The sequence below is a fragment of the Actinomadura rifamycini DSM 43936 genome (genome assembly GCF_000425065.1).
GTDB classification, from domain to species: domain Bacteria; phylum Actinomycetota; class Actinomycetes; order Streptosporangiales; family Streptosporangiaceae; genus Spirillospora; species Spirillospora rifamycini.
On the sequence record NZ_AULB01000022.1, the window covers coordinates 57672 to 115111 of the forward strand.

Below are 57440 nucleotides of genomic sequence, written 5' to 3' on the forward strand. Positions count from 1 at the left end.
GATCAGCTCCGGCACCTTGTCGAGCGGGATCTGCTCCTTGCCCTGCCCCTCCGCCGTCGGCAGCCGCCGCACGACGGTGGCGACGCCGGCCTCCAGGTCGCGCTTGCCCAGCTCGATCCGGACCGGGACGCCGCGCATCTCCCACTCGTTGAACTTGAAGCCCGGCGAGAGCTGCGGCCGGTTGTCGTCGACGTGCACGCGGATGCCCATCGACCGGACCGCCGCGCCCAGCCGCCGCGCCTCGGCGGCCGTCTGCTCGCCCTGCTCCTTGCGCCCGATCGGCACGATCACGACCTGGTAGGGGGCGAGGCGCGGCGGCAGCACGAGCCCCTTGTCGTCCCCGTGCGTCATGATCACGCCGCCGATCATGCGGGTGCTCATGCCCCAGGACGTCGTGTGCGCGAGCGTCAGCTTGCCCGCCTCGTCCTGGTACTGGATCTCGAACGCCTTCGCGAAGTTCGTCCCGAGGTAGTGGGACGTGCCGGCCTGCAGGGCGCGGCCGTCCCGCATCATGCCCTCGATCGTGTACGTGCGCACCGCGCCGGCGAACCGCTCGCCGGGCGTCTTCTCGCCCGCCACGACCGGCATCGCGGCCAGCTCGCGCGCGACCGCCGCGTAGGCGTCCAGCGCCCACATCGTCTCCCGCATCGCGTCGCCCTCGTCGGCGTGCGCGGTGTGGCCCTCCTGCCAGAGGAACTCGGTCGTGCGCAGGAACATCCGGGGCCGCATCTCCCAGCGGACCACGTTCGCCCACTGGTTCAGCAGCAGCGGCAGGTCGCGGTGCGAGTCGATCCACTTCGCCATGTACTCGCCGATGACGGTCTCGGACGTGGGCCGCACGACCAGCGGCTCCTCCAGGTCCTTGCCGCCCGCGTGCGTCACGACCGCCAGCTCCGGCGAGAAGCCCTCGACGTGCTCGGCCTCGCGCTTGAGGTAGGACTCCGGGATGAGCATCGGGAAGCACGCGTTGTCGTGCCCCGCGTCCTTGATCCGCCGGTCCAGGTCGGCCTGGAGCAGCTCCCACACCCGGTACCCGTACGGTCGGATCACCATCGTGCCGCGGACCGGGCCCCGGTCCACGAGCTGCGCCTGCACGACCAGCTCGTTGTACCAGGCGGAGAAATCCTCGCTCTGCGGCGTCACACCTTCTCGACTCACGCAGGACAGGGTACTGACCTGCGCCGCCCTGCACCCCCACCGTGCCCTTACGGTGACCTCCGCGCCCCCACGCCCCGCGTGTCGGCCGCCCCCGCCCCACGCGCGGGCGGCTTGACGACCCGGGTGCGGGACGGAGCGAATTCCGCGGGCGGAGGCCGTGCCGAGCGGCCGGCACGGCCGTGGCTGCGGTGCGGGCGCCGGCGTGTTGGGTAACCTCGCGTGATGCGCTGGTCCCAGATGTTCGTGCCCACCCTCCGCGAGGACCCCGCCGACGCGGACGCGCCGAGCCACCGGCTGCTCCTGCGCGCGGGGTACGTCCGCCTGCTCGCGTCCGGCCACTACTCGCTGCTGCCGCTGGCGGTGCGCGTCCGCGCGAAGGTGATCGAGGTCGTGCGGCAGGAGATGAACGCCATCGGCGGGCAGGAGATGCTGCTGCCGGCCCTGCATCCGGCGGAGCCGTGGCGCCGGTCGGGCCGGTGGGAGCTGATGGGCGAGGAGATGTTCCGGCTCCGCGACCGGCGCGGCGCCGAGCTGGCGCTCGGCATGACCCACGAGGAGATCTTCGCGACGATCGCGCAGGAGCTGCACTCCTACAAGCGGCTCCCGCAGCAGTGGTACCAGTTCCAGACGAAGTTCCGGGACGAGCCGCGCCCCAAGGGCGGCCTCATGCGGACGCGCGAGTTCACCATGAAGGACGCCTACAGCTTCGACATCGACCGGGCGGGCCTGGACGCGTCGTTCGACGCCTACCACGGCGCCTACACGCGGATCTTCGAGCGGCTCGGGCTGCCCGCGCTGGCGTGCGAGGCGTCCAGCGGGACGATGGGCGGCGCGGGCTCCACCGAGTTCATGTGCCCCGCCGACGTCGGCGAGGACCTCGTCGCCCACTCCCCCGGTTGCGGGTACGCGGCGAACATCGAGCGGGCGACGTCCCGCCTGGACGCGGTGGAGGACGAGCCGGGCCCGGCGGCGCCCGAGCGGTTCGACACGCCCGGCGTCCGCACCATCGAGGACCTCCTCGCCTACGACGCGCCGGGCGACCGGCAGATCAAGACGCTGGTGTACCTGCTCGACGGCGTGCCGACGCTCGTCCTGCTGCGCGGCGACCACCCGCTCAACGAGCAGAAGCTCGTGGACGTCACGGGCGCGGCGTCGATCCGGGCGGCGGAACCGGAGGAGATCCGGGAGGCGCTCGGAGCGCTGCCCGGCAGCCTCGGCGCGGTCGGCGCCGGCCTGCCGGTGATCGCGGACGAGGCGCTGCGCGGCCGCCGGAACATGTTCACCGGCGCGAACACCGACGACGTCCACCTGCGCGGTGTGGACGTCGGGCGCGACATCGCCGTCGGCACGTGGGCGGACCTGCGGGAGGTCGCCGCCGGGGAGCCGTGCCCGCGGTGCGGGGAGCCGCTGCGGGTGGTCCGGGCCATCGAGATCGGGCACATCTTCAAGCTCGGCGACCGGTACTCCCGGGCGCTCGGCGCCGAGGTGCTGGACCCGGACGGCAAGCAGGTCCCGATCGTCATGGGCAGCTACGGGATCGGCGTCGAGCGGGCGATGGCCGCGATCGTCGAGACCCACCACGACGAGCGCGGCATCGTGTGGCCGCTCGCCGTCGCGCCGTTCCACGTGGCGGTCGTCCCCGCGCAGACCACCGAGGACGTGCTCGCGGCGGCCGAGGACGTCTACGCGGGCCTCGCGGCGGCGGGCGTCGAGGTCGTGATCGACGACCGGCCGGAGCGGGCGGGCGTCAAGTTCCGCGACGTCGAGCTGACCGGCATCCCGTACCGGGTGACGATCGGGCGCCGCGCCCTCGCCGAGGGCATGGCCGAGGTGACGGCGCGCTCGACCGGGGAGACCGAGAAGGTCGCGCTGGACGCGGTCGTGGCGCACGTGCGCTCCCTTGTTGCTGCCTGACGTTTTACCCTGGGTCCACCGGATGGGCGATGTCGGGAAACGGGGTCATGGCAGAAGTCACCGGAAATGAAGGCCGCTGGACGTTCGACGGCGCTCTCGTGCGGATCGTCCCCGGGAACGGGCGCGGCGTGCACCGGCTGCGGCGCATCCTCGGTGAGCTCGAGGTCCCGCTGGAGGCGGTCGCCGGGATCGCCTACGAGCCGGGCAAGAAGGGCGGCGTGCTGCGGGTCCGGCTGCGGCAGGGCGCGGACCCGCTCGTCCAGGCCGCGGGCAACGCGCTCGACGAGTCCTCCGACCCGTACCGGCTGAGCCTCGACAGGGACGCCGCGGCCCTCGCCGAGTACTTCGTCGACGAGGTGCGCAACACGCTGCAGATCGAGCAGATCGGCACCGGGCCGGTGGACCGGTACCTGCTGCCTGGGCCGAGCGTCCCGCTGCGGGCGTCCGGCGGGGAGGGGTCGGTGACGTTCGACGGGGAGACCGTCCGGCTGGACTGGAGCTGGATGGCCGAGGGCTCGAAGCAGAAGGCGGGCCCGAAGCAGTTCACTCTGGCGGACGTCCTGAAGGTCGAACTGCACCCGTCCGTCGGGCTGGACGAGGGGCACCTGCGGTTCCACATGAAGGACCAGGGCGCTCCTCCGAAGCCGAAGCACGACCCGTACTGCCTGACGCTGTGGGGCACCAAGAAGGAGGGCGCCTCCGCGATCGCCGTGGCCGCCGCGGTCGTGGCGCGGCTCCCGCACCCGAGCGCCCCGCCGTCCGACGACGTCCCGGCGCTGCCGGAGGCGGCCGCCCCCGAACCGGCGGCGGCCGACGACCACGACGTCCTCCTGCGGCGGCTGCGCGAACTCGGCGACCTGCACAAGGAGGGCATCCTCACCGACGAGGAGTTCGCCACCGCCAAGCAGGCCCTCCTCCGCCGCTTCTGACGCCGGGCCGCGCGGGCGTGGCGCGCGGGCGGGGCTCCCTGTAGAACAGGGGCATGGCCGATCGCCGTCCGACGCTCGAAGACGTCGCCGCCCGGGCCGGAGTGGGGCGCGGCACCGCGTCCCGGGCGATCAACGGTTCCGCGCGCGTGAGCGAGCGGGCGCGGACGGCGGTGCTGCGGGCGGCGCGGGACCTCGGGTACACGCCCGACGCGGCGGCCCGCGCGCTGGCGTCCGGACGTCCGGGCGCCCTCGCGGTGGTGCTGGCGGAGGAGCCGGGCCGCGGGTTCGAGCAGCCGTACCTCGGCCAGCTCCTGGACGGGATCACCGCGGCCGCCGACACGGCCGGGACGGCGGTGGCGCTGCACTGCGCGCGGACGCGCGGTGAGCGCGCGGCGGTGGCGCGGCGGCTCCGCGAGCACCGGACGGAGGGCGTCCTGCTGCTGTCCACGCTCCCTCGGGAACCGCTCGCCGGCCTGCTGCGGCGCGACGGGGTGCCCACCGTGTCGGCGGGGCGCCCCGGCGGCTCCGCAGGCCGCGCGGCGGACGGCGCGGGCTACGTCGACGCGGACAACCGCGGCGGGAGCCGGCGCGCCGTCGAGTACCTGGTCGGCTGCGGGCGGCGCCGGATCGCCGCGATCGCGGGGCCGCCGGAGCGGTCCGTCGGCGCCGACCGCCTCGCCGGCTACCGGCGGGCGCTGGACGGCCGTCCGGGGACGGTGGCGTTCGGCGACTTCACCGAGGCCGGCGGGCTGCTCGCGATGCGGCGCCTCCTGGCGCGGCGGCCGGACCTCGACGCGGTGTTCGCCGCGTCCGACGTGATGGCCGCCGGGGCGCTGCGCGAGCTGGAGCGGCAGGGGCGCCGCGTGCCCGACGACGTCGCGCTCGTCGGGTTCGAGGACACCGCGGCCCGCCGGCCGACGCTGCCGATGCTCACCACCGTCCACCAGCCCACCGAGTGCATGGGACGGGCGATGGTGCGGATGCTGCTCGGCTCCGCCGGGTCGGACGTCCGCGAACCGGTCGTCTGCGACACCGGCCTCGTCCTCCGCCGGACGGCCTGACCGCCGCGCGCTCCGAACCGCCCCGCGCACCCGAAAACCGTTTGACGTCGGCGGGAGCGGTACCGAGACTCGGCTCCGGACCGCGATCACGAGGGGGAGAACAGTGGGACACGTCGAAGTCGGGCATGTGCGGCATACCTTGCCCGACGGCCGGGTCCTGCTGGACGACGCGTCGTTCCGGGTCGGCGAAGGGGTGACGGCCGCGCTCGTCGGGCCGAACGGCGCCGGGAAGACGACCATGCTGCGGCTGATCGCGGGCGACCTGGCGCCGCAGGAGGGCACCGTCGCGCACAGCGGCGGGCTCGGCGTGATGCGGCAGTTCGTCGGCAACGTCCGGGACGACTCCTCGGTGCACGATCTGCTCCTGTCGGTCGCGCCGCCGCGCGTCCGGGAGGCCGCGGCGGCCGTGGAGGCCGCCGAGCTCGCGATGATGGAACGCGACGACGAGCCCACGCAGCTCCGCTACGCGAACGCGCTCGCGGGCTGGGGCGACGCGGGCGGCTACGAGATCGAGGTGCTCTGGGACGCCTGCTGCGTCGCGGCCCTCGGCGTCCCGTACGACTCGTGCCGGTGGCGCGAGGTCCGCACGCTCTCGGGCGGCGAGCAGAAACGGCTCGTCCTGGAGGCCCTGCTGCGCGGCCCCGACGAGGTGCTCCTCCTCGACGAGCCCGACAACTACCTCGACGTCCCCGGCAAGCAGTGGCTCGAGGAGCGGCTCCGCGAGACGCCGAAGACCGTCCTGATCGTCTCGCACGACCGGGAGCTCCTCGACGCCGCCGCCGACCGGATCGTCACCGTCGAGGCGGGGCGTGTGTGGGTGCACGGCGGCCGGTTCGCGACGTACGCCGAGGCGCGCCGCGACCGCAACGAGCGCCTGGAGGAGCTGCGGCGCCGGTGGGACGAGGAGCACGCGAAGCTCAAGCAGCTCGTCATGATGCTCAAGAACAAGGCGACGTTCAACGACTCGATGGCGTCCCGCTACCAGGCGGCGCAGACGCGGCTGCGGCGGTTCGAGGAGGCGGGCCCGCCCGAGGTCCCGCCCCGCGACCAGTCGATCAAGATGCGGCTGCGCGGCGGGCGCACCGGCAAGCGCGCGGTGATCTGCGAGGGCCTGGAGCTCACCGGGCTGATGAAGCCGTTCGACGCGGAGATCTGGTACGGCGAGCGGGTCGCGGTGCTCGGGTCGAACGGGTCCGGGAAGTCGCACTTCCTGCGGCTGCTCGCGTCCGTCGCCGAGACGGTCCCGCGCGGCACCGCGCCCGTCGCGCCGGTCGCGCACACCGGCGTCGGGCGGCTCGGCGCCCGCGTCGTCCCCGGCCTGTTCGCGCAAACCCACGCCCGCCCCGACCTGGACGGGCGGACGCCGTGCGAGATCGTCATGACCGAGCACGCCCGGCTGCGCAACGACGCGATGTCGGCGCTCGCCCGGTACGAGCTGACGGTCTGCGCCGAGCAGCCGTTCGAGACGCTCTCGGGCGGCCAGCAGGCCCGGCTGCAGATCCTCCTGCTCGAACTCGGCGGCGCGACGCTCCTGCTCCTGGACGAGCCCACCGACAACCTCGACCTCGCGAGCGCCGAGGCGCTCCAGGAGGGCCTGGAGTCGTTCGAGGGGACGGTCCTCGCGGTCACGCACGACCGCTGGTTCGCCCGCTCCTTCGACCGCTTCCTCGTCTTCGGCGCCGACGGCTCGGTGTACGAGTCGTCCGAACCGGTGTGGGACGAGTCGCGCGTCGCCCGTCCGCGCTGAAGCCCGCCCGCACCGGAACGCCGGTGGCGCCCGCCCCAGCCCAGGAGGCGCCACCGGCGGGTCTCGCCCCGGTTACTTGCAGATGGCCGTCTCGACGAGGTCCATGACCTTGTCGTGCTTCTCCATGTACTCCTTGGTCATGGCCTCCATGGAGTCCTGCTTCTTGACGATCGCGCCCGGCAGGGCGTTCACGACCACGGTGACCTCGCGGCCGTCGGTGGTCACGCCGCCGCGGGACTCGTAGCCGTGGATGTCGCCGCCGTGGCCCCAGATCTCGGCGCACGACAGCGTGGTCTTGTCGAGGCCGAGCCCGAACTCGGTGTCGGGCATGTCGTCCGGCCCGCCCTTGACGGTCTTCCGCATCTCCTTCAGCTGGGCTTCGGGCAGCAGCCTGCCGCTGATCAGGGCGGTCTGGAACGCGTTGAGGTCGCGCGGGGTGGAGATCACCATGCCGGCGGCGCCCGAGATCGAGGGGTCCATCTCGGTGGCCTTCTTCAGCTCGCCTCCGGGCGGCGCGATGTAGCCCTCCATGCGCGGCTCCGGAACGCTCTTGTCCCCGGGCTTCGGCCACGTGGTGTCCTTCAGGCCGGCCCGCCGGATGACCCGCTCGGTGACCGCCTCGCCCACGGGCCTGCCGTCGAGCTTCTCGACCAGCATCCCCGCGATGATGTAGTTGGTGTTGCTGTACGACCGCATCTTCCCGACGGGGAAGTCGGCCTTGTGCTCCAGTGCGGGCTTGAGCAGCTCCTCGGCCGTGTAGGTCTTCGTCGGCGCCTTGCCGGTGTCGGCGTCCGCCCACTGGGTGTAGTCCGGGATGCCGCTGGTGTGCCCCAGCAGGTGCCGGACGGTGATCTTCTTGCCGCTGTAGTCCGGTCCCTCGACGACGCCGGGCAGGTAGGCGTCGACCGGTTCGTCGAGCTTCACCTTGCCCTCGCCGACCAGCTGGAGGACGGCCACGGCCGTGAACGTCTTGGTGTTGCTGCCGATGCGCACGTGCGCGTTCTTCGGCGGCTCCTCGCCCTTCTCGCGGTCGCCGACACCGGCCGAGTAGTCGCGGGTCTTGCCGTCCTCGCCCTTGACCGAGACGACCACGCCGGGGAACCCGGCCTTCACCACTTCCTGCATCGCCTTCCGGACGGCCATCTCGTTCTTGGCCGCGCCGATCTCGGCCTGCGCGTCGGCCTCGGTGCCGGTGGCGCAGCCCGTCAGGCCGCCCGCGAAGAGGGCGCCGGCCGCCGTCGCCGCGGCGAGCCGCCGGCGGCGCTTGGACGGGGCGGTCGGAAGGGCGGCGGGCTGGGGGTGCTGGGGCATGGGCTACTCCTCGAAAACCACCGGGCCGGTGGGAGCGGGGACGTCTCAGGAACACCTCCACGATCTCGGGCCGCGGCGTCCGAATCGATAACGCACACGGGAAGAAACGCGGTGTAGCCAGCACTACCGGCCATGGTGCAGCCACCACGGCGAACGCACCCTGACCTGCATGAACGCGAAGGAAAGGGCCGAGTAACGGACGGACGCGGCAGGACGTCCGGGCGACTCGCCCGCCACCGACTCCCCAAAACGTTTTTGCCCGCTTTTTCAGAACCCGTTCCGCCAGGACGAACGTTTGCCGATCTGTTGAACGCACTAGACGTCGCTCTCGCCGGAAAATCATACGCTCGATCCGAAATCACGCCTTTTTCGGCGTCGAGTCCGCATTGTTCCCGGCCGGGCGGGGCGTCGCCGCGCCCGCCGCCGGCGGCAGGCAGAAAGGTTCCCGTACATGACGACGCAGATCCCCGTGGAGCTGGAGTCCGCCATCATGCGGCAGGTCAGCGACGGCGCGATACTGACCGACCTGCGCGCACCGGCCCCGGAGACACGGGACGAATCGCGCCCGCTCCGCTGGTCCGAGAACATCCAGGGCAACGTGCTCGCGGCGTTCAACAAGGACCAGCAGACGTTCCTGCTGCTGCGCTTCACCGACGCCGCCAAGGCGCGGCAATGGCTCGGCCGGATGGAACCGATGATCTCCGACACGCGGGAGGTCGAGGATTTCAACGAGCGGTTCAGCGAGCGCCGCCGCCTCCTCGGCCACGACCCGGCCGACATGGCCGCGACCTGGGTCGGCATGGCGCTGACCGTCGAGGCCCTCCGCATGGTCGGCGACGAGACGATCAAGAAGGACCTGCGGGACCCGGGGAACCTCCCCCGCGAGTCCACCATGGCGGCGTTCCTCCAGGGCGCCGCGAAGCGGGCCGACATCCTCGGCGACACGGGCGCCGACGATCCGCGCCACTGGTACTTCGGCCACGAGGTCCCCGGGCAGGACGACTGGAACGTCCACGCGATCGTCACCGTCGCCGCCGACCGTCCCGAGGACCTGCGCAACCGGCTGTCGCGCATCCGCGACCTGTGCGCCCGGCACCAGGTCGCCGAGGTCTACGAGCAGGCCGCCACGACACTGCCCGGCAAGGCCGCCGGGCACGAGCACTTCGGGTTCAAGGACGGCGTCTCCCAGCCGGGCGTCAAGCAGTTCCACCGGCCCGAGCCGTCCAGCGCGGGCGAGCGGATGAACCGTCCCGGCACCGTCCTCGTCGACCCGGGCGAGTTCGTCCTCGGCGCCGCGCCCCACACGATCGAGAACGGCCTCATCAAGCGGCCCGCCGGGGACGGCCGCGCCCAACTCGACTGCCCCGAGTGGATGAAGGACGGCTCGTTCATGGTGCTGCGCAGGCTGCGGCAGGACGTCGCGGGCTGGTGGGCGCAGATCGAGCGGCTCGGCGGCGACCGGTCCGCCGAGCAGAAGGACCGGCTCGCGGCCCGCATGGTCGGCCGGTGGCGCAGCGGCGCCCCGCTCGCCCACCACCCCGACGTCGACCCGCACACGTCCGGCGTCCGCATGGACAACGACTTCGACTACCGCGACGACCCGGCGGGCTACGACACCCCGCGCTGCGCCCACATCCGGAAGATGCACCCGCGCAACGGCCTCGCCGAGCAGCCGCCCGACGAGGGGAAGGCCGCGGCGAAGCGGCGGCTCATCCGGCGCGGCATCCCCTTCGGCCCGAAGTTCGACCCGGCGACGGGCGAGGGCAACGGCGCCGACACCGAACGCGGGCTCGTGTTCGTCGCGTTCTGCTCCGACCTCGCCGAGCAGTTCGAGTTCCTCCAGCAGAGCTGGGCGAACAACGACGACTTCCCCAACAAGGTCGTCCCCGGCCTGCCGAACTCCGAGAAGCCGGACGGCGTCGACCCGGTCATCGGCTCGTCCCCGTCGATGACGTGCCGGTTCTACGAGCGTCCCGCGAAGGAGGACGGCGCGGACGTCCCGCAGGAGCTCAAGATCGAACGGTTCGTCCGGACCCAGGGCACGGAGTACGCCCTCACCCCGAGCAAGAAGCTGATCCGGCGCCTCGCGGCAGGCGCGTGACGCCCACCGCCGTGCGCGGCACCTCGCCCGTTCCGGGAGGTGCCGCGCACTTCCGCCGTCAGCCGCCCGCCCCGACCGCGTACGCCTCCGCGCGGTGGACGTCCAGGCCCGCCCGCCCCGGCGCCAGGTGCGGGCGCAGGACGAGGTCGCCGTCGTAGTCGCCGCCGCGCTCCGGCCGGTACGGGAGGGGCTCCTCGGTCCCGAGCCCGCGGAGCCGCTCGTCCAGCCGCGCCGCCGCGCCGCCGGCCGTCCGCACGCGGTCGGCCCCGCCGATGACCAGCGGCGGCAGGACGGCCATGCCGCTGTAGAACAGCGTGCCGTGCAGCAGCGGGAACAGCAGCTCCTCCGCGTCGCCGTGGATGCCGCGCGGCCCGAACCCGGTGGAGCGGGCGCCGGCGGTGGTCACCACGAGGGCCCGCCGTCCGGCCAGGCCGCCGTCGCCGTAGCGGCGGGCGCCGGGCAGGCCGAACGCGAACCCCTGCACGAACACCCGGTCGAACCAGCCCTTGAGGATGGCGGGCATCCCGTGCCACCAGAGCGGGAACTGCAGGACGAGCGCGTCCGCCCACCGGAGCTTGTCCTGTTCGGCACGGATGTCGGGACTGAGCGTCCCCGCGGCGTGGGCGCGTTCGGACGCGTCGCCGACCAGCAGGCGGTCGCGGGGGTCGTGGCCGAAGTCGGCGGGGCCGACCACGGGGTTCCAGCCCATCGCGTACAGGTCCGACTCGCGCACCTGATGCCCGAGGCCGCGCAGGGTCTCCAGGCCGTGCTCGCGCAGGACGCCGTTGAGGGACCGCGGCTCGGGATGCGCGGACGTCCACAGAATGTTCACGAAGCCTCCATCGGATCGGTTCCGGACACCCCCGATACTCCCCGCCGACCCTCCCCGCCCGTCAGTGGCCCGTAGGCCATCATCCGAAAGGATCCGGCCACCCGCCCGCGCGCGGGTCCGAACCCGCAGCGGGTGAGGTAGTCCCGCTCAGGCAGCGCACTTCGCCCGCGTCCTCCAGCAGACGGGCGCGGACCGCGAACCACCGATGGCGGCCGCCCATCTCCCCGGCCAGCCCCTCGCAGGCGGCCAGGCCGGAGCCCCCGACCATGGCAAGGGCGACCACCCAGCCGAGCCCCGCCGTCAGGCTCAGCTCCACCCACTCGAGGCACCGGCGCAGCGCCGGGCCAACGCCGGAGCAACACGGGGTGACACCGGGGCACTGGCAGGGCGGCGGAGCGGCCCTGAAGCGGCATCGCAGGTGCCGGAAAAGCATCAGAGCGCTGGCCGAGCGGCGGCGGGCCAACGCCGGAGCAGCACGGAGTGGCACCAGGGCGCTGACCGCGCAACGGCGGAGCGATGCCGAAACGACGGCCGAGCGGCGCCCGGCCAACGCCGGAACAGCGCGGGGCGGCACCAGGGCGCTGGCAGGGCGGCGGAGCGATGCCGCAACGACAGCGGAGCAGCGCCCGGCCAACGCCGGAACAGCGCGGGGCGTCGACGGGGCGCTGGCCGCGCAGCGGAGCATCGATGCCGGAACGGCGCCGGAGCAGCGCGGGGCGCGTCAACGGGGCGCTCGCGGCGCGGCGGCGGAGCGGGGCTGAAGCGGCGTTGCGGCGGTGCCGGGAAGGCCTCGGGGCGGGGCCACGCCGCGGCGGGGCGATGCCGGAAGGACGGCCGAGCGGCGACCGGCCAGCGCCGGAACGGCGCGGGGTGGCACGGGGGCGCTGGCAGGGCGGGGCGGGTGGCGCCAAGGTCTCGCGGGGCGGGGCCACGCCGCGGCGGGGCGATGCCGGGAGGACGGCCGAGCGGCGACCGGCCAGCGCCGGAGCAGCGCGGGGTGGGACGGGGGCGCTGGCGGCGCGGGGGCGGGTGGCGCCAAGGGCTGGCGGGGCGATACGGAACGGCGGGCGAGCGGTGGTGGGGTGGCGCATTGGTGTTGGCGGGCGAGGGTGGGGTGGCCGGGGGCGTGTCAGAATCCGGGGATGGTGTTCGGGGGCGGTGGGGGGCACCGGCTGGCGGTGCTGGTGCGCGAGGGTGTCCTGCCGATGGAGCTGGGGCTCGTGCACCAGCTCTTCGGGGCCGCTCGGTCGGCGGACGGCGCGGCGCTGTACGAGGTGGCCTCCTGCGGTGTCGAGGCGGGGGCGGTCCGGACGGACGCCGACTTCACGGTGACCGCACCGCACGGGCTCGAGGCGCTCGGGGAGGCCGACACGGTGCTCGTCCCCGCGTCCCACGCGCTGGACGAGACCCGTCCCGGGGACGGGGCCGTCCCGGCGGCGCTGCGGGACGCGCACGCGCGGGGCGCCCGGGTCGCGTCGGTTTGCACGGGGGCGTTCGTTTTGGCGGCGGCGGGTTTGCTGGACGGGCTCCGGGCGACGACGCACTGGCTGTCGTGCGATCGGCTGGCGGAGCGGTTCCCCGCCGTGCGCGTCGACCCGGCCGTCCTGTACGTCGACGAGGGCTCCGTCCTGACCTCGGCGGGCGAGGCGGCGGGCATCGACCTGGCGCTGCACATGATCCGGCGCGACCACGGGGCGGCGGTGGCGGCCGATGTGGCGCGCCGCACCGTGGTGCCGCCGCACCGGGAGGGCGGGCAGGCGCAGTTCATCGCACGTCCGGTGCCGTCCTCGCCGGGGCCTTCGACGGACGCCGCGCGCACGTGGGCGCTGGAGCGCCTCGACCGGCCGATCACGCTCGCGGAGATGGCGGCGCGGGCGTCGATGAGCGTCCGGACGTTCACCCGGCGCTTCCGGGACGAGACGGGCGTGTCGGCGGCGACGTGGTTGACGCTGCAGCGGGTCGAGCGGGCGCGCCAGCTGCTGGAGCGGACGGACCTGCCGGTGGACCGAGTCGCCGAACGGGCGGGCTTCGGAACGGGCGCCTCCCTCCGCGCGCACATGCGGGCCCGGCTGGGCGTCTCCCCGAGCGCCTATCGCGCCACCTTCCGCGGCCCGTCCGGCCCCTGATCCCCGCCCGCCGAGCGCGGTGAGCGCCGAGTTGGTGCCGGGTAGCAGGAGGTGCGACGGTGCCGGGATGAGCACTCGCACTGCCGATGAACTGGTGCCCGCGCGGCGGCCGCTGCTGGGGCGGACGGCCGTGGTGACGGGGGTGAGCCGCCGCCGGGGGATCGGGTACGCCATCGCCTGCCGGCTGGCCGCCTACGGGGCGAACGTCTTCCTGCACCACTTCGCCCCGCATGACCGGGAGCAGGAGTGGGGCGCCGATGATCTCGGGGCGGTGGTGGACGGTGTCCGGGCGCATCTGGGCGCGGACGGGACGCGCGTCGCCGACATGCACGCCGACCTGGCGGAGCCGGGGGCGCCGGAACGGGTCATCGACGCCGCGGCGGCCGAGTTCGGGCACGTCGACGTCCTGGTGTGCAACCACGCGCTGAGCGGGCGGGACGGTGCCCTCGGCGAGGTGTCGGCGGCGGACCTGGACCGGCACTGGGCGGTCGACGCACGGTCCTGCATCCTGCTCGCGCAGGCGTTCGCCGGACGGCACGACGGGCGGCCCGGCGGCTCGATCGTCTTCATGACGTCCGGACAGGGCCTCGGACCGATGCCCGGGGAGGTCGCCTACGCGGCGGCGAAGGCCGCGCTCGCGGGCGTCACCGTCACGCTCGCCGATCAGCTCGCGGACGAGGGGATCCGGCTCAACACCGTCAATCCCGGTCCCGTGGACACCGGATACATGACCGAGGACATGCGGCGCGCGGTCGCGCCGATGTTCCCGTTCGGCCGGTACGGGGAGCCCGACGACCCGGCACGGCTGATCGGCTGGCTGGTGACGGACGAGGCGCGCTGGATCACCGGGCAGGTCATCAGCACGGAGGGCGGCTTCGGGCGGTGGCGCCCGCACGGTGCGTGACCGTCCACGCGAACGTCATGGGTGGATTTCTCATGTGATCCCGTTGATTTCGTCAAGGAGTAGCAATCACGGCGAAAGTACGACGAACCCACATACAGTGGCTTGAGTGACCGACCCCGTAGGAGCCCTCACGAATCTCGCGCACGAGGTACCGAGCACCTCGCTCTTCGACGACGAATCGCTCATGCACATGGACCTCGACGCGGCGCTGGACGCCTTGCTGGAACGGGTCCGCGAGGTTCTGCGCGTCGATACCGCGGTCGTGCTCCTCCTGGACCGCCAGAACCGCTTCCTGGTGGCGACGGCCGCGCGGGGCATCGAGGAGGAGGTCAGCCAGGCGGCGCACGTCCCGCTGGGCGAAGGGTTCGCCGGACGCGTCGCCGCGGAGCGGCGCCCGGTCTACATCGCGGACGTCCCGAGCGCGAACGTCTTCAACCCGCTGCTGGTGCAGCGGGGTCTGCGCTCCCTGCTCGGCGTCCCGCTCGTCGTGGAGGGCTCGCTGCTGGGGGTGCTGCACGTCGGGACGCTCGCGCCGCGCCGGTTCACCGCCGAGGAGACCGAGTTCGTGCAGCTCGCGGCGGGGCGCGCGGCGATGGCGGTGCGCTACCAGGTGAGCCGGGCGGAACGCGAGGCCGCCCTGGAACTGCAGCGCGGCCTGGCGCCGACCGCGCTTCCGGCCCTGCCCGGTCTGGGACTGGCCGCGCGGTACCGGCCCGGCCGGGCCAGCGTCGGCGGCGACTGGTACGACGTGTTCGTCCTCCCGTCGGGTGAAATCGGCGTCGTGATGGGGGACGTGGCGGGGCACGGCCTCGGGGCCGCCGTCGTGATGGGGCGGCTGCGGAGCGCTCTGCGGGCCTACGCGCTGGAGACGAGCGACCCCGCCGAGGTGCTGCACAAGCTGAACCAGAAGGTCGTCCACTTCGAGCCCGACGCGACCGCGACCGTGCTGTACGGCGTCTGCGACGCCGGGCTGACCCGGATGCGGCTCGCCTCGGCCGGGCACTGGCCGCCGGTGATCGCGCTGCCGGGCCGTACGGCGCGTCCGGTCGAGATGAAGTCGGGCGTGCTGATCGGGCTCGGCGCCGACGTGCCCCGCACGGCGACGACCGTCGACCTGACGCCGGGCGCCGTGCTGTGCTTCTACACCGACGGGCTGGTCGAGCGGCGGGGCGAGTCGGTGACGGACGGGATCGCCGCGCTGTGCGGCGCCGCGTATGCGGGTCCGCCCGAGGCGGTCGGCGCCGCGGTGATGGCGGCGATGATCGGCCGGCAGTTGCCGGAGGACGACGTCGCCCTGCTGGTGCTGCGCCGCTCCTCCGGCTGACCTCCGCCGGTCACGGCTCAGAGTTCGAGCCGTTCGACGGACTGCTGGTTCCGGAAGACGTTGAGTGGGTCCCAGCGGGCTTTGGCCTTTTGCAACCGCAGGTACTCCTCCTTGTAGTAGAGCTTTGACCAGGGTTGGCCCGAGGTGTTCCAGTTCTTGTCGCTCAGATCGACGTCGGGGTAGTTGATGTAGCAGCCGTCGGTGTTGTTTCCCACGATCGGGACGCCGCCGGTGTCGGCGAACGTGGCCCGGTAGGTCTCGCGGATCCACCTGAGGTTGTCGTCCTCGTCGCCGGTGTCGTGGTCGTTGGGACGCCGCCAGTACACCTGGTACTGCATCTTCATGATCGAGTCGCGCTGCGGTGCGGCCGTGTCGTACGGCGGGTGGTTGACCGCGGAGCCGTACGAGTCGATCTGGATGAGCGCCTCCTTGTTCTTGAACTCCTGGAAGTGCTCGTTGCCGAGATAGCCCCACATCGCCTCGATCTGCGAGCGGGTGAAGGGTCTGCGGACGTAGGCGGACTTGTACTTGCCGCACCGGTTCTGGCCGGAGCCGTTGAGGGCCTGCGTGGCGGTCAGCCAGGGCATCAGCCGCGGCGACCAGGCGTCGGGGACGGCCGCGTGCTCGGCCGCCGACCACACCATCGGCTTCGACTTGGGGACGGCCTCGGAGTCGACCGCCCGCAGGAAGCTGATCATGGCCTGGGTGCCCTCGTCGTCCTTGTCCTCGCTCTCGGCGTCGACCTGCACGGTGAGGTTGATCGTCCCGGCGGCGCGGTGGTTGAGGGCCAGCAGGGCGAACAGGCGGCCGGAGGCGGTGTTCGGGTCCTGGTGGTCGGCGAACCACTGGCCGTAGGCGTCCAGGAGGCTGATGAAGGACTCCTTGCTGAAGTGGTTCCAGTCCCAGGAGCGCGCGGTCAGCAGCACGGTGCGGGGCGGGACGGGCGGGTCGCGGAACCAGAACCGGGTGACGACGCCGAAGTTGCCGCCGCCCCCGCCGGTGTGGGCCCACCACAGGTCGCGGCGGTCGGGGTCGGGGTCGTCGCGGGTGGCCAGCACGAGTTCGACGGTGCGGCGCTCGGTGACGACGGCGACCTCGACGGCGTACAGGTAGTCGACGGTCAGGCCCGCCTGTCTGGACAGCAGCCCGTAGCCGCCTCCGGTGATGTGCCCGCCGAGCCCCACCGAGTAGCAGGAGCCGCCGGGCAGCGCCCGTCCGGACATGGGGTACAGGTGGCTGTAGACGTGCCAGTTGGTGGCCCCGGCCTCCACGCACCACGCCTCCAGGGCCGGGTCGTAGTACATGTCGCACATCGGGCTGACGTCCAGGATGACCCGGACGTCGTCGCCGCAGACGAAGTCTTCGTAGCAGTGGCCGCCGGAGCGGACGGTGATGCGGTCGCGGTAGCGCTCGCGGTCGCGGTCGTCGTCGTCGGCGGGTATCTGGTTGACCGCTTCCGACAGCGCGGTGACCACGCCCTGCGGGGACGTCACCATCCGCACGTACTCGGGGTCGGCGATCCACCGCTGGTTGAAGCCGCGGCTGAGGGCGGGATAGCGGACGTCGCCCGGGCGGACGGTGACGGTGGGCGGCACTGGAGGGTGACTCATGCGCGCTGCTCTCCCTGGGAAGCGGACCCGTTACTCAGAGTCCATTCTGTTCACCCAGAGTCAGCAATTGAATGCGCAGAGTAGTAAAGCGTTGGTAGATCATTAAGCCAGGTTCGGCGGCGACTCCAGGTCGGCCAGCTCGATCCCCGGCGCGTCCAGGACGACGTCGCCCGCCAGGTGCACCCGGGTGATCTCGCCCGTGGACAGGTCGGTGACGTCGTAGCCGGTGACGGGCAGCGGCTCCGTCCCGGTCTCGTGGACGGACGTGCCCGTGCGGCGCCAGCGCCACGGCGCGGTCAGCGGCGCCAGGGACGGGCTCGTGAAGGCGACCAGGCGGACGTCCCGCTCCGCGCCGTCGGCCAGGTCGAGAGCGCGCGCCACGGCGACGAGGAAACCGGGCGAGTCGGACAGGAACCCGGCGGCGCGCTCGGCGTGCTCGGTGCCGGTCCCCGTGCCTGTGCCGGTGTCGCCCGACGCGCGCACCCACGCGACGTCCGGGCCCGTGACGCCGCCGCGCACCCACCAGCCGGGCGTGACGAGCTCGACGCGGATCTGCCGCCACCGGGAGTCGACGACGATGTCGGTGCGCAGCCCGGGACGGGACGAGGTGTAGCGCCACCCGCCGGGGCCGGGCGCGCAGTGGAACCGCTCGTCGAGGCCGCCGTCGAGGTGGCGGTAGACGCCGGCGGGCATCAGGACCCGATCCGCCAGGAGTGCAGGTAGTCCTCCTGGTCGGGGGTCAGGACGTCGATGGACACCGACATCGAGGCCAGCTTGAGGCGCGCGACCTCGCCGTCGATCTCCGCGGGCACGTCGTGGACGGCCGGGGCGAGGCCCGCGTGGGCCGTGGCGAGCCACGCGCAGGTGAGGGCCTGGTCGGCGAACGACATGTCCATGACGGCGGCCGGATGCCCCTCGGCGGCGGCCAGGTTGACCAGCCGCCCCTCCGCGAGCAGGACGAGCCGCCGCCCGTCGGGCAGCACGTACTCGTCGGCCTGCGGGCGGACGCCCCGGTGCACCCGGACGGCCATCGCGTCCAGCGCCCGGACGTCGATCTCCACGTCGAAATGCCCCGAGTTCGCGAGGATCGCCCCGTCCTTCATCACCGCGAGGTGGTCGGCGTTCACCACGTCGCGGTTGCCGGTCACGGTGATGAACACGTCGCCGTGCGGCGCCGCCTCGGCCATCGGCTGGACGGTGAACCCCTGCAGGGCGGCGTCCAGGGCCTTCACCGGGTCGATCTCGGTGATGACGACCCGCGCGCCGAGCCCGCGGGCCCGCTCGGCGAGCCCGCGCCCGCAGTACCCGAACCCCGCGATCACGATCGTCTTGCCCGCGAGCAGCGTGTTCGTCGCGCGGACGATCCCGTCGAGCGTGGACTGCCCGGTCCCGTACCGGTTGTCGAACATGTGCTTGGTCGCGGTGTCGTTCACCGCCACCATCGGAAACTTCAGCGCGCCCTCCTGCACCATCTGGTGCAGCCGGATGACGCCCGTGGTGGTCTGCTCGCATCCCGCCTTCACGGTGCCGAGCAGGTCCTCCCGGTCGGTGTGCAGGGTGTTGACGAGGTCGCACCCGTCGTCCAGGACGAGGTCGGGCGCCGTCTCGAGGGCCCGGTGGATGTGCGCGTAGTAGCCCTCGCGGTCGATCCCCGCCCGCGCGAACACCTGCGCGCCGAACTCCTCGGCGAGCGCCGCCGCGACGTCGTCCTGCGTGGACAGCGGGTTGGACGACGCCAGCGCGACGCTCGCGCCGCCGGCCTGCAGGGTCCGGATGAGCCCGGCCGTCTCGGTCGTGACGTGCATGCACGCCGCGACGCGCACGCCGTCCAGCGGACGCTCGGCCGCGAACCGCTCCCGGATCTGCCGCAGCACCGGCATGCTGCGGTCCGCCCACTCGATCCGCTTCACGCCCTCATAGGCGAGCGAACCGTCCGCGATGTCGCTCATCCACTCCCCCTGGAGGCCGATGCCGGACGAGCAACCTACACCCGTCCGGCATGGCCCTATTCACCGTTCGCCCCAACCAAACCCATACCGGTTCCGAGCGCCCTCGCCACCGCGCGAGAAATACCGAGGCACGGGCCTCGGCCCATCTCCTCAGCCAGAGCGGACCCGGACCACTGCGATTGCGTGCGAAGCCAGGTTCGAGCTTGCGAGAACTCGATCGCGCAGCGAGCCCCCGGGCGAGTCGGAGCGATGCAGGAATCGCACGCGTTGCCCGTTGAAGGAGGGCGGTCTACCGCCCGACGCCGAGGGCGACGCAGACAACTCAGTAGCGGTAGTGGTCGGGCTTGTAGGGGCCCTCGACGTGGACGCCGATGTAGGCGGCCTGCTCCTTGGTCAGCTCGGTGAGCTTGACGCCGAGGGCGTCGAGGTGGAGGCGGGCGACCTTCTCGTCCAGGTGCTTCGGCAGGACGTACACGCCGACCGGGTACTCCTCGGTCTTGGTGAACAGCTCGATCTGCGCGATGACCTGGTTGGTGAAGGAGTTCGACATGACGAACGAGGGGTGGCCGGTGGCGCAGCCCAGGTTCATCAGCCGGCCCTCGGCGAGGACGATGATGGAGTGGCCGTCGGCGAAGCGCCACTCGTGGACCTGCGGCTTGATCTCGATCTTCTCGATGCCGGCGGTCTTGGCGAGGCCGGCCATGTCGATCTCGTTGTCGAAGTGGCCGATGTTGGACACGATGGCCTGGTGCTTCATCCGGCTCATGTGGTCGGCCGTGATGATGTTGAAGTTGCCGGTGGTCGTGACGAAGATGTCGGCGATGTCGACGACGTCCTCGAGGGTGGTGACCTGGAAGCCGTCCATGGCGGCCTGGAGCGCGCAGATCGGGTCGATCTCGGTGACGATCACGCGGGCGCCCTGGCCCTTGAGGGCCTCGGCGCAGCCCTTGCCGACGTCGCCGTAGCCGCAGACGACCGCGACCTTGCCGCCGATGAGGACGTCCGTGGCGCGGTTCAGGCCGTCGATGACGCTGTGCCGGCAGCCGTACTTGTTGTCGAACTTCGACTTGGTGACCGAGTCGTTGACGTTGATGGCCGGGAAGGCGAGGGTGCCGGCCTTGGCCATCTCGTAGAGCCGGTGGACGCCGGTGGTGGTCTCCTCGGTGACGCCCTTGATCGAGGCGGCCGCCTCGGTCCAGCGGCCGGGCTTCGCGGCGATGGTGCGGCGGAGGGTCTCGAGGATGACGCCCCACTCCTCGGGGTCGTCGTCGGTCGCGGTCGGGACGGCGCCCGCCTTCTCGTACTCGGCGCCCTTGTGGACGAGCAGGGTCGCGTCGCCGCCGTCGTCGAGGATCATGTTGGGGGCGGAGCCGTCGGGCCACTGCAGGGCCTGGTCGGTGCACCACCAGTACTCTTCGAGCGTCTCGCCCTTCCAGGCGAAGACCGGGACGCCCTTGGGGTCGTCCACCGTGCCGTCCTTGCCGACGACGACCGCGGCGGCGGCGTGGTCCTGGGTGGAGAAGATGTTGCAGGAGACCCAGCGGACGTCGGCGCCGAGCTCCACCAGCGTCTCGATGAGCACGGCCGTCTGGATGGTCATGTGCAGCGAGCCCATGATCTTCGCGCCGCGCAGCGGTTTGGCGTCCGCGTACTCCTTGCGCACCGCCATCAGGCCGGGCATCTCGTGCTCGGCGAGCCGGATCTCCCGGCGCCCGAAGTCCGCCAGCGACAGGTCGGCGACCTTGTAGTCCATGCTTTCGTTGCTCCTTGGTTTGCGCGTCCCGCGGGTGTCGACGCCCGCGAGTCTACGGGCGGAGTCCGCGCGGAGGCATGCTCCGGGGCGACTTTCTGACACAGATTTGTCAGAATCGGTGCCATGCGCATCACTGAGGCCGCCCGCAGGCTCGGCACGTCGCCCCGCATGCTCCGCTACCGGGAGACGCTCGGGCTGCTGCCCGCGACCCGGGAACGCGGAGGCCACCGCAAGTTCGGGGACGCCGAGCTGCGGGCCGTCGCGCTCGCGCTGGCGCTCGAGAAGCGCTACGACGTGGGCCCGGCCGAGCTGGCGTTCGGGCTGCGGGTGCTGGCCGAACCGGAGGTGCAGGCGCGCGTGCGCGAGCTGGGCGAGCGCATCGGGCGGCTGTCGGCGCCGCCCGCGCGGGCCCTCGACTTCGAGAAGGAGAAGGCGATGCGCCTCCTGCGCCGCCGCTGAGCCGGGGATTCGGACGGCGGCCCGGGTCCCGCGCCGCCGTCTGAAACGGCGTCCCGCCAGGCCCACCAGCGCGTTCTTTTCGGCCCCGCGCCGAGGTGGCACGCCTCACACTGCCCAGGAAACACTTTTGTCTGTTTGACTGCTTCCGACCTTGCTCCTCGCGGAAAGGGGAAAGCTCGGATGCCCCGTTTGCTCCTCAGACTCTGCGCCCTCGGCGCGCTGCTGGCCGCCGGCCTCACGGTGCCCGCGGCGGCCGCCCAGGCGCAGACGCAGGCGACGCACGCCATCGGCCCCGGCTCGGGCATCGTCCCGAGGCTCGTCCTGGACGAGCAAGGGCAGGTGGCGGGCTTCACCGTGTGCACGCTCACGGCGGTCGGCCACGACGCCGCCGGGAACCTGGTGGGCCTCACCAACGCGCACTGCTTCATCGACTCGGAGGGCAACAAGCTCGTGGGCCAGGAGGTCCACCTGGACACCACGCCCCCCGGGACCGCCCTGGCCCCCGCCCCGCTCGAACTCGCCCCGGAGACCGCGGAGATCGGGCCGATCGGCGAGGTCACCTACGTGAGCACGCCCAACAACTACGTCGCCGGCGGGCCCTACGGCCTCGACTACGCGGTCATCAAGCTCGACCCGGCGAAGGTCACGCCGACGCCGACGGTCACCAGCCCGTCCGGCACCACGACCGTCACGTCCGTCGGCGCGGTGCCGCCCGCCGGGACCCGCATGTGCAAGCAGGGGCACCGCACCGGCATGACCTGCGGCGCGACCGGCGGCCCCGACGGCCCGTGGTACTGGACCCTGATCTGGACGTGGGGCGGCGACTCCGGCGCCCCCGTCATCGACGGGAACGCCCTCGTCGGCAGCGCCTGGGGCGCCCAGCACTTCACCCCGATCACCAGCATCCTCGCCGACATGGACGAGCAGGGCGGCGTCGGCGCCGGGTTCACGCTCGGCTGACGCCCGGCGCGGCCGGGCCCGCTCCCCGGCCGCGTCCCGCTAGCCGGCGGTGCTCTCGCCGGGGACGACGACGCCGGACTCGTACGCGAGCATGACGGCCTGCGCGCGGTCGCGGAGGCCGAGCTTGGTGAAGACGCGGGCGACGTGCGTCTTGACGGTGTGCTCGCTGACGACGAGGCGCCGCGCGATCTCGGCGTTCGACAGGCCCCCGGCGATCAGTACCAGCACCTCGGTCTCCCGCGCGGTGAGGGTGGCCAGCGCCGCGGGAGCCTGCGGGCGGCTGCGGCGCTGCTTGGTGAACTCGCGGATCAGCCGGCCGGTGACCTGCGGCGCGAGCAGCGAGTCGCCGCGCGCCACGACGCGGACGGCCGAGACGAGCTCGTCGGCGGTCGCGTCCTTCAGCAGGAAGCCGCTGGCGCCGACGGCGAGCGCGTCGTAGACGTACTCGTCCACGTCGAACGTCGTCAGCACCAGGACCCGGACGTTCTCGGCGCCGGGCAGCGCGAGGATGCGGCGGGTGGCCTCGATGCCGTCCATGCCGGGCATCCGGATGTCCATGACGACGACGTCGGGCCGGTTCAGCTCGGCGAGCCGCACCGCTTCCCGTCCGTCGCCCGCCTCGCCGGTGACCGCGATGTCCTCCTGCGCGGCGAGCAGCGCGGCGAACCCGGCCCGCACGATGGTCTGGTCGTCGACGATCAGTACCTTGATCACCGTTGCCGCCCCGTGCTACCGCGGCCGTCCGCCTCCATCACCAGGCTCCTCCCTGTGCAGCGGAAGCTCGGCCTCCACCAGGAACCCGCCGTCGGCGGCGGGGCCGGCGGAGAACCGCCCGCCCAGCATCGTCGCACGTTCCCGCATCCCGACGAGACCGTGTCCGGCGGACGGGGCCCCCTCCATCCGCGTCCGCCCCGCGTCGCCGGGGTCGAGGACGGCCGTGCGGGACGGGTCGGCGGGGTTGAGCTCCATGGTCCGGTCGGACGCCCCGGGCGGCGGCGGCGCGGGGGCGGTCGGGCCGTCGTCGCGGACGCGGACGGCGACCCGGTCGGGCAGGAACACGAGGTCGACGTGCACCTCGGCGCCCGGGGCGTGCCGCCGCGCGTTCGTCAGGGCCTCCTGGACGATCCGGTACGCCGACAGCTCGACGGTCGCGGACAGGTCGCCGGGGTCGCCGTGGACGGCCAGACCGACGCGGCCGCCCGCGCCGCGGTGCTGCTCGATGAGGTCGGGGAGCCGGTCGAGGCGGGGCTGCGGCGAGTTCGCGGCGTCCGGCTCGGGCTTGGCGTCGGCGCGCAGCACGCTGAGCAGCCGCCGCATCTCGACGAGCGCCTCGCGGGCCGTCTTGGCGATCTCGGTGTACCCCTCGCGGGCCTCCGGGGAGAGGTTCCGCATCGTGTACGGGGCCGTCTCGGCCTGCACCGCGATCATCGACACGGAGTGCGCGACGACGTCGTGCAGCTCGCGGGCGATGCGGGCGCGCTCGCGCATGACCGCCTGCTCGCGCTGGACGGCGGTGAGCCGGGTGAGCGTCTCGTTGGCGCGCTCGGCCGCCGCGGACTCGGTGCGCCCGGCCGTCTCGACGACGGTGCGGGCGTCCCCGAGGCCGATCGCGGCGAGGACGGCGAGGACGGCGGCGGGCCACGGGATGTCGTCGAGGGTGAACGTCGTCAGGTACACGACCGCTACGGTCACGACGCTCCCGACGGCGAGCACCCCCGTGGACTGCCGGGGCAGCCCGCGGCCCAGCGCGTACAGCGTGTAGAGGGCGGCGAACCCGGTCGTGAACAGGATCGTCTGCCCGGTGAGGAGGCTCGCGGCGAACGCGCCGAGCACGACGGCGGCGACGGGCCGCAGGTACTCGCGGCGCCACACCAGCGGGAGCGTCGAGGCGACCGCGAAGCCGCCGGCGAGGCTGATCGGGGTCTCGGCGCGCGGCGCCAGCTCGGCGAGCGCGGCGACGGTGAGCGCGAGGCCGGTCAGCGGCGCGAAGTACCAGGACCGGACGGCCTCGGACCACGCGTCGACCCACCGCGGCAGCGGCGCCGTGCGCCCCGCAGCGGGGGCCGCGCCGGGCGGGCCGGGCGGGCCGCCGGGGCCGTACGGGCCGGGCGGCCGCTCGCGCCCGGCGCCGGTCAGCCGGTCGGCGACGCGGGTCGCGAGCGGGCGCAGCAGCCGTCCGAGGCCGGTGAGGATCCACAGCAGCAGCTGGCCCACGCCCGCCACGATCCGGCCCGACAGCCGCCACGCGTGGTGCGCGAGCGCGGGGCCGAACCGCGCGGGATCGGGACCGGTCCGGGTGTCGTCGTCGGGAGTCACCCTCCAATACTGACCGCTGGGGGCCGGTGCCGACTCACCGTCGGGTGGTATGCGGAGGAGCCGGGTCCCCCTGGAGGACGACCCGCGGTCCCTCCTTCCGGCGGACGCGTCGGCGAACGGCGCGAACGTAACGTGTAACCGTGACCGCGACGGCGGCCGGCGCCGACGTAGGGGGTTCGGCAACGGTCGCCGCGGTCACACCAGACCGTCCGGGTTCAGGGGTCCGGGCGGACGCAAGGGAAGCACCTCGCCGGACGGCGGCACCCTCCGCGGAGGAGCCCGCCGGTCTTACCTGGGCTGGGGTCGACCGGCACGCACGTGCCGCCGCCCGGTGAGGGAAGCGCGGACGCCGGGACGACCGGGCGTCAGGACGCGCCGGAAGCCTCGGCGGGCGCTGTGCGCTCGGACTCGTCCAGCGCGGGCTCGAGGTAGATCAGCCGGGCCTCGGGGAACTCGCCGCGGATCTTCGCCTCGGCGGCGTCGATGCCCCGCGCGACCTCGGCCGCCGTGTCGTCGTGGTCCACCGCGATCTTGGCGGCGATCAGCATCTCCTCGGGGCCCACGTACTGCGTCCGGATGTGGATGACGCGCGCGACCTCCTCGACGGACTCGAGCGCGGCGATGATCCGCTCCTCCTGCTCGGGGTCGGCGCCCTCGCCGATCAGCAGGCTCTTGGTCTCGATCGCGAGGATGGTGGCGACCAGGCCCAGCAGGACGCCGATCGCGACGGTGCCGATGCCGTCCCAGACGCCGTCGCCGGTGACGACCGCCATCGTGACGCCGAACAGGGCGAGGAACAGGCCGAGCAGGGCGGCGAGGTCCTCCAGCAGGACGACGGGGAGCTCCGGGGCCTTCGCGCGGCGGATGAACTCCCACCAGGACTTGTCGCCCCGGACCCGGTTCGACTCCACGATCGCCGTCCGGAACGAGAACAGCTCCATGATGATCGCGGCGGTCAGCACGCCGAACGCCCAGCCCGCGGACTTGACCTCCTCCGGGTGGGAGATCTTGTGGTAGCCCTCGTAGAGCGAGAACGCCGACCCGACCGTGAACAGCACGACCGCGACGACGAACGCGTAGAAGTACCGTTCGCGGCCGTAGCCGAACGGATGCTTGTGGGTGCGGCGGCGCTCGGAACGCTTCTTGCCGACCAGCAGCAGTCCCTGGTTCCCGGAGTCGGCGACCGAGTGGATCGACTCGGCCAGCATCGACGACGAGCCCGTGAACACGAAGGCCACGAACTTCGACACCGCGATTCCAAGGTTGGCGGCCAACGCGGCCACGATGGCCTTGGTCCCACCCTCAGCACTCATGTTGCAATCCTCGCCTTGAGCTCTTGAATGGCAGCCACGGGCGTGGGGTCCACGCCCAATGCGACAGCCAAGTAAACCGTGACGTAGTCCGCGAGCGCGATGAGTGTCGCGATTCTTTCCAGCGGATGTTCGCCTTCGGCCGTGAGCTCGGTGACCGCGACGCCGCGGTCGCGGGCGGTCTGGATGGACGCCTCGGCGCGCTTGCGCGCCTGCGGGTGCTCGTCGGTGTCGCGCAGGACGACCAGGTGGAGGCCGTGCTCGGCGTCGTCGGCCCGGTCGCGGAAGAAGTCGTCGGGGTCCGCGGAGGAGCCGCGGGCGAAGAAGCCGTCGAACGCCATCACCTGGTTGTGGTTCGCCTCCGGCAGCTCGCCGGGGACCGCCGGGTACTTGGCGTTCTCGTTGAGCTGGCAGCACATCCGGTACGCGGCGGTGCCCGCGAGCGGGGAGGTGCCCCACACCAGCGGCACGTCGCCCGCGAGGTCCAGCGCGGCGCGCTTCGCCGGGTTGACGAACGGCTCGCTGGACGGGCGGCAGCGGTGCGCGACGTCCTCCAGCCGGGCCGCCGTCGCCTCCAGGACGGCGTCGGGCGCGTCCGCGAGGCCCAGCGTGCGCGCGGCGAGGACCAGCGGGACCGTCAGCCCCCACAGCGTCGACCGCGGCTGCCCCACGGACCGGACCGGGACGAACGGCGCGCGCGTCCGCTCGGCCAGGCCGGCGAGCGGCGAGCCGGCGCCGCCGACGAACAGCAGCCGGCAGCCGCGGCGGGCCGCCTCCGCCGCGACGGCGAGGGTCTCCTCCGTCCCGCCGGAGCAGGACACGGCGATGACCAGGTCGGCGGCGCCGACCCAGCCGGGCAGCCGGTAGCCGCGGACGGTCGTGACCGGCACCGGGCAGCCGGTGCCGCAGACCGCGGCGAGGACGTCCCCGGAGATGCCGGAGCCGCCCATGCCGGTGACGACGACGGCGCGGGGGCGCCCGTCCTCGGCGAGCGAGGCGATGCCCGCCTCGGCCGCGGCGCGGCGCGCCTCCCGGATCTGCGCGGCCGACGAGGCGACCTGGCGGAGCATCCCGCCGGGGTCGGCAGCCTCGATCGCGGAGACCTCGTCGAGGCGCGCCGGGTCCAGGCCGACGCTCACGAAGCCGGGGTCCGGGCCTCGTCGACCAGCAGCACCGGGATGTCGTCGCGGACCGGGTAGGCGTAGCCGCACGACCCGGTGCACACGAGCTCGCCCGCGCCGTCGTCGGCGCGCAGGTCGCCGCCGCAGTTCGGGCAGGCGAGGATTTCCAGCAGCCAGGAGTCGAGCTTCATCGTCACTTCTCCCTCACGATCGCCAGGACCTCGTCGCGGAGCGCCGCCATCGTCTTCTCGTCGCCGGCCTCGGCGTTGAGGCGCAGCAGCGGCTCCGTGTTGGACGGGCGCAGGTTGAACCACCAGCCCTCGTCCTCGTTCGCCACGGTGAGCCCGTCGAGCTCGTCGAGCGTCACGCCGGGGCGTCCGGCGAAGGCGTCCTTGACCCGGGCGGCCGCGGCGGCCTGGTCGTCGACCTCGCTGTTGATCTCACCGGACGCGACGTACCGGGTGTACTCGCCGAGCAGCTCCGACAGCGGCCCGTCCTGCTGCCCGAGGGCGGCGAGGACGTGCAGGGCGGCGAGCATGCCGGAGTCGGCGAACCAGAAGTCGCGGAAGTAGAAGTGGGCCGAGTGCTCGCCGCCGAACACCGCGCCCGTCTCGGCCATCGTCTGCTTGATGAACGAGTGCCCGACCCGGGTGCGGACGGGCGTGCCGCCGTGCTCGGCGACGATCTCCGGGACGGCCGCGGACGTGATCAGGTTGTGCACGATCGACGAGCCGGGGTGCTTCGCGAGTTCGCGGGTCGCGACGAGGGCGGTGACCGCGGACGGGGAGACGATCTCGCCGCGCTCGTCCACGACGAAGCAGCGGTCGGCGTCGCCGTCGAACGCGAGCCCGATGTCGGCGCCGGTCTCGCGGACCTTCGCCTGCAGGTCGCGCAGGTTCGCGGGCTCGATCGGGTTCGCCTCGTGGTTCGGGAACGTGCCGTCCAGCTCGAAGTACAGGGGGACGAGGTCGAGCGGGAGGCCCTCGAACACCGACGGGACCGTGTGGCCGCCCATGCCGTTGCCGGCGTCCACGACGACCTTGAGGCGGCGGATGCCGGACAGGTCGACGAGCGTCTTCAGGTGGTCGGCGTACCCCTTGAGCACGTCGCGCCGCGATACCGTGCCGGGCTCGCCGTCGTAGGCGGGGACGCCCCGCTCGATCAGCTCGCGGATCTCGGTGAGGCCGGTGTCGCGGCCGACCGGGCGGGCGCCGGCGCGGCACAGCTTCAGGCCGTTGTACTTCGCCGGGTTGTGGCTCGCGGTGAACATCGCGCCGGGCAGGTCGAGGCTGCCGCTGGCGTAGTAGAGCAGGTCGGTGGAGCCGAGCCCCGCCTCGATGACGTCCGCGCCCTGCGCGGTCGCGCCGCGCGCGAACGCCTCGGCCAGCGGGGCCGACGACTCCCGCATGTCGTGCGCGGTGACGATCGCGCTCGCCCCGGTCACCCGGACGAACGCCGCGCCGGCCGCCTCGGCGATCGCGGGATCCAGTTCGTCCGGCACGACGCCGCGGATGTCGTACGCCTTGAAGATCTTGGCGAGGTCGCCCACTCCTGCTCCCTGTCCGAGCCGTCCGAAAGATGCCGTGCGAAAAACGAAAATGGCGAGACACCGAGCCTACCGGGAAGCGGCGGGGCGGACGGTTCCGGTGCGGCCCGCGCGGGGCCGGCTACTCCTGCGGCTGCGTGCCCGCGGGCTCCGACCGCAGGACGCGCAGGTGGCCGCGGCGGCCGACCTCGGTGCCCTGGCCGACCGGCTCCTGGCCGGGGCCGGGCGCGGGGCGGGCGGCCTCGCGGACCGCGTCGGCGAGCGCCTCCAGGTCGTCCTCGCCGAGCGAGGTCTCCTCTTCGACGGGCAGCCGGACCAGCTCCCAGCCCATCGGCGCGGTGAGCCGCTCGGAGTGCTCCGCGCACAGGTCGTAGCAGTGCGGCTCCGCGTACGCGGCGAGGGGACCCAAGACCGCGGTGGAGTCGCGGTAGACGTACGTGAGCGTGAAGACTGCTGGCGCCTTGCAGGCGGTGCGGGAGCAAGTGCGGACGGGGCTCACGATGGCCGACCGTACCTCGCTCCCGCCGCGTCCGCCACCACCCGGGCGCACGTGTCGCCGCTATCGGCCGATTTCCGGGGTAAGAACTACATACCGCATGGGAACGCCCACGTACCGTGCGGTTTCTTGTCACGGCGGCACGGAAGGGCGCGGGGGCGTCCCGAGGTTGCGCGGGGGCGCTGCGGGTACGCTGGGGGGGTGCGATCCCGTGTGGCAGGCGTGCGGCGCCGCGATCGGCGCGGTCGCGGTCTCCGCGGCCCTCTGGCGCCCCCGCAGTCCCCGATCTCGCGGACGCGCGCGGAGCGGTTCGACGACCTCGTCGAGGACGAGGTCCGCCGGCTCGGCGCGCGCTGGGAGCGGGAGCTGGCGCGGGTGGAGTTCACGGTCGCCGAGGTCCCGGACGTCGAGCCGTGGTTCGACGGGCCGGTGCCGCTCGGCCAGACCGTCCCCGGCGAGGGCGGGCGCCCGGTGCGCATCGTCGTGTTCCGCCGCCCCGTCGAGGCGCGCGCGACCGGCGAGCGGGAGCTGGGGCGGCTGATCCGCGACCTGCTGGTGGAGGAGGTCGCCGACCTGCTCGGCCTGTCCCCCGAGTCGGTCGACCCGAGCTACGACTCCCCCGACGACTGACGGCGTCCCGGACATGGCGGAGCCGTGCCGGCCCGAGGGTCGACACGGCTCTTCCGTATTCCGGCGTCTTCGGGCGCCCGTCCGCGCGCACGCGTCCGGCGGGCGCCGATCCCGGTCCTCGCGGCGCCGCTCCCCCACGGCGCCGGCCGGACCGGCCCGGTTCCGCTTCCCGCCTTCCCGGCCGGGCGCCGCCGCCGGTTCGCACCGGCGGCGGCCCCGTCCGCTGGACGCGCGTCCCGCGGGCCGCCGCTAGACGGCCTGGCGCTTCAGCTTCCGGCGTTCCCGCTCGGACAGCCCGCCCCAAATACCGAAACGTTCATCGTGCTGCAGCGCGTACTCCAAGCACTCAGTACGCACCTCGCATGCTCGGCACACCTTCTTGGCCTCGCGAGTGGAGCCGCCCTTCTCCGGAAAAAACGCCTCCGGATCCGTCTGCGCGCACAGTGCGCGCTCCTGCCAGCCCATCTCTTCGCCGTCTGTGCCGTGCGCCAGCGGGATGACCACCTCGCTCACAGCGCACCTCCCTGCCCGTGGAGCCCCCTGGATCAATGCCTTCCCTCAGGCTCCTTCCCCCGAGAAGGCATAGAAACTACACCCACGAAATTACACGTGTGTAGTGCCCGCTCCGTCAAGCGGAACGAGTTCGCGCGGGGACATAGCGGGTTATGTAGGGATACCCCTGATGACCTTTGGCTGAAGATCGGTTAATCGGCCGGTCACCGGGGGGAAGTCCGGGCGCCGCGGGCACCGCCCGCGGCGCTCCTTCCGCCGATCACGAGACCGATCACGATGCCGATCTCGGCGCCGATCATGACGCCGATCACGTTCGGGTCACGGGCCCGGCTTCCGGTTCGGCCGGGGAGGGCCGGTACCGCCGGTCCGCTACTGGGGCGGCCGGTTGTCGCGGTACCAGTCGCCGCCGTCCTCGGGGCGCTGCTCGCCCGGCTGCGGCGGGGCGGGCTGGGTGCCCTGCGGGCCCTGTTCCGGGGCGGGCTGGGAGCCGCCGCCGTAGGCGCGGGTCCACTCGCCCATCTCGTCCTCGTTCTGGGCGCCCGGGCCGGTCTGCCCCGGCTGGCCCGGCTGCTGGTAGCCCGGCTGCTGGCCGTACTGCGGCTGCCCCGGCTGGCCGGGCTGCTGGCCGTACTGCTGCGGCTGCCCGTACTGCTGCTGCGGCTGGCCGAACTGCTGCTGGGGCTGCTCGCCCTGCGGAGCGGGCTGGCCGGTCTGCCCCGGCTGGCCGAACTGCTGGTACTGCTGCGGCTGGCCCTGCTGCGGGTAGCCGCCGGGCTGGCCGGGCTGGCCGAACTGGCCGGGCTGCGGCTGTCCGGGCGGGCCCTGCTGGTAGCCGAAGTCGGGGTAGCCCTGCTGCATCTGCGGCTGCGCCTTCGGACGCGCGGGCTGCATGCCCTGGAACACGGTCAGGACGAACCAGATGCCGACGCCCATCACGGCGACCTTCGCGGCGCCGATGAGGAAGGTCGTCAGCTTGTAGATCGAGTCGGGCCCCTCGGCGAGCATTCCGCCGAGCCAGCTGATGACGCCGAACAGCAGGATGCCGCCGAGGACGCCGAGCGCGCCCATCGTGATGTTGCGGGCCTGCCGCGTCGCCGTGCCCCAGGTCGTGAGCAGCACCGCGAGGACCACCATCGCGACGATGTAGACCTCGGTGAACACTCCGCCGACGCTCTCGTCGTAGGCGCGGGAGGTGAAATTCCCGTTACCGCCCAACAACCGGATGATGCCCGCCAGCAGGTGTACGCCCGCAGCGGCGAGCAGGACCCAGGCGGCCGGTTCGCGCAGGCGCTGGACGGCTTCCTTGTTCACTGCGACTTCTCCAGACCGAGGCATTCCGATGACACGGCAAAGCTTTGCACATCTCGCCCGCCGACGTCTCCGTACCCCGCCGGGCGCGAAATCGTCACGGCCCGGACGAGCGAGACCATTCGGCGGTCGTCCGGCGGCGATACCGGGGCGTCGGCGGGGCGCCGCGCGCCGCGCCGGAAGCGGGCGCGCGGGCACCGTTCCGGGCGTTCGCGGGTGTCGAACGTCACCGCCTCCGGTGTCACCGCCCGTCCATTCTCGCGCGTCCGCGCCCGGATGCCGTGAGGCGCACCGGAGCGGCCCCGCGGGGTCCGTTGAGCAGGCCGTAGGGTGATCGGCATGAACATCGTGGCGCTGGCGGGCGGCATCGGCGGGGCCCGCTTCCTGCGCGGGCTCCGCGCGGCGGTCCCGGACGCGGAGATCACCGTGATCGGCAACACCGGCGACGACATCTCCCTGTTCGGACTGCGGGTCTGCCCGGATCTCGACACCGTCATGTACACGCTCGGCGGGGGGATCAACGAGGAGCAGGGCTGGGGGCGCACCGACGAGACGTTCACCGTCAAGGAGGAGCTCGCCGCGTACGGGGTCGGGCCGGGCTGGTTCGGGCTGGGCGACCGCGACTTCGCCACCCACATCGTGCGGACGCAGATGCTGGAGGCCGGGTACAAGCTGTCGGCGGTCACCGAGGCGCTGTGCGACCGGTGGCGGCCGGGCGTCCGGCTGATCCCGATGACCGACGACCAGGTCGAGACGCACGTGGTGGTCGACGACCCCGAGCACGGGCGGCGCGCCATCCACTTCCAGGAGTGGTGGGTGCGGCTGCGCGCGTCCCTCCCGGCCCTGTCCATCGCGCCGGTCGGGGCGGAGGACGCCAAGCCCGCGCCGGGGGTGCTCGCGGCGATCCGGGACGCGGACGTGGTGCTGTTCCCGCCGTCGAACCCGGTGGTCAGCATCGGGACGATCCTGTCGGTGCCGGGCATCCGGGACGCGGTCGCGGCGAAGACGGTCGTGGGCGTCTCCCCCATCATCGGGGACGCGCCGGTGCGGGGCATGGCGGACGCCTGCCTGACGGCGATCGGGGTGGAGACGACGGCGCAGGCGGTCGGCGAGCTGTACGGGCCCGGGCTGATCGACGGCTGGCTCGTGGCCGAGGCTGACGCGGACGTCCGGGTGGAGGGCGTCGAGGTGCGGCCGCGGCCGCTGCTGATGAGCGACGCGGCGGCGACGGCCGACCTCGCGCGCGCGGCGCTGGACCTGGCGCTGGAGCTGCGGCGGGAAGACGAGGAGGCGCGGTGAACCTGCGGGTGTTCGGGGTGCCTGGGCTGCCCGAGGTGGCCGAGGGCGACGACGTCGCGGCGCTCGTCCCCGGCGAGCTGGTCGAGGACGGCGACGTGCTGGTCGTCACGTCGAAGATCGTCAGCAAGGCGGAGGGCCGGGTCCTGGTCGCGGACGACCGGGAGAAGGCGATCGACGCGGAGACGGTGCGGGTCGTGGCGCGGCGGGCGCACGCGCGCGGCGAGACGCGGATCGTGGAGACGCGGCAGGGGCTCGTGCTCGCCGCGGCGGGCGTGGACGCGTCGAACACGGCGCCCGGCACGGTGCTGCTGCTGCCCGAGGACCCTGACGCGTCCGCACGCGCCATCCGGGCCGGGGTGCGCGCGCACACGGGCAAGGACGTGGCGGTCATCGTGTCGGACACCCTCGGACGGCCGTGGCGCAACGGGCTGACGGACGCGGCGATCGGCGTCGCGGGCCTCGCCCCCCTGGACGACCTGCGGGGCCGCGACGACGCGCACGGCAACCGGCTGGAGGCGACGGTCACGGCGGTCGCGGACGAGATCGCGGCGGCGGCCGAACTGGTGAAGGGCAAGCTGTCCGGGGTGCCGATCGCGGTGGTGCGGGGGCTCGGCGCCCTCGTGACGCCCGACGACGGCCCGGGGGCGCGCGCGCTCGTCCGTCCCCCTGCGGAGGACATGTTCCGGTACGGGTCGGCGGACGTGCTGCGCGCGCGCCGCACGATCCGGGAGTTCACGGACGAGCCGGTGGACGGCGCCGCCGTGCGGCGCGCGGTGGACGCCGCGATCCTCGCGCCCGCGCCGCACCACACGACGCCGTGGCGGTTCGTCCTGCTGGAGTCGGCGGAGTCGCGCACCCGGCTGCTCGACGCGATGCGCGACGCGTGGGAGGCCGACCTGCGCCGCGACGGCTTCTCCGACGAGTCGGTCGCCAAGCGGCTGCGGCGCGGCGACGTGCTGCGCCGCGCCCCGTACCTCGTCGTCCCGTGCCTGGTGATGGACGGGTCGCACGACTACCCGGACGAGCGCCGCGCGGCCGCCGAGCGGGAGATGTTCGTGGTCGCGACGGGCGCGGGCGTCCAGAACCTGCTGGTCGCCCTCGCCGTCGAGGGCCTCGGGTCCTGCTGGGTGTCGAGCACGATGTTCTGCCGGGACGTCGTCCGCCGCGCGCTCGACCTGCCGGACGACTGGGACCCGATGGGCGCCGTCGGCGTCGGGCACCCGGCGGCGCCGCCGCGCGAGCGCCCGCCCCGGTCCGCCGAGGCGTTCGTGACGGTGCGCTGACCGCGCCGGCGCGCGGGGCCGGGCGGTGCGCCCGGCCCCGCGCCCGTCAGGTGGTCGGCTGGAGGGGCAGGGTCCGGCGGCCGAACGCGCCGATGCCGTCGGTGCGGCGCGCCGCCTCGACGCGCTCCGCCGGGACGTCCCCGTAGAGGGTGGTGCGCTGCCGGGCCGGGCGGCCCGCGCGGGCGGCGATGGCCTCCAGCTCGCTGATGGGCTTGAACGAGCCGTTCTCCGAGCCCGCCATGCGGCTGATGGTCTCCTCCATCAGCGTGCCCCCCAGGTCGTTGACGCCGCCTTGCAGGACGCGCGTGCACAGTTCGTCCCCGAGCTTGACCCAGGACGTCTGGATGTTGGAGATCGCGCCGTGCAGCAGGATCCGGGCCAGCGCGTGCACGGCGACGTTCTCCCGGACCGTCGGCCCCGGACGGGCGAGCCCCGCCAGGTAGATCGGCGAGTTGTGGTGCACGAACGGCAGCAGGACGAACTCGCTGAACCCGCCCGTCCGCTCCTGGAGCGACCGCAGCAGCTTGATGTGCGCGACCCAGTGGGCGGGGGTGTCGACGTGCCCGTACATCATCGTGGACGTCGTGGGGATGCCGACCTCGTGCGCGGTGGTGACGACCTCGATCCACTGGTCCGTCGGGAGCTTGCCCTTGGTGAGCACCCAGCGGACGTCGTCGTCCAGGATCTCCGCGGCCGTGCCGGGCAGCGAGTCGACGCCGGCCTCCTTCGCGGCCTGCAGCCACTCCCGGACGGACATGTCGGTGCGGCTGGCGCCGTTCACGACCTCCATCGGGCTGTAGGAGTGCAGGTGGATGCCGGGCGCGCGGCGCTTCACCTCCCGCGCGAGGTCGAAGTAGGCGGTGCCGGGCAGGTCGGGGTGGATGCCGCCCTGCATGCAGACCTCGGTGGCCCCGGCGGCCCACGCCTCGTCCACCCGGTCGCCGACCTGCTCCAGCGAGAGCGTGTAGGCGTCGGCGTCGGTCCGGCGCTGGGCGAACGCGCAGAACCGGCAGCCGGTGTAGCAGACGTTCGTGAAGTTGATGTTGCGCGTCACCACGTACGTGACGTCGTCGCCGACGGTGTCCTTGCGGAGGTCATCGGCCAGCTTGGCGAGCGCGTCGAGTTCGGGGCCGTCCGCGTGCAGGAGGGCGAGGGCCTCGTCGTCGGTGAGGCCGCCCGGGTTCCGCTCGGCGCGCGAGAGAGCGTCCTTGACGTCGGCGTCGAACCGCTGGGGCGCGGACATGCGTTCCTTGAGGGCGTCCCAGTCGCCGTACACCTCGTCGAAGTCGTCCCGCCGGTCCGTGGTGCGCCCGGTGGTGTCGATCTCGGTGTGCAGGTCGGTGCGTCCGGACGCCGCGAAGCCGCCGTCGGGCTCCTGCCAGGGGCGCCCCTCCGGCACGGCGCCCTCGCGGGCGAGGCCGGTCGCGGGGTCGGCGAGCGCGGCGACGTGCCCGCGCAGCCTCGGGTCCAGCCACGGCTCGCCGCGCCGGACGTACTCGGGGTAGATCGTCAGCCGCTCGCGGAGCTCGAACCCGGACGCCGCCGTCCGCTCGGCCAGCTCGTCGATCTGCGGCCACGGCCGCTCGGGGTTCACGTGGTCGGGCGTCAGCGGGGACACGCCGCCCCAGTCGTCGATCCCGGCCCGCAGCATCAGCGCGTACTGGTCGGCCACCAGGTTCGGGGGCGCCTGCACGCGCGCCTTCGGGCCGAGGACGAGCCGGGTCACGGCGATCGTCGCGGCCAGTTCGTCCAGTTCCGCGTCGGGCGTGTCCCGCATCTTGGTGTCGGGCTTCGCGCGGAAGTTCTGCACGATGACTTCCTGGATCGCGCCGTACTCCCGCATCGTCCGGCGGAGCTCGAAGATCGCGTCGGCGCGCTCCTCGACGGTCTCGCCGATGCCGATCAGGATGCCGGTGGTGAACGGCACGTTCGTCCGTCCGGCGTCCTCCAGCACCCGCAGCCGCACCGCCGGGTCCTTGTCCGGGGAGCCGAAGTGGGGGCCGCCCCGCTCGCTGAACAGCCGCGTCGCCGTCGTCTCGAGCATCATGCCCATCGACGGCGCGACGGGCTTGAGGCGCTGGAAGTCGCGCCAGGTCAGCACGCCCGGGTTGAGGTGGGGCAGCAGCCCGGTCTCCTCCAGCACCCGGATCGCCATCGCCCGCACGTACGACAGGGTGTCGTCGTAGCCGTGGGCGTCGAGCCACTCGCGGGCCTGCTTCCACCGGTCCTCGGGGCGGTCGCCGAGCGTGAACAGGGCCTCCTTGCAGCCCATTTCGGCGCCGCGCCGGGCGATCTCCAGCACCTCGTCGGGGCTCAGGTACGGCGCGTCCAGCCGGTGCGGGACGGTCGCGAACGTGCAGTAGCCGCAGCGGTCGCGGCACAGCCGGGTCAGCGGGATGAACACCTTGCGGCTGTAGGTCACGACGCCGGGGCGGCCGGCCGCCGCGAGCCCGGCGTCGCGGGTCCGCGCCGCGTACGTCAGCAGGTCGTCGAGCTGCTCGCCGCGGGCGTGCAGCAGAATCGTGGCCTCGGATCGGTCGAGCGTCTTGCCGTCACGCGCGCGGGCCAGGGCCCGGCGCACCGCGGTGCTGGTGACCTCCATGCGGGCACTCTATGCCAATCGTCATATTCTCTCGCGAGGCGGGGGCCGATCACGGCCTTCTGACACAGCCCTGATCAGCGGTTCCCTATTCCCGACCCGCCATAGTGAAGTGTTTCTAACACGATCACTCCAGGAACATTAGCTAGACCTGAACAATGATCGGGGTCAGAATCGAGGCAACCGCGCGGGAACGTCCGAACCACCAGAAGGACAGACCCATGATCGTCATGCTCGCCCTCGTCCTCGCCCTCGCCGTCCTCGGCCCCCTGGCCGGCGCCGACAGCCGCGACGGCCTCGACCACGCGCCCGACCACTTCTGGCGGCGCCGCCCTTTCCGCCTCAGAAGGACCGGTAGTCGCGCATCGGCAGCCGGGGCCCCCGCCGCGGCGGGCGCGCACCGGACGCTTCCAGCAGCCGGGTGACCCGGTACCGGTGCCCCGCGTACGGCTCCAGCAGTTCGAGCATCCCGGCGTCGTCGACCTTCCGGCCGGCCAGCGCCCAGCCCACCACCCCGGGCAGGTTGTAGTCGCCGACCGAGACGGCGTCGGGATCGCCCACCGCCCGCTGCCGCACCTCCGCGGCCGTCCACACCCCGATCCCCGGCAGCGACGTGAGCCGCGCCGCGCCCGGGTCGTCCTCCAGCCGTGCCGCGACCCGGGCCGCACCGATGATCGTCCGCGCGCGCACCGCCTCCAGCCCCGCCCGGTGCCACTCCCACGAGGGGATGCGCGCCCACACCGCGGGCGGCGGCGGCACCCGCAGCCACGGCGCCCCCGGCGCCGGGCGCCCGAACCGCCGCACCAGGTAGCCCCAGGCCCGCCACGCCTCCTGCCCGAGGACCTTCTGCTCCATCACCGCGGGCACGAGCGCCTCGAACACCCGGCGCGTCCGGCCGATCCGGAACCCCGGACGCCGCCGCACCTGGTCGCGCAGGACGTCGTGCAGCGGGACGAACTCCTCCGCCGGGTCGTCGGCCCCCAGCAGCGCGGGCACCCCCTCCAGCAGCCACCCGGCGCCCGGGCCCCACGCCGCCGCGTCCACGACGTCCCCGGCCTTGCGGAGCCGCAGCGTCCCCGGGCCGTCCGGCGTGAACGACGCCCGCCAGACGAAGCCGTCCCGCACCTGGAACGCGGGATCGTACGGCCCGCGGGCATGCGGCGCCAGCGTGCGCCCGAGCTCCAGCGGCCAGGGCGCCCGCCACTCCAAGCCGATGGCCGCGCTCTCCCCGAACATGTGTTCCCAGTCTGCCAGCCGCCCCGCGCCGCCGGGACGCGCCGCCGGGACGCGTCACGGCGGCGGGCCCGGCCGGTCGTGCGCCGGGCCGCGGTTCGCCTCGCGGAAGGCCGCCCAGATGTCCGCCACCGGACCCACGTGCCCGAGCTTGTCCGGGTTGCTCACCGTGCGGATCGTCTGGATCCGCCCGTCGAGGACGTCGAGCGACCAGATGTTGAGCACCGCGCCGTCCCGGTCGCGGAAGACCGCGCCCGGGCGGCCGTTCACCTGGTGCGGCTCCACCGTCGCGCCGATCCGCGGGAAGAGCTCCAGCAGCCGGGCGAGCGCCCGCGCGACGTCGCGGTGCCCGGCGAAGCGGTCGTCCCAGCGGGGCGCCTTGCCGCCGGCGTCGGCGACCAGCTGGACGTCCGCGGCCAGCAGTGCGGTGAGCGCCTCGACGTCCCCGTCCCGGAAGGCGTCGAGGAACCGGACGGCGAGCCGCTCGCGGTCCGCGCGGTCGGCCTCGAAGCGGGGGCGGCCCGCGTCCATGTGGCGGCGCGCCCGGACGGCGAGCTGCCGGCACGCCGCCTCCGAGCGGCCCACGGCGGCGGCCACCTCGGGGAACCCGAACCCGAACACCTCCCGCAGCACGAACACGGCGCGTTCGAGCGGGCTGAGCCGCTCCAGCAGGAGCAGCGCCGCCATCGACACGGAGTCCGCCAGCTCCGCCGCCCGCTCGGGTTCGCTGTACGGGTCGTCCAGCAGCGGCTCCGGGAACCAGGGGCCGACGTACTGCTCGCGCCGGACGCGCGCCGAGCGCAGCACGTCGATCGCGATGCGGGTGACCGTCGCCGACAGGAACGCCTTGGCCGAGACCGGTTCGGCCTGGGCGGCCTCGTAGCGCAGCCACGTCTCCTGCACCGCGTCCTCGGCCTCGCTCACGCTGCCGAGGATCCGGTAGGCGATCGAGAACAGCAGCGACCGCAGGTCCTGGAACTCCTCGGCCCGCCCCGCTCCGGTCGCTCCGCCGGTCCCCTCGCCGTCCCGCCGGTCGGCCCGCATCGCCGCCCCCTCCTGATCGAATCCGCTGATCGCACCCGCTGATGTCGTCCGCCCTCACCAGGGCAGCGGGCCCTCCTCGCCGAAGAACCCGGCGGTCGGCCCGTCCGCGCCGACCGTGGCCAGCCGCACCACCACCGCGGCGCCCTGCGCGGGCGTCAGCACCCCGGTGTTGTTGTTGCTGTCGGTGGCGACGTATCCGGGCGCGACGGCGTTGACCAGGACGCCGTCCTTGCGCAGCTCGTTGGCGTACTGCACGGTCAGCGCGCTCAGCGCGGACTTGGACGGCGTGTACGCCGCCGACGGCACCAGGGCCGCGAACGGCCCGTCCGGATCGCTCGTGAGGGTCAGCGACGCGGCGTGGCTGCTGACGTTGACGACGCGCGGCGCGGGCGACCGCCGCAGCAGCGGCAGCACGGCGTTGGTCACCGCGATCACCCCGAACACGTTCGTCTCGAACACCGCCCGGACCATGTCCAGGTCGACGGTGCTGGGGATCTGGTCGGCGGCGTCCGCGGGCGACACCCCGGGCGGGGTGCCGGTGATGCCGGCGTTGTTGACCAGCACGTCGAGCCGGCCGAAGTCCTCCTCGATCCGGGCCGCCGCCCGCCGGACGGCGGCCCGGTCGGTGACGTCCAGGGCGACGGCGTGCGCGTCGCCGCCGCCCGCCCGCAGCGCCGCGGCGGCCTCCTCGCCGCGGCGCGCGTCCCGGGCGCCGACCAGGACGGTCATGCCCAGCTCGGCGAGCCGTCCGGCGACCGCCCGGCCGATCCCCTTGTTCGCCCCGGTGACCAGCGCGACCTTCTTCTCGTGCGTGCCCTGCCCGCTCATGCTCGCCCCTTGCGGTCGGAGGGTGCGCTCCGTGCGGCACCCGTCTTCACCACCCGAGACGAGACGGCGCCGCCGCCTGTGACATGCGAGCCGGAAAAAGGCCGTTCACCGTTCGGCGGGCGCGTGCTCCCGTTCCGGCCGTCCGGCGACGTCGTCGAGGCCGTTCACCCGGGTGTTGTGGACCGCGCGGATCTTCCAGGCGCCGTCGCGCCTGACGAGCACCATCGTGATGAGGCCCGCGCGGTCCTCGGGGGCGCCGGCGCCGGGCGGCGTGTGGTCGGGCCAGCTCCACCGGGTGTGGACGAGCGCCACGTCCGGTGCGATCGCCGCGATATCGACGACCTCCTGGGTGTAGTTCCGTTTCTGCTCGACCACCGGGGCGGGCACGTCCTTGTGCCCCTCGACGTTGTCGCGCCGCGTCCGCCACCAGACGCCGCGGTGGGTGATGAAGTCGCAGTCGTCGGTGAAGTAGGCGCCCCAGGGGTCCATCTCGTGCCGGATCCAGTGGTCCGTCTGCGCGTCGAGCGCGCGCCGGATCTCGTCCTCGTCCATGCACCGATCATCGAACCTCAAGTTTGGTCGAGGTCAAGACCCCCGGGCGGCCGGGCTCAGCGCGGGGCGAGGGTGCGGGTGTAGAGGACGGCGCCGTCGATGTCGCGGAGCCGCACGGTCAGCTCCCCCGACCCGCCGTCGAGGTCGACCTCGCCGAAGTGCTGGAAGCCCTCGGCCGGGGACGTGTTCGGGGTCCGCGGCGCCCGGTGGAAGTCGAGCTGCGGACCGAAGGTGCCCTCCAGGGTGTTCGGGCCGAACGCGCCCGCGTTCAGGGGGCCGGAGACGAACTCCCAGAACGGGTCGAAGTCCTGGAACGCCGCCTTCGCCGGGTCGTAGTAGTGCGCCGCCGTGTAGTGGACGTCCGCCGTCAGCCACACCATGTTCCGGACGCCCCGGCGCTTCGCGTACGACAGCAGGTCGGCGATCTCGCGCTCGCGGCCCAGCGGCGCGCCGCCGTCACCCTGCGCGATGCCCTCCTGGGCGGAGCCGTCCGGGACGATGAGCCCGATCGGCAGGTCCGCCGCGATCACCTTCCAGGTCGCCCGGGACCGGCGCAGCTCCCGCTTCAGCCACCCGAGCTGCTCGGCCCCCAGCACGCCCCCGGCGGCGGTGGGCGAGTCGTTCGCCCCGTTGGCGTCCTTGTGGGTGCGCATGTCGAGGACGAAGACGTCCAGCAGCGGCCCGTAGGAGACGCGGCGGTACAGGCGGCCGTTCCTGTGGGGGCGGACGGCGGTCGGGGTGTACTCGAACATCGCCCGCCGAGCGCGCGCCGCCAGGACGTCCACGCGCTTCTCGGTGTACTGGGGCAGGTCGAGGATCTCCCCCGGGTACCAGTTGTTCACGACCTCGTGGTCGTCCCACTGGTAGACCATCGGGACCCGGGCGTTGAACGCGCGCATGGCCGCGTCCTCCAGGTTGTACCGGAACTGCCCGCGGTACTCGGCGAGCGTCTCGGCGACCTTGCTCTTCTCCGGGGTGACGAGGTTGCGCCACGTCCGTCCGTCCGGCAGCCGGACCGTCTCCTGCAGCGGGCCGTCGGCGTACACGAGGTCGCCGCTGCACAGGAAGAAGTCCGGGTCGAGCGCGCCCATCGCGTCGAAGATGCGGTAGCCGCCGAGGGCGCCGTCGATGCCCCACCCCTGGCCCGCCAGGTCGCCCGACCAGACGAACCGGATGTCGGACCGGTCGCGGGGCGCGGTGCGCAGGCGTCCGGTCACCGGCTCGGACAGGACGGACCGGCGGTCCGGGTCGGCCAGCACCACCCGGTAGTGGATCTCCTCCCCGGCGGGCAGGCCCCGCAGGAACGCCTTGCCGGTCAGGTCGGTGCCCGGGGTGAGCAGCGGCCCCGGGATCCGCCGCGCGCGGGCGAAGTCGGGGCGGCGGCTCACCTCGACCAGCATCCGCGCGGGCCGGTCCGAGCGGGCCCAGACGACCGCCTCGTGCGCGGTGGCGTCGCCGCTCTGCACACCGTGGGTCAGCCGCGGGCGGCGCCGCACCAGCGCGGGCGACGCGGGCCCGGCCAGGGCCGTCCCGCCGCCGAGCAGGGCCCCCGCGGCGGCTCCGGCCCCCGTCGCCAGTCCCCCGCGCAGGAAGGTCCGTCGGTTCGGCGTCATTCGGCGCTCCGTTCTCCGTTCGTCGTACTCCGCGCCGGAATGATCGTCCACGCCGGTGACCGGCACCTGAACACCGGACATCCGGGAAGAATCGGCTGGTCGGCCCGCACGGCGCCGGACGGACCGCCCGCGGGCGCCCGCCGCCGAACGCGCGCCGGAGGCGGCACGGCCTCCGGCGCGCGACCCGTCCCTCAGGCCCGCGTTTCAATCTTCATGTCGCCCTTGGTCACGGTGCGGATGTGGTCACCCGCGAGCAGGTCGTGGGGGTACCCGAGCTTGATCGAACTGGTCTCGTCCAGACGGGCCAGCTGGGCGTCCGTGAAGTCGACCTCCAGGGCCCCCAGGTTGCCGTTCAACTGCTCCAGGGTCCGGGCGCCGACGATCGACGCCGTCACGCCCGGATTCTGCAGCGTCCAGGCGAGCGCGACCTGCGCGGGAGTGCGGCCCAGCTCCGCGGCGACCTCCTTCACCGCGTCGGCGATGGCGAGGTTGCGTTCGGTGACCAGCCCGAGCCCGGCGTTGAAGCTCTTGCGGGAGCTCTCCCCGGGCCCGGCGGCCGCCGCGCCCGCCGCGTCGGCGCGGCCGTACTTCCCGGTGAGCACGCCGCCCGCCAGCGGCGAGTACGGGGTCACCCCGAGCCCCATCGCGCGGGCCATGGGGATGAGGTCGCGTTCCGCGTCGCGGCTCGCGAGGTTGTACTCGACCTGCAGCCCGACCAGCGGCGACCAGCCGCGCAGGTCGGCGATCGCCTGCATCCGCGAGACCTCCCACGCCGGGACGTTGGACATCGCCACGTACAGGACCTTGCCCTGCCGGACCAGGTCGTCCATACCGCGCAGGATCTCCTCGACCGGCGTCGCGAAATCCCACACGTGCAGGTAGAGCAGATCGAGGTAGTCCGTGTTCAACCGCCGGAGGCTGGTCTCCACCGAAGCGAACATGTTCTTGCGGTGGCTCCCCGCGGCATTGGGGTCTCCGGGGCGGCGCAGCGTCGTGTACTTCGTCGCCAGCACCAGGCTCTCGCGGGCGCCGCGGGTGAATTCGCCCAGCTGGCGCTCGGAGCTGCCGTCGGCGTAGGTGTCGGCGGTGTCGATGAAGTTGCCGCCGCGCTCGACGTAGGCGTCGAACAGCCTGCGCGCCTCTTCCTTCTCGGCACCCCAGCCGGATTCGGTTCCGAAGGTCGCCGTACCGAGCGCGAGCGGTGAGACCCGCAGCCCGGAGCGGCCCAGCAGCCGGTAGCTGTCGAGGGTGAGCGCCATCCTGTCCTCCTGCACGTGTCGTCCGTCCTCGACAGCCACTCTCGGATCACGGCGAGCCGGAGGTAAGGGAAGGAGCATCCTGGGAAGAGCGGTCCCACCCTGCCTGTTGCACCGATCATGACGACGACCACGGTGGACCGGACCCGAGAGCTGGCGGCGTTCCTGCGGACCCGGCGGGAGCGCCTGGACCCGCGGGACGTCGGCCTGCCGACGCGCCTGCGGGCCCGGCGGACCCCGGGACTGCGCCGCGAAGAGGTCGCCGAACTGGCCGGGGTCAGCGTCGACTACGTCGTACGGCTGGAGCAGGCCCGCGGGCTGCGGCCCTCCGCGGAGGTCGTGGAGGGCCTGTGCAGGGCACTGCGTCTGGACCCGCACGAGCGCGCCTACCTCTACGACCTGGCCCGGCAGCGCCCCCGCGACGACGACAAGCTCGTCACCGCCGCGGCGCCGTCGCTGGCCCGGCTCGTCGCCGACCTGGCGCCGCTGCCCGCCATGCTCCTGAACCACCGCTACGACATCCTGGCCTGGAACACCGAAATGACCAGGCTGCTGCTGGATTTCGGCGACCTGCCGCCAGAGCAGCGCAATTCGATGTGGCTGTGCCTGATGCACCCGCGGTTGCGCGGCTATTACCTCGACCGCGAACGCATGGTGCGGGAAGGGATCGCCCACCTGCGCGCCGCGTGGGCCGCGCACCCGGACGATCCGGCGCTGACCGGCCTCATCGCCGAGTTCACCGCCGGCCACGAGGACTTCGCGCGCCTGTGGGCCGAGCAGGACGTCAAGGTCGCCGCCCGCGGGACCAAGATGCTGCGGCACCCCGAGGCCGGTGTGCTCTCCGTGCAGTACGAGACGCTCAGACCGCTCCAGGACCCCGACCAGCTGCTGGTGATCTACCGCGCCGCGGACGCGGAAAGCCAGGCGGCCCTGGACCGGTTGTCCGCCCGGTGACGGGTCAGGCGTCGGTGGAGAACCGGACGGCCGTCGGGGGCAGCTCGATGCCGGGCCAGATGCGCAGGCCGCCGCGGAGCTCGTTGCCGGGGCCGACGACGGCGCCGTCGCCGAGGATGACGCCGTCGAGGACGGCGCCGGGGCCGACCCGCGCGCCCCGGGACAGGACGGAGTCGCGGACGGTCGCGCCCTCGGCGACGAACGCGTCGTCGAGCAGGACGCTGCCGACGACGGTGCTGCCGGCCTCGACGACCGCGCCGCGCCCGACGGTGGTGCCGCCGCGGACGATCGCGCCCGGCGCGACGGTCGCGCCGGGGAGGGTGAGGCGCTCACCGGGCTCGCCGGGCATCGCGGGCGAGGCGAGGCGGCCGAGGACGAGGTCGCAGGAGCCGCGGACGAACGCCTCGGGGGTGCCGACGTCGAGCCAGTACTCGGCCTCGACGTGGCCCATGACGCGGGCGCCCGAGGAGATCAGGGCGGGGAACGTCTCGCGCTCGACGGAGACGACCTCGTCCTCGGGGATCGTGTCGATCGCGGAGCGGCGGAACACGTAGCAGCCCGCGTTGATCTGGTCGGTGACCGGGTGCGAGGTCTTCTCGAGGAACGCGGTGACGCGGCCCGTCCCGTCCGTGGGGACGCACCCGAAGCGGGACGGGTCGTCGACGCGGGTCAGGTGCAGGGTCGCGGCGGCGCCGGTGTCCTCGTGCAGGGCGACCTGGGCCCGGACGTCGTGGCCGGAGAGGATGTCGCCGTTGAGGATCAGGACCGGGTCGTCCGGGCCGGAGCGGAGGGCGCGGGCGGCGTTGCGGATGGCGCCGCCGGTGCCGAGCGGCTGGTCCTCGCTGACGTAGACGAGTTCGAGCCCGTGGGCCTTGGAGCCGAAGGCGGCCTCGAACATCTCGGCCCGGTACGACGTGGCGAACACGATGCGCTCGACGCCCGCCGCGTGCGCGCGCGCGAGCTGGTGCGAGAGGAACGACACACCGGCCGTGGGCAGCAGCGGCTTCGGGGTGGAGATGGTGAGCGGGCGCAGGCGCGTGCCCCTGCCTCCGACCAGGAGGATCGCTTCCACTGGGCTCCTTTCTCCACCGCCGTGTGGAGGCCGAGCCTAGTGGACCGTCAGTCGGTGCGCTTCCGGGCCTCGACGAGCACGATGCTGCCGCGCTCGTTGGGGGCCTTGCGGTCGGCGAGGGCGACGAGCGGCGTGAGCGGGGCGGCGGCGTTGAAGCCGACCTTGCCGCCGTAGGTGGACAGCGACAGGTAGAGGCGCTCGGTGGCGGCGGTGCGGAACTGGTAGCTGTGCCGCACGAGGTCGAGGCCGCGCTCGTCCATGAGCTTGCGGAGGCTCTCGTGGGTGTAGGTGTGCTGGACGTGGTACTTCGCCTTGTGGGCGTCGCGCAGCTTCGGCCAGGCGTCCGCGCGGCTGAGGACGTCGGCGGACATGAAGATCGCGCCGCCGGGCTTCAGCACCCGGGCCATCTCGTCGAGGGAGCGGCCGCCGTCGTCGAAGTGCTCGATGGCGCAGACGGAGAGGATCGCGTCGAAGGACGCGTCGCCGAACGGGAGGCGCAGCGCGTCGCACTCGATCAGCGCGGGCGCGTGCGCGAGCGTCCGGCCGTACACCATCTTGCCGCGGTGCAGGTCGATGGACACCGCGTCGGCGCCGCGCCGGCGGGCCTGCCCGGCCCAGTAGCCGTCGCCGCCCGCGACGTCGAGGACCCGGCGGCCGCGCAGGTCGCGCCCCATCCAGCCGAGCAGCGTCCCGGCTTCGCGGTACCGGCAGACGTGCACCTGGTGGCCCATGAAGGCGATCGCATCCGAGAGTTTCATCGCGCCCACTTTACGGGGGACGGACGGTCGGAGTGCCGCGTTCGGTGCCCGTGTCCGCCTCCCGCGCCCCGGGGGTTCGCCTACTCTGGGGCGCGTGAACAAGAAGGTCGTCGCCGTGCGGGTCCTGCGGGTGCTGCTGGTTCTGCTCGCCCTGGCCTTCTGCGCCTACAGCGTGGCATCGCAGTGGGACGCGACCGTGCGGGCGCTGCGGGACATGTCGTGGTACGCGCTCGCGGGCTCCCTCGCGGCGGGCCTCGCGGGGCTGTTCGTGTGGATGCTCGGGTGGCGGGCGCTGCTGGGCGGGCTCGGGTCGCCGCTGCCGGTCGGCGCGGCGTTCCGGATCTCGGGGATCTCGCAGCTCGGCAAGTACGTGCCGGGCAAGGTGTGGGCGCTGGTCACGCAGATCGAGATGACGCGGGAGCACAAGGTGCCCGCGGAGCGGAGCTTCGGCTCGACGCTGCTGGCGGTGGCGACGTCCACGGCGTGCGGGCTCGCGGTCGCGGCGGTGACGCTGCCGCTGACGTCGGCGACCGCGCGGGACCGGTTCTGGTGGCTGTTCCTGCTGGCGCCGGTGCTGCTCGCGGCCCTGCACCCGAAGATCGTCACGTGGGCGCTGGGGCTGATGCTGAAGGTGCTGCGGCGGCCGCCGCTGGAGCGTCCGGTGAGCCTGGCGGTGACGCTGCGGGCGATCGGCTGGACGGTCCTCGGGTGGGCGCTGTTCGGCGTCCACACGTGGCTGCTGTGCGCGGCGGTCGGGGGCGACGGCCCGGGGCTGCCGTTCCTGGCGGCGGGCGCGTACGCGCTGGCGTTCGTGGTGGGCTTCCTGGTGTTCATCGCGCCGGGCGGGATCGGGGCGCGGGAGGCCGCGCTGACCGTGGTGCTCAGCCCGGCGCTGCCGGCGGGCGCGGCGGTCGTGGTGGCGATCGCGAGCCGCGTCCTGCTGACGGCCGCGGACCTGATCATCGCGGGCGCCGCGTTCGTGCTGACCAAGCCGCCGAAGGGGGCGGTGCCGGACGGCGGCGGGAATGATCGGCAGACGGCGGGACTTGTGAACGGTACGTCCCCGACGAAGGAGTCCCCGTGACAAGTCCGGTCACCGTGACCGACGCGACGTACGACGCCGAGGTGCTGAAGAGCGACGTCCCCGTCCTGGTCGATTTCTGGGCGGACTGGTGCGGCCCGTGCAAGATGATCGCGCCGGTGCTGGACCAGATCGCCGCCGAGCTGGACGGCCGGCTGAAGATCGCGAAGATGAACTACGACGAGAACCCGGTGACCCCCGGCAAGTACGGGGTGCTGGGGCTGCCGACCCTGCTGCTCGTCAAGGACGGCGAGGTCGTGGAGCAGGTCACCGGCGCGAAGCCGAAGCGGGCCTTCCTGAAGATCATCGAGCCGCACCTGTGAGCGCCGCCAGGTAGGCGTCCCACAGCGGGCCGTGGTCGGCCGGGCGGACGCCGGAGCGCAGGCGCTCCGGCTCGCCCGGCGCGTAGAACCGGTCGAGCGCCGCGGCCAGGGACGCGACGTCGCCGGGCGCGCAGATCAGCCCGTCCTCGCCGTCGCGGACCTGCCCGGCGAACCCGCCGACGTCGGTCGCGATCACCGGGACGCCGTACTCGTGGGCCATCCACACGTTCTGCGAGGCGGTGGCGGTCCGGTAGGGCAGGACGAGCGCGTCCGCGTCCGCGAACAGGCCGGGGACGTCGGCGGCGGGCACGTACCCGGGCCGCAGCTCGACGCGGGAGGCGAGGCCGAGTTCGCCGATCAGCTTCTCGGTGTCCTCCAGCCCGCCCCAGAACTCGCCCGCGACGGTCAGCGCGACGTCGTCCGGGCCCTGCGCGAGCGCGCGCAGCAGGACGTCCAGCCCCTTGTACGGCCGGACGATCCCGAAGAACAGCAGCCGGCGCCGCACCCCGCCGGCGCGCGGGGCGGTCGCCCCCGGCGCGGCCGGGAGGTGCGCGGGCATCTCCGCCACCCGGACGGGACGCGCCGTCAGCCCCCGCGCCAGTTCGGCCTGCGCCTCCGAGTGGACGAGCACGCCGTCCACTCGGCGCAGCAGGCGCCGCATCAGCGGGACGTCGTAGGGCTTGCGCTCGTGGGGCAGCACGTTGTGGCACAGCGCGACCGCCGGGGCGCGGCGGCCGAGCCCGGCGAGGATGCCGAGGTAGGACGGCACCTGCACCGGGCTCAGGACGGCCAGCACGGTGAGGTCGCGGGAGCGCAGGGTCCGGCCGGTGCGCCACCAGCCGTCCGGGCGGCGCCAGTCGAGCCGGTGCCGGGTGCCGGGGAACGGCTCGCCCTCCGGCGCGTCGATCGTCTGCTGCCCCGGGTACAGGAACGACGGGTACTGGGCGCGCCACGACTCGATGGCGACGTCGTGCCCGGCGGCGGCGAGGCGGTGCGCCAGCTCGGTGGTGTGGTGGGCGCCGCCCCCCTTGTACGGGAACGCGGGCCCGACGATCGCGATCTGCATGCCCGTGGTGTCCATCCGCCCCACGCTAGACGTCGCCGCGTGATCGGACGATCAGGTCGGCGAGCAGCGCCAGCGACGCGATGATCAACCCGGTGACGAAAATCATGATCGTGTTGTTCGCGAAGTACCCGAAGTGGACGATCATGTCGAAGACGCCCTTGCCGAGGCCGATGAGGATCAGCCAGAGCGCCGGGGGCATCAGCACCTTGAGCGGGTTGAAGTACATGACCATCCGCAGCACCTGGAGGATGTAGCGGTAGGCGTCCTTGGTGAAGTGGAACTTCGACTTGCCGGCCCGCTTGGCGTACTCGATCGGCTCGTAGTGCACCGGGTGCTGGTTCGACAGGAACGCGATGGTGATCGTGGTCACGCAGGAGAACCCGGGGGGCAGCAGCCGCAGGTAGGGCAGCGACACCTCGCGGCGGAACGCCCGCAGCCCGGAGTTCAGGTCGGGGATCTTCGAGTTCGTGAGCCGCTCGGCGACCTTGCGGATGAACCACTTGGCGGGCACCCGCAGCGCCTTGTGGGTGCCCTCCTCGCTGGTGCGGGCGCCCACGACCTGGTCGATCGCCGGGTTCTCGTCGAGGATCCCGACGAGCTCGGGGATGCGGTCGTTCGGATACGACATGTCGGCGTCCGTCCACACGACGATGTCGCCGCGGGCCTGCTGCGAACCGATGCGGCGGACCGTCCCCGACCCGCTGTTGTGCTGGAACGCCATGATCCGCATGTTCGGGAAGCGGGGCTCGGCCTCGCGCAGCCGGGCCAGCGTGTCATCGGTCGAGCAGTCGTCCACGGCCAGCAGCTCGTAGGTCTTGCCGCTGTTGTCCATCGCCTTGCAGATGCGCTCGACCTCGTCGATCACATGGTCCTGCTCGTTGTAGCACGGCAGGACGATCGTGACGTGGACGTCTTCGGGCGCGGACTCGGCAGGCTGGGTGCTCACGCAGGGCGAGGATACTCGCCTCAGCCGCCCGACCCGCCGCCATCGGGAACGCCGGGGCCGGCGGGGCGGGACGTCCACACGTCGACGCCGAGGCCCCAGGTGCCGCGCGGGGGCTCGTCGAGCGTCCGCCCGTCCTGCTCGGTCCGCAGCCGGACGACCTGCTCGGCCGGGCCGTACGGGGCGACGTCGGCGCGCCGCGCGCCGAGCAGCACGGGGGTGCGCCCGGCCGCGCGCACCTTCCCGATGACGCGCCGGACGTCCTCGGGCGTGGCGTCCGGCGCGGTCCGGGCCGTCGGCACGCCGCACATCCCCCGCACGACCTGGGAGAAGCGGTCGGCGGTGGCGCGCTCGACGGCGATCACGGACGCGTCGCCGCCGATCCGCCCGCACAGCGTCCGGACGGCCGCGACCTCGCCCTGCTCGGTCCGCGACACCAGGTAGGGGGCGCTGACCAGGACGATCGGGACGAGCATCACCACGTAGCCGGTCCCCACGCCCCAGCGCAGGACGCGCGGCGAGTAGCCGAGGCGCCGCACCCGCCGGGCCGTCCAGGCCGCGCCGAACACCGCGAGCAGCAGCAGGCCCGGGATGACGAGGCCGATCAGCCGCCGCGACGCCCACGGGTGGTCGGGGGTGATGCCGGGGCGGAGCAGCACCTGCGCCGTCGTCCACACGATCACCGCGTACGCGGGGAGCCACCGCGCGGACCGGCCGCGCAGCAGCCGCCGCCCGAGGACGGCCGCGCCGACGACGGCGAACAGCAGCGCGGGCACGCCGATGTACCAGGCGACCCAGTGCAGCGACAGCTCGGTGTACTGCCGGGTGCCGTCCGGCGCCATCCCGTTGATCTTCTGGACGGCCTCGATGAACTGGGCGTTCAGCCGGTCGTCGGGGTTGTCGGGGACGCGGGTGGCGGTCTGGACGAGCGGCCGGGCGGCGAACGCCAGGAACGCGGCGACGGTCAGCCCGGCGAGGACGTCCGGCAGCCGCCCGCCCCGCACCGCGCCCGCGAGCGCCCGCAGCCGCGCGTTCGTCCGGTCGGCGCGCAGGAGGACCGCCAGCAGGACGGTCGCGGCCGCGACGCCCGCCGCGATGGCCAGCAGCGGGACGACCGAGCCCCGCAGGTACTCCAGGTACGGGCGGGACAGGACGACGCCCTCGGTGAGCCCGGCGGCGACACCGAGGAGCAGCCCGCCGGCCAGCCAGTAGCCCTCGCGGCGGCGCAGTCCGACGAGGAGGCCGGCGAGCGCCAAGAGGGGCAGCACGTCGCGGAGGCCGTCGATGCGGACGAGCACGATCAGGCCGAGCGCGAGGCCCGCGAGGAGGTGCTTCGCGCGGGCGGTGCGCGGGTCGTCGCCGCGCGCGTCGTACAGCAGCGACAGCCCGCCGAGCAGCAGGACGATCGCGGGCAGCTCGCTCAGGGTGTTGCGGGACGCCCACAGCATCGGCAGCGTCGCGGCGAGCAGCAGCGCCCCGGCGGGCGCCCAGCGGGGCCCGACGAGCCGCGCGACGAGCCCGGCGAAGGCGAGCACGCAGCAGGCGCCGAGCAGCGGCGCGGTCAGCAGGATCCCGTGCGCCCCGGCGAGCCAGCCGCCGGGCGTCAGCACGATCGGGAACCCGGCCATGAACTGCGGGACGATCGCGCCGCCCTCGGCGTAGAAGGCGGGGCTCTCGAAGGCGAGGGCGGGGTCGGCGCCGCCGAACGCCCAGCGGTCCTGCGGGATCGGCAGCGACCCGTGCTCGGCGAGCCACACCGCGAACTGGACGTACGAGGCGGGGTCGCGCCGGACGATGATCTGCTCCGAGCACATGGCGACCTGGTAGGCGGTGAACGCGCCGACGACCGCCAGGACGCCCGCGACGGACCGCCGCGTCGTCCCGTCCAGCACGGGCGGCGCGCCCTCGCGCGTCCCGGTCCGCAGCCCGTACCGGAGCATGAGCGCGGCGGCGGGGGCGAACAGCGCGAGGGCGGGGGCGGGGTGGAACACGCCCGCGAGCAGCAGCGGCAGCGACACCGCGAGCCAGGCCGCGACGATCAGCGCGGGGGCGATGGTGACCAGGGCGAGCACGCGGCCCGCCGACGTACTCGTCCGCTCGTTCATCGCAGCGGAGCGTAGCGGCACCGGACCCCCGCCGAGGCCGTCGAGACGGTGCCTTGACCCCTGACCGCCCCCGGAACGTTCTACGCTCGGCTCATGAGCGAGAGCAACGCCGGGCCGGTGGAGCTGCTGCGGCGGCGGGTGGCGGACGATCCGTCCCGGCCGCTGGTGACCTTCTACGACGACCGGACGGGCGAGCGCGTGGAGCTGTCGGCGCGCACGTTCGACAACTGGGTCGCGAAGACGGCGAACTTCCTGGTGGACGGCCTGGGCGTCGAGCCCGGGACCCGCGCGGTGCTCGCGCTGCCGCCGCACTGGCAGACGTCGGTGTGGCTGATGGCCTGCTGGGCGGCGGGGCTGGTCGCCGAGCCGGTGTCGCCGGGCTCGCTGGCGGCCCGTTCGGAGGACGGCGCGGCCGAGCCGTTCGGGGCGGCGGCGCCGTACGTCCTGGCGACGTCGGAGGAGGCGCTCGACGAGGTGCTCGCCGACGCGGACGCCGAGGAGATCGTCGGGCTGTCGCTGCACGCGCTGGGCGCGCCGCTCGGGCACTGCCCGCCGGGCGTCGTGGACTACGCGGCGGAGGTCCGCTCGTACGGGGACCGGTTCACGCCGGGTCCGGGGGTGTCGACGCGCTCGCCCGCGCTGGCTGTGACAAACGCCACACTCAGCGGCGAGGATCTGGGCGGCGCCGCGCGTGCCGCGGCCGAGAAATGGGAGCTCGACGCACGGGACCGGCTTCTGGTTGACATGTCGTTCGCCACACTCGACGGGGTTCTGGCCGGGCTGCTCGCACCACTAGCCTCAGGGGCTTCCGTCATAATCCAACGAAACTTCGACAAAGCCGCCGTAAATCGGCGAGTGTCAGTAGAGCATGTGACGGCGGTGGCCGGGCTCCCGGGGTGGAATGACGCATCCGGGTCCGTACGCCGACTCGCCTGACTACGCTTCCCTTGCGTCCGCTCTGCCCCCTGCCCGCTCGCCGCCTCGCCCCTGCCCCACCGACCGACCCATCGACCGCGTCCCGACCTGTGAAAGCGGGCCCACCGGAACCACGGAGCCGATGAACAGCAACCCGATGTACATGGAGTACGTCGACGACGCCGATCCCGAGGAGCCGGCGCCGCCTCGGCGCGGCTGGCGCATCCTCGGCTGGGTGTGCATCGGCCTGTCGGCGGTCATGGTGGTCGGCTCCCTCACCGCCTACGGCCTGTACCGGCAGGCGTTCGGCAACATCGCGCACGAGGACGTCAACGCCAAGCTCGGGCCCGACCGGCCGGAGAAGCTGAACGAGGCGATGAACATCCTGCTCCTCGGGTCCGACACCCGCGCGGGCGCGAACGCCGAGTACGGCCGGCAGATGAAGGACGACCCGCCGCGCTCGGACACGATGATCCTGCTGCACCTGTCCCCCGGCGGCGAGCAGGCGATGGCGATCAGCTTCCCCCGCGACCTGATGGTGCAGCGCCCCGAGTGCGAGGACCGCGAGGGCAAGCCGGTCCCGGGCGCCGGCCGGGCGCAGATCAACACGGCGTTCACCGTCGGCGGCGCCACCTGCGTCATCAAGACGCTGGAGGCGATGACCGACATCCGCATCGACCACTTCGTGCAGGTCGACTTCGCGGGCTTCAAGAACATCACCACCGCCGTCGGCGGCGTCCCGGTGTGCCTCAACCAGAACGTCAACGACCCCAAGTCCGGGCTGAAGCTGACCAAGGGCGAGCACGAGATCCAGGGCGAGCAGGCGCTGGCGTACGTCCGCGCCCGCTACACCCTCGGCGACGGCACCGACACCAGCCGGATCAAGCGGCAGCAGAAGTTCCTGGGCGCGCTCGCCGCCAAGGTGATGAGCCGCGGCGTGCTCACCAACCCCAAGGCGCTGTTCGAGCTGCTCAACGCGACGACGAAGTCCCTCACCACCGACAGCGAGCTGTCGGTGACCGCGATGATGGACATCGCGCAGGGCATGCAGGGCCTCTCGTCCGGGAAGCTGCGCTTCGTGACCGTCCCGAATGGCCAGGACCCCCTCGACAAGAACCGGCTCGCCCTCGCCCCCGGCGCCGACGCGTTCTTCAAGTCCGTCCGCGAGGACAAGAAGCCTCCGGAGGAGGAGAAGAAGGACGGGGCCCAGCCGAAGACGCCCGCGCCGACGATCCCGCCGAACCAGATCCGGGTGCGGGTCTTCAACGGCAGCGGCACGGACGGCCAGGCCGGGCGCGTCGCCGACTCCCTCGAGGCGCAGGGCTTCCAGGTCACGGTCGGTGGAAACGCCGAGCGGACAACGGCCACCAAGGTGCTGTACGGTTCCGGTGCGGAGAACCAGGCGAAGAGCCTGGCGGCGCTCATCCCGAGCAAGCCGGCGCCCGCGGCGCAGACCGGCGGTGCGGAGCCCGGGGTCGTCGACCTCGTCATCGGCGCCGACTGGACCGACCTCAAGGGCGGCCAGCGGGGCATCCCGAAGCAGCAGGGCGAGATCCGCGCCAGCGACAACATCTGCAGCGAAACCTGATCCAGGGGTCGATCGATCGGGGCAGGCGCATGACCCACAGCACGTCCACATCGCAGACGGAGGCACGGGCGGCGGGAACGGTCCCGTCCCCCGGGCCCGCGGCGCCGGACGGGCCCGCCCGGAGCGCGCCCGTCCAGGGCCCGCCCGTACCGGACGGGACGGCCCCCGCGGCGGCCGTCCCGGCGCCCGCCGGGCCCCCGCCCGCGGCGGCGCGGCCGCGCAAGCAGCGGGACCCGTTCTTCGACAACGCGAAGTACTTCGCCATCGTGCTGGTCGCCATCGGGCACTCCATCGCGTACCTGCAGAACGTGCCGATGGCCAAGGGCCTGTACCTGTTCATCTACATGTTCCACATGCCGGTGTTCATCGTGCTCACCGGCTACATGTCGCGGAACTGGACGTTCTCGGGCGGCAAGGCGCGGCGGCTCATCACGGCCGTCGGCGTGCCCTACGTCGTGTTCGAGATCGCCTACTCGCTCTACGACTGGGCGGGCACCGGCCGCGGGCGGCTGGAGATCAGCCTCCTCGAGCCCTACTACCTGACCTGGTTCCTGCTCGCGCTGTTCATGTGGCGGCTGTCGACCCCGGTGTGGCAGCAGGTCCGCTGGCCGGTGGCGCTGTCGCTGGTGATCGCGCTGCTGTCCTACACGGGCGAGCTCGGCTCGACGCTCAGCCTGCACCGGGTGCTCGGGCTGCTGCCCTTCTACGTCTTCGGGCTGGTGCTGCGGCCGGAGCACTTCGAGGTGCTGAAGCGGCCGATCGCGCGGCCGATCGGCGCGGTCGTCCTGGCCGGCGGGCTCGGCGTCGCCTACCTGGCGATGGACCGGATGAACATCGACTGGATCTTCTGGCGGCACACGCACGAGGAGCTGGGCGTCGCCAACGTCACCGGCACGCTGATGCGGGTCGCGATGTTCGGCGCCGCGGCCGTCCTCGTCGCGGCGTTCCTGGCCGTGGTCCCGCGCGGGCGGCACTGGTTCACCGGGCTCGGCGCCGCCACCCTGTACGGCTACCTGCTGCACGGCTTCCTGACCCGTGCGATGAACTTCACCGACGGCTGGGACATCGGCTGGCTCAACACCGAGACCGGCGTGCTCGCCGCGGTCGCGACGGCGGCCGTGGTCGTGACGCTGCTGTGCACGCCGCCGGTCGTCCGGGCGATGCGGTGGGCGCTGGAGCCGAAGCTGACCAGGATGTTCGTCCCGCTCCGCCGCCCGGCGAAGAAGTAACCCGCCGCCCGGCGAAGAAGTGACCTGCCGCCGGGCGGAGAAGTAGCCGAACGCGCGCGCGTCCGGGGCGCGGTCCCGGGCGCGGCACCGGGACGGCCCCGGGAAGCCGCTACGAACCAGGCGCACCCCGGCGAAAGACCCGAATCGTCCGCCGAAGGGCCGAAGCACCAGTACAGTGACCGTGCCGTTACCTCCACGGCGCCGTGACGTCTCCCCTCGGAAATATGGTTGTTACCTCCCCTTCGTCGAGTCCTCCGCCGAGCGGCCGGACGCCGTCCTCCGGGACGGACGCCCCGCACGGTCCCGCCGACCCCCCGGGCCGGCCGTCCGCACGGCGCGACGCCTTCTTCGACAACGCCAAGTTCTGCGCGGCGGTCCTCGTCGTGGTCGGCCACGTCTGGGCCAACTTCGGCGACAGCCACGCCGTAACGGCCGCCTACACCGTGCTGTACGCGTTCCACATGCCGGTGTTCGTCTTCATCTCCGGCTTCTTCTCGCGCGGCTTCATGCGGTCGACGGACAAGTTCCGCAGCATCCTGCCGACGCTCGTGGTCCCGTACCTGATCTTCATCGTCCCGTACCGGCTGCAGCTGGTCTTCATCAACGGGGCGGACTTCGATCTGCACGAGCTGTTCCGGCCGCACTACCTGATGTGGTTCCTGGTCGCCATGGTGTTCTGGCGGCTGAGCGCGCCGCTGTGGAGCCACCTGCGGTACCCCACGACGGTGTCGGTGGTGCTGTGCCTGATCGCCGGGAGCTGGGCGTTCAACGCCGACGGGACGGTCGCCCGGACGGTCGGGCTGCTGCCGTTCTTCGTGCTCGGCCTGACGGTCGACCCCGCGCTCGTCCAGCGGCTCAAGGCCCGCTGGGCGCGCTGGGCGGGCGCGGCCGTGCTGGTCGCGGCGCTGCCGATCGCCTACGTGTGGCAGCTCGGCACGGTCGTCCCGGAGATCAACTCGGACCTGCTGTGGTGGAACCGGGGCTATGAGGCCATGGAGTACTCCGCCCTGGAGGGCATGGGCCTGCGGTTCGCGGCCATGCTCGCCGCGCTGCTGCTCGGGGCGGCGTTCCTCGCCGTCATCCCGCGCAACACGACGTGGTTCACCGCCATGGGCGCCCGCACGATGTTCATCTACCTGCTGCACGGGCTCGTCGTGAAGGTGTTCGACTACGGCGGCTACTTCGAGACCGAGGCCCTGCACACCCCCGCCGGGATCGTCGCGGTGACGCTGGGCGCCGTGGCGCTGGGCGTCCTGCTCGGCACCGCTCCGGTGCGGCGGCTGTTCCGCTGGGCCGTCGAACCCCGCGCCGACCGGCTTCTCAAGCCACGGCAAAGCAGGACGTAGTATCGATCTACGCTAGCGGCTACCGTTCCCCTCGTCTCCCCGTTAACCGATTGGCCAGCGCGTGAGCAGTGACAACAACGACGTCTCGTTGAGCATCATCGTCCCGGTGCACAAGGTGCAGGGCTACCTCCGCCAGTGCATGGAGTCGATCCTCGAGCCGGGCATCCCGAACCTCGAAGTGATCGCCATCGACGACTGCTCGCCGGACGCCTGCGGGCTCATCCTCGACGAGTTCGCCGAGCGGGACTCGCGGGTGCGGGTCCGGCACCTCACCGAGAACGTGGGCCTCGGCCAGGCCCGCAACGTCGGGCTCGACATGGCGACGGGCGACTACATCTGGTTCTTCGACAGCGACGACTACGCCACCGAGGGCGCCGTCCGCGCGATCCTCGACCGGCTCTCCGAGACGCGCCCGGACGTCCTGATGTTCGACTACGCGCGGTCGTACTGGAACGGGCGGGTCAAGCGCAGCATCATCAACCACCTGTTCCGGGAGCCGCCGGCGCCGGACGTGTTCTCGCTCGCCGAGCGCCCGCAGTGCCTGGAGATGTTCACCTCGGTCTGGAACCGGGCGATCCGCCGCGAGTTCCTGATCGAGACGGGGCTGCGGTCCAACAGCGGCTACTACGAGGACGTCAGCATCACCTACCCGATCCTCATGGCCGCCGAGCGGATCAGCCTGCTGGACCGGGTCTGCTACATCTACCGGCAGCGCCGCCGCGGCGCGATCACCAAGACGGCGAGCGCCAAGCACTTCGACGCGTTCGACCAGTACGACCGCATCTTCGCGTTCATGGACCAGCTCGGCCCGTCGGCGGACCAGTTCCGCCCCACGATGTTCAACCGGGCGATCTGGCACCTGCTCGTCATCATCGAGCGGCCCGACCGCATCGTCGCGTCGGAGAAGCAGCGCTTCTTCACCGAGATGTCGAAGTGGTACAACCGGTACCGGCCGCCGGGGCACGTCCCGCCGGA

General features: G+C 73.1%; 50 protein-coding genes (2 of these 50 cut by a window edge). 21 read left to right on the forward strand and 29 right to left on the reverse strand.

The window, feature by feature from the left end; all coding sequences use genetic code 11:
- Positions 1-1158 carry the 5' portion of a proline--tRNA ligase gene (gene proS / locus H505_RS0121435; RefSeq protein WP_245592598.1) on the reverse strand. It extends 291 nt beyond the left edge of the window, so the window shows 1158 of its 1449 coding nt (coding positions 1-1158); it begins with the start codon at positions 1156-1158; its stop codon lies beyond the left edge, outside the window.
- Between the two features lie 222 nt (positions 1159-1380).
- Between proS and H505_RS0121440 the strand changes: the two genes are divergently transcribed.
- From H505_RS0121440 to H505_RS0121455, 4 genes are all read left to right on the forward strand, one after another.
- Positions 1381-3072: a proline--tRNA ligase gene (locus H505_RS0121440; RefSeq protein ID WP_026403619.1), complete on the forward strand. Its 1692-nt coding sequence runs from the start codon at positions 1381-1383 to the stop codon at positions 3070-3072.
- A gap of 47 nt (positions 3073-3119) precedes the next feature.
- Entirely contained in the window at positions 3120-4001 is an 882-nt protein-coding gene (locus H505_RS0121445; RefSeq protein ID WP_026403620.1) for a DUF4429 domain-containing protein, read from the forward strand.
- 53 nt (positions 4002-4054) lie between these two features.
- Positions 4055-5062 carry a LacI family DNA-binding transcriptional regulator gene (locus H505_RS0121450; RefSeq protein WP_026403621.1) on the forward strand — a complete coding sequence of 336 codons (1008 nt, stop codon included), beginning with the start codon at positions 4055-4057 and terminating at the stop codon, positions 5060-5062.
- 103 nt (positions 5063-5165) lie between these two features.
- Positions 5166-6809: an ABC-F family ATP-binding cassette domain-containing protein gene (locus H505_RS0121455; RefSeq protein ID WP_026403622.1), complete on the forward strand. Its 1644-nt coding sequence runs from the start codon at positions 5166-5168 to the stop codon at positions 6807-6809.
- Between the two features lie 72 nt (positions 6810-6881).
- Here H505_RS0121455 and H505_RS0121460 read toward each other — a convergent pair whose 3' ends face one another.
- The gene (locus tag H505_RS0121460) at positions 6882-8120 is read right to left on the reverse strand and encodes a serine hydrolase domain-containing protein (RefSeq protein WP_026403623.1); all 1239 of its coding nucleotides are present in this window, start codon (positions 8118-8120) and stop codon (positions 6882-6884) included.
- A gap of 451 nt (positions 8121-8571) precedes the next feature.
- On the opposite strand from H505_RS0121460, the gene H505_RS0121465 reads away from it, so the two are divergent.
- A complete protein-coding gene (locus H505_RS0121465) occupies positions 8572-10221 on the forward strand; it encodes a Dyp-type peroxidase (RefSeq protein ID WP_051300995.1) in 1650 nt (549 codons plus the stop codon).
- A gap of 58 nt (positions 10222-10279) precedes the next feature.
- Here the strand turns inward: H505_RS0121465 and H505_RS0121470 are convergent, their stop codons facing one another.
- Entirely contained in the window at positions 10280-11053 is a 774-nt protein-coding gene (locus H505_RS0121470; protein WP_026403625.1) for an NAD(P)H-dependent oxidoreductase, read from the reverse strand.
- 1142 nt (positions 11054-12195) lie between these two features.
- On the opposite strand from H505_RS0121470, the gene H505_RS0121480 reads away from it, so the two are divergent.
- From H505_RS0121480 to H505_RS0121490, 3 genes are all read left to right on the forward strand, one after another.
- On the forward strand, positions 12196-13179 hold the full coding sequence (locus tag H505_RS0121480) for a GlxA family transcriptional regulator (protein ID WP_026403627.1): 984 nt from the start codon (positions 12196-12198) through the stop codon (positions 13177-13179).
- Between the two features lie 67 nt (positions 13180-13246).
- Positions 13247-14083: an SDR family oxidoreductase gene (locus H505_RS0121485; protein WP_026403628.1), complete on the forward strand. Its 837-nt coding sequence runs from the start codon at positions 13247-13249 to the stop codon at positions 14081-14083.
- Positions 14084-14189: 106 nt separating this feature from the next.
- Entirely contained in the window at positions 14190-15407 is a 1218-nt protein-coding gene (locus H505_RS0121490) for a PP2C family protein-serine/threonine phosphatase (RefSeq protein ID WP_211238526.1), read from the forward strand.
- A 17-nt stretch (positions 15408-15424) separates the two neighbouring features.
- Here H505_RS0121490 and H505_RS0121495 read toward each other — a convergent pair whose 3' ends face one another.
- The 4 genes from H505_RS0121495 to ahcY (H505_RS0121510) form a co-directional block, all read right to left on the reverse strand.
- Positions 15425-17017 carry an FAD-binding oxidoreductase gene (locus H505_RS0121495; protein WP_026403630.1) on the reverse strand — a complete coding sequence of 531 codons (1593 nt, stop codon included), beginning with the start codon at positions 17015-17017 and terminating at the stop codon, positions 15425-15427.
- A 102-nt stretch (positions 17018-17119) separates the two neighbouring features.
- Positions 17120-17710, reverse strand: coding sequence for a hypothetical protein (locus H505_RS0121500; RefSeq protein ID WP_026403631.1), 591 nt, complete (start codon positions 17708-17710; stop codon positions 17120-17122).
- The gene (gene ahcY / locus H505_RS0121505; RefSeq protein WP_026403632.1) at positions 17710-18966 is read right to left on the reverse strand and encodes an adenosylhomocysteinase; all 1257 of its coding nucleotides are present in this window, start codon (positions 18964-18966) and stop codon (positions 17710-17712) included. Before ahcY (H505_RS0121505) ends, H505_RS0121500 begins: the two co-directional genes overlap by 1 nt.
- Before the next feature lie 322 nt (positions 18967-19288).
- Positions 19289-20719 (reverse strand): adenosylhomocysteinase, encoded by a 1431-nt coding sequence (ahcY, locus tag H505_RS0121510; RefSeq protein WP_026403633.1) that lies wholly within the window; start codon positions 20717-20719, stop codon positions 19289-19291.
- 123 nt (positions 20720-20842) lie between these two features.
- Here ahcY (H505_RS0121510) and H505_RS0121515 point away from each other — a divergent pair, with 123 nt between their 5' ends.
- Together H505_RS0121515 and H505_RS43495 are read left to right on the forward strand one after the other, a co-directional pair.
- Positions 20843-21178, forward strand: a complete 336-nt coding sequence (locus H505_RS0121515; RefSeq protein ID WP_026403634.1) for a MerR family DNA-binding transcriptional regulator — start codon at positions 20843-20845, stop codon at positions 21176-21178.
- A 180-nt stretch (positions 21179-21358) separates the two neighbouring features.
- Positions 21359-22138: a trypsin-like peptidase domain-containing protein gene (locus H505_RS43495; RefSeq protein WP_034519116.1), complete on the forward strand. Its 780-nt coding sequence runs from the start codon at positions 21359-21361 to the stop codon at positions 22136-22138.
- A gap of 39 nt (positions 22139-22177) precedes the next feature.
- Here H505_RS43495 and H505_RS0121525 read toward each other — a convergent pair whose 3' ends face one another.
- The 7 genes from H505_RS0121525 to H505_RS0121555 all read right to left on the reverse strand — a co-directional run bounded on the left by H505_RS0121525 (position 22178) and on the right by H505_RS0121555 (position 28930).
- Complete coding sequence (locus H505_RS0121525) at positions 22178-22852, reverse strand: response regulator transcription factor (RefSeq protein WP_026403635.1); 675 nt, start codon at positions 22850-22852, stop codon at positions 22178-22180.
- Between the two features lie 15 nt (positions 22853-22867).
- Positions 22868-24454 carry a sensor histidine kinase gene (locus H505_RS51085; protein WP_051300996.1) on the reverse strand — a complete coding sequence of 529 codons (1587 nt, stop codon included), beginning with the start codon at positions 24452-24454 and terminating at the stop codon, positions 22868-22870.
- Between the two features lie 365 nt (positions 24455-24819).
- The gene (locus tag H505_RS43505; protein ID WP_034519118.1) at positions 24820-25767 is read right to left on the reverse strand and encodes a cation diffusion facilitator family transporter; all 948 of its coding nucleotides are present in this window, start codon (positions 25765-25767) and stop codon (positions 24820-24822) included.
- Complete coding sequence (locus tag H505_RS0121540; RefSeq protein ID WP_026403636.1) at positions 25764-26903, reverse strand: bifunctional phosphoglucose/phosphomannose isomerase; 1140 nt, start codon at positions 26901-26903, stop codon at positions 25764-25766. Before H505_RS0121540 ends, H505_RS43505 begins: the two co-directional genes overlap by 4 nt.
- Positions 26900-27076 carry a Trm112 family protein gene (locus H505_RS43510; protein WP_176611429.1) on the reverse strand — a complete coding sequence of 59 codons (177 nt, stop codon included), beginning with the start codon at positions 27074-27076 and terminating at the stop codon, positions 26900-26902. Before H505_RS43510 ends, H505_RS0121540 begins: the two co-directional genes overlap by 4 nt.
- Positions 27077-27078: 2 nt before the next feature.
- A complete protein-coding gene (locus H505_RS0121550) occupies positions 27079-28434 on the reverse strand; it encodes a phosphomannomutase/phosphoglucomutase (protein WP_026403637.1) in 1356 nt (451 codons plus the stop codon).
- A gap of 118 nt (positions 28435-28552) precedes the next feature.
- The gene (locus tag H505_RS0121555) at positions 28553-28930 is read right to left on the reverse strand and encodes a DUF3499 domain-containing protein (RefSeq protein ID WP_026403638.1); all 378 of its coding nucleotides are present in this window, start codon (positions 28928-28930) and stop codon (positions 28553-28555) included.
- Positions 28931-29128: 198 nt separating this feature from the next.
- On the opposite strand from H505_RS0121555, the gene H505_RS0121560 reads away from it, so the two are divergent.
- The gene (locus H505_RS0121560) at positions 29129-29557 is read left to right on the forward strand and encodes a metallopeptidase family protein (protein ID WP_245592599.1); all 429 of its coding nucleotides are present in this window, start codon (positions 29129-29131) and stop codon (positions 29555-29557) included.
- Between the two features lie 249 nt (positions 29558-29806).
- Here H505_RS0121560 and H505_RS0121565 read toward each other — a convergent pair whose 3' ends face one another.
- The 3 genes from H505_RS0121565 to H505_RS50660 all read right to left on the reverse strand — a co-directional run bounded on the left by H505_RS0121565 (position 29807) and on the right by H505_RS50660 (position 31608).
- Positions 29807-30022 carry a WhiB family transcriptional regulator gene (locus H505_RS0121565; RefSeq protein WP_171064042.1) on the reverse strand — a complete coding sequence of 72 codons (216 nt, stop codon included), beginning with the start codon at positions 30020-30022 and terminating at the stop codon, positions 29807-29809.
- 417 nt (positions 30023-30439) lie between these two features.
- Positions 30440-31381: a hypothetical protein gene (locus H505_RS50655; RefSeq protein WP_026403641.1), complete on the reverse strand. Its 942-nt coding sequence runs from the start codon at positions 31379-31381 to the stop codon at positions 30440-30442.
- Positions 31378-31608: a hypothetical protein gene (locus H505_RS50660; RefSeq protein WP_125613163.1), complete on the reverse strand. Its 231-nt coding sequence runs from the start codon at positions 31606-31608 to the stop codon at positions 31378-31380. Before H505_RS50660 ends, H505_RS50655 begins: the two co-directional genes overlap by 4 nt.
- 109 nt (positions 31609-31717) lie before the next feature.
- On the opposite strand from H505_RS50660, the gene cofD reads away from it, so the two are divergent.
- Positions 31718-32677: a 2-phospho-L-lactate transferase gene (cofD, locus tag H505_RS0121580; protein ID WP_026403642.1), complete on the forward strand. Its 960-nt coding sequence runs from the start codon at positions 31718-31720 to the stop codon at positions 32675-32677.
- On the forward strand, positions 32674-33960 hold the full coding sequence (locus H505_RS0121585) for a coenzyme F420-0:L-glutamate ligase (RefSeq protein ID WP_026403643.1): 1287 nt from the start codon (positions 32674-32676) through the stop codon (positions 33958-33960). Before cofD ends, H505_RS0121585 begins: the two co-directional genes overlap by 4 nt.
- 46 nt (positions 33961-34006) lie before the next feature.
- On the opposite strand, the gene H505_RS0121590 is transcribed toward H505_RS0121585, so the two are convergent.
- From H505_RS0121590 to H505_RS0121620, 7 genes are all read right to left on the reverse strand, one after another.
- Entirely contained in the window at positions 34007-36562 is a 2556-nt protein-coding gene (locus tag H505_RS0121590; RefSeq protein WP_026403644.1) for a bifunctional FO biosynthesis protein CofGH, read from the reverse strand.
- Between the two features lie 339 nt (positions 36563-36901).
- Positions 36902-37795: a DNA-3-methyladenine glycosylase family protein gene (locus H505_RS0121595; RefSeq protein ID WP_034519121.1), complete on the reverse strand. Its 894-nt coding sequence runs from the start codon at positions 37793-37795 to the stop codon at positions 36902-36904.
- Between the two features lie 54 nt (positions 37796-37849).
- The gene (locus H505_RS0121600; RefSeq protein ID WP_051300997.1) at positions 37850-38836 is read right to left on the reverse strand and encodes an RNA polymerase sigma-70 factor; all 987 of its coding nucleotides are present in this window, start codon (positions 38834-38836) and stop codon (positions 37850-37852) included.
- Positions 38837-38890: 54 nt separating this feature from the next.
- On the reverse strand, positions 38891-39664 hold the full coding sequence (locus H505_RS0121605; RefSeq protein WP_026403647.1) for an SDR family NAD(P)-dependent oxidoreductase: 774 nt from the start codon (positions 39662-39664) through the stop codon (positions 38891-38893).
- 105 nt (positions 39665-39769) lie between these two features.
- On the reverse strand, positions 39770-40216 hold the full coding sequence (locus tag H505_RS0121610) for an SgcJ/EcaC family oxidoreductase (RefSeq protein ID WP_026403648.1): 447 nt from the start codon (positions 40214-40216) through the stop codon (positions 39770-39772).
- Between the two features lie 56 nt (positions 40217-40272).
- Positions 40273-41829, reverse strand: a complete 1557-nt coding sequence (locus H505_RS0121615) for an alkaline phosphatase D family protein (RefSeq protein ID WP_026403649.1) — start codon at positions 41827-41829, stop codon at positions 40273-40275.
- Between the two features lie 191 nt (positions 41830-42020).
- The gene (locus tag H505_RS0121620) at positions 42021-43103 is read right to left on the reverse strand and encodes an aldo/keto reductase (protein WP_245592600.1); all 1083 of its coding nucleotides are present in this window, start codon (positions 43101-43103) and stop codon (positions 42021-42023) included.
- A gap of 102 nt (positions 43104-43205) precedes the next feature.
- On the opposite strand from H505_RS0121620, the gene H505_RS0121625 reads away from it, so the two are divergent.
- Complete coding sequence (locus H505_RS0121625; RefSeq protein WP_026403651.1) at positions 43206-44039, forward strand: helix-turn-helix transcriptional regulator; 834 nt, start codon at positions 43206-43208, stop codon at positions 44037-44039.
- A 4-nt stretch (positions 44040-44043) separates the two neighbouring features.
- Here the strand turns inward: H505_RS0121625 and manB are convergent, their stop codons facing one another.
- Both manB and H505_RS0121635 read right to left on the reverse strand, forming a co-directional pair.
- Positions 44044-45111, reverse strand: coding sequence for a mannose-1-phosphate guanylyltransferase (gene manB / locus H505_RS0121630; protein WP_026403652.1), 1068 nt, complete (start codon positions 45109-45111; stop codon positions 44044-44046).
- Positions 45112-45158: 47 nt separating this feature from the next.
- On the reverse strand, positions 45159-45869 hold the full coding sequence (locus H505_RS0121635) for a class I SAM-dependent methyltransferase (RefSeq protein ID WP_026403653.1): 711 nt from the start codon (positions 45867-45869) through the stop codon (positions 45159-45161).
- Positions 45870-45963: 94 nt separating this feature from the next.
- On the opposite strand from H505_RS0121635, the gene H505_RS43520 reads away from it, so the two are divergent.
- Together H505_RS43520 and trxA are read left to right on the forward strand one after the other, a co-directional pair.
- Positions 45964-46953, forward strand: coding sequence for a lysylphosphatidylglycerol synthase transmembrane domain-containing protein (locus H505_RS43520; RefSeq protein WP_051300998.1), 990 nt, complete (start codon positions 45964-45966; stop codon positions 46951-46953).
- Positions 46950-47273 carry a thioredoxin gene (gene trxA, locus H505_RS0121645; protein ID WP_026403654.1) on the forward strand — a complete coding sequence of 108 codons (324 nt, stop codon included), beginning with the start codon at positions 46950-46952 and terminating at the stop codon, positions 47271-47273. The genes H505_RS43520 and trxA overlap by 4 nt, the downstream gene beginning before the upstream one ends.
- Here the strand turns inward: trxA and H505_RS0121650 are convergent.
- Genes H505_RS0121650 through H505_RS0121660 form a run of 3 tightly spaced genes read right to left on the reverse strand, consistent with a single transcriptional unit; the run spans position 47254 to position 51387 of the window.
- Entirely contained in the window at positions 47254-48339 is a 1086-nt protein-coding gene (locus tag H505_RS0121650) for a glycosyltransferase family 4 protein (RefSeq protein ID WP_026403655.1), read from the reverse strand. The genes trxA and H505_RS0121650 overlap by 20 nt on opposite strands.
- A 25-nt stretch (positions 48340-48364) precedes the next feature.
- A complete protein-coding gene (locus H505_RS0121655; protein WP_026403656.1) occupies positions 48365-49285 on the reverse strand; it encodes a glycosyltransferase family 2 protein in 921 nt (306 codons plus the stop codon).
- A 20-nt stretch (positions 49286-49305) separates the two neighbouring features.
- Positions 49306-51387 carry a hypothetical protein gene (locus tag H505_RS0121660; RefSeq protein ID WP_026403657.1) on the reverse strand — a complete coding sequence of 694 codons (2082 nt, stop codon included), beginning with the start codon at positions 51385-51387 and terminating at the stop codon, positions 49306-49308.
- Between the two features lie 93 nt (positions 51388-51480).
- On the opposite strand from H505_RS0121660, the gene H505_RS43525 reads away from it, so the two are divergent.
- The 5 genes from H505_RS43525 to H505_RS43540 form a co-directional block, all read left to right on the forward strand.
- A complete protein-coding gene (locus tag H505_RS43525) occupies positions 51481-52323 on the forward strand; it encodes a TIGR03089 family protein (protein WP_034519124.1) in 843 nt (280 codons plus the stop codon).
- Between the two features lie 121 nt (positions 52324-52444).
- The gene (locus H505_RS0121670) at positions 52445-53890 is read left to right on the forward strand and encodes an LCP family protein (protein WP_026403658.1); all 1446 of its coding nucleotides are present in this window, start codon (positions 52445-52447) and stop codon (positions 53888-53890) included.
- A gap of 29 nt (positions 53891-53919) precedes the next feature.
- Positions 53920-55119: an acyltransferase family protein gene (locus tag H505_RS43530; protein ID WP_211238527.1), complete on the forward strand. Its 1200-nt coding sequence runs from the start codon at positions 53920-53922 to the stop codon at positions 55117-55119.
- A 224-nt stretch (positions 55120-55343) separates the two neighbouring features.
- Positions 55344-56465 carry an acyltransferase family protein gene (locus tag H505_RS43535; protein WP_064743686.1) on the forward strand — a complete coding sequence of 374 codons (1122 nt, stop codon included), beginning with the start codon at positions 55344-55346 and terminating at the stop codon, positions 56463-56465.
- A 61-nt stretch (positions 56466-56526) separates the two neighbouring features.
- Positions 56527-57440 carry the 5' end (the start) of a bifunctional glycosyltransferase/CDP-glycerol:glycerophosphate glycerophosphotransferase gene (locus H505_RS43540; RefSeq protein WP_211238528.1) on the forward strand. Its footprint extends 1366 nt past the window's final position, so 914 of the gene's 2280 nt are visible here — the first part of the coding sequence; it begins with the start codon at positions 56527-56529; its stop codon lies off the right edge, out of view.

Bases quoted from the DNA above. Each gene is read 5' to 3' on its own strand.
- H505_RS0121440 (WP_026403619.1), top strand. From the start codon at position 1,381: ATGCGCTGGTCCCAGATGTTCGTGCCCACCCTCCGCGAGGACCCCGCC.
- H505_RS0121445 (WP_026403620.1), top strand. From the start codon at position 3,120: ATGGCAGAAGTCACCGGAAATGAAGGCCGCTGGACGTTCGACGGCGCT.
- H505_RS0121450 (WP_026403621.1), top strand. From the start codon at position 4,055: ATGGCCGATCGCCGTCCGACGCTCGAAGACGTCGCCGCCCGGGCCGGA.
- H505_RS0121460 (WP_026403623.1), bottom strand. From the start codon at position 8,120: ATGCCCCAGCACCCCCAGCCCGCCGCCCTTCCGACCGCCCCGTCCAAG.
- H505_RS0121465 (WP_051300995.1), top strand. From the start codon at position 8,572: ATGACGACGCAGATCCCCGTGGAGCTGGAGTCCGCCATCATGCGGCAG.
- H505_RS0121480 (WP_026403627.1), top strand. From the start codon at position 12,196: ATGGTGTTCGGGGGCGGTGGGGGGCACCGGCTGGCGGTGCTGGTGCGC.
- H505_RS0121485 (WP_026403628.1), top strand. From the start codon at position 13,247: ATGAGCACTCGCACTGCCGATGAACTGGTGCCCGCGCGGCGGCCGCTG.
- H505_RS0121495 (WP_026403630.1), bottom strand. From the start codon at position 17,017: ATGAGTCACCCTCCAGTGCCGCCCACCGTCACCGTCCGCCCGGGCGAC.
- H505_RS0121500 (WP_026403631.1), bottom strand. From the start codon at position 17,710: ATGCCCGCCGGCGTCTACCGCCACCTCGACGGCGGCCTCGACGAGCGG.
- ahcY (WP_026403632.1), bottom strand. From the start codon at position 18,966: ATGAGCGACATCGCGGACGGTTCGCTCGCCTATGAGGGCGTGAAGCGG.
- ahcY (WP_026403633.1), bottom strand. From the start codon at position 20,719: ATGGACTACAAGGTCGCCGACCTGTCGCTGGCGGACTTCGGGCGCCGG.
- H505_RS0121515 (WP_026403634.1), top strand. From the start codon at position 20,843: ATGCGCATCACTGAGGCCGCCCGCAGGCTCGGCACGTCGCCCCGCATG.
- H505_RS43495 (WP_034519116.1), top strand. From the start codon at position 21,359: ATGCCCCGTTTGCTCCTCAGACTCTGCGCCCTCGGCGCGCTGCTGGCC.
- H505_RS43505 (WP_034519118.1), bottom strand. From the start codon at position 25,767: ATGAGTGCTGAGGGTGGGACCAAGGCCATCGTGGCCGCGTTGGCCGCC.
- H505_RS43510 (WP_176611429.1), bottom strand. From the start codon at position 27,076: ATGAAGCTCGACTCCTGGCTGCTGGAAATCCTCGCCTGCCCGAACTGC.
- H505_RS0121565 (WP_171064042.1), bottom strand. From the start codon at position 30,022: ATGGGCTGGCAGGAGCGCGCACTGTGCGCGCAGACGGATCCGGAGGCG.
- cofD (WP_026403642.1), top strand. From the start codon at position 31,718: ATGAACATCGTGGCGCTGGCGGGCGGCATCGGCGGGGCCCGCTTCCTG.
- H505_RS0121590 (WP_026403644.1), bottom strand. From the start codon at position 36,562: ATGGAGGTCACCAGCACCGCGGTGCGCCGGGCCCTGGCCCGCGCGCGT.
- H505_RS0121595 (WP_034519121.1), bottom strand. From the start codon at position 37,795: ATGTTCGGGGAGAGCGCGGCCATCGGCTTGGAGTGGCGGGCGCCCTGG.
- H505_RS0121600 (WP_051300997.1), bottom strand. From the start codon at position 38,836: ATGCGGGCCGACCGGCGGGACGGCGAGGGGACCGGCGGAGCGACCGGA.
- H505_RS0121605 (WP_026403647.1), bottom strand. From the start codon at position 39,664: ATGAGCGGGCAGGGCACGCACGAGAAGAAGGTCGCGCTGGTCACCGGG.
- H505_RS0121610 (WP_026403648.1), bottom strand. From the start codon at position 40,216: ATGGACGAGGACGAGATCCGGCGCGCGCTCGACGCGCAGACGGACCAC.
- H505_RS0121615 (WP_026403649.1), bottom strand. From the start codon at position 41,829: ATGACGCCGAACCGACGGACCTTCCTGCGCGGGGGACTGGCGACGGGG.
- H505_RS0121625 (WP_026403651.1), top strand. From the start codon at position 43,206: ATGACGACGACCACGGTGGACCGGACCCGAGAGCTGGCGGCGTTCCTG.
- H505_RS0121635 (WP_026403653.1), bottom strand. From the start codon at position 45,869: ATGAAACTCTCGGATGCGATCGCCTTCATGGGCCACCAGGTGCACGTC.
- H505_RS0121650 (WP_026403655.1), bottom strand. From the start codon at position 48,339: ATGCAGATCGCGATCGTCGGGCCCGCGTTCCCGTACAAGGGGGGCGGC.
- H505_RS0121660 (WP_026403657.1), bottom strand. From the start codon at position 51,387: ATGAACGAGCGGACGAGTACGTCGGCGGGCCGCGTGCTCGCCCTGGTC.
- H505_RS43525 (WP_034519124.1), top strand. From the start codon at position 51,481: ATGAGCGAGAGCAACGCCGGGCCGGTGGAGCTGCTGCGGCGGCGGGTG.
- H505_RS0121670 (WP_026403658.1), top strand. From the start codon at position 52,445: ATGAACAGCAACCCGATGTACATGGAGTACGTCGACGACGCCGATCCC.
- H505_RS43530 (WP_211238527.1), top strand. From the start codon at position 53,920: ATGACCCACAGCACGTCCACATCGCAGACGGAGGCACGGGCGGCGGGA.
- H505_RS43535 (WP_064743686.1), top strand. From the start codon at position 55,344: ATGGTTGTTACCTCCCCTTCGTCGAGTCCTCCGCCGAGCGGCCGGACG.